The following is a 57,671-nucleotide window of genomic DNA, read 5'->3' as shown; positions in this document are numbered from 1 at the left end:
CGGAACTTCTCGGCAGAGCTGGCACCCTCGCAGAGGACGAATTTGCCGTCGGGGTCAAGCCCAACCACTTTGAGTTCCCGCATGGCTTCTCCTTGCAGGCTCCGCGCAGGTCAGCAACAGAACCGTTACGTGCGAACTCTAGTGCAGCGAACTCCGGTAACCGGGTACTGACACGCTGGACGGTTGCGGCCGTCGGAGCGGCCTGTGCCCCGCTGGAACTGGATGTGCCCCGCTCCGGCACGCGCCGTTCCAGCCCGCATCGTGCGGCGTCAGAGCCGCTCGACCACCCAGTCGATGCAGTTGATCAGGGCGCTGACGTCGTCGGGGTCTACGGCCGGGAACATCGCGATCCGCAGCTGATTCCGGCCGAGTTTGCGGTACGGCTCGGTGTCGACGATGCCGTTGGCTCGCAATGTCGCCGCGACGGCTGCGGCACTGACGTCGTCGACGAAGTCGATGGTGCCCACCACCTGCGAGCGCAGCGCCGGGTCGGCGACGAACGGGGTGGTGAAAGACCGTTCTTCGGCCCACGAGTACAGCCGCTGCGACGAGTCCGCTGTGCGCTTGACCGCCCAGTCCAGGCCGCCGTTGCCCAACAGCCAGTCGAGCTGTTCGGCCAGCAGCACCAGCGTGGCGATCGCCGGCGTGTTGTAGGTCTGGTTCTTCAGGCTGTTTTCGATGGCGATCGGCAGCGACAGGAAGTCGGGGACCCAGCGACCCGAGCCCGCGATGGCCTCGACGCGGGCCAGGGCCGCCGGGCTCATGATGGCCAGCCACAGGCCGCCGTCACTGGCGAAATTCTTCTGCGGCGCGAAGTAGTAAGCATCGACGTCATTGACGTCGACAGGCAACCCGCCGGCGCCCGAGGTGGCGTCGATGAGGACCAGGGCGGCTCCGGAATCGGCGGGTCGCCGCACCGGCACCGCCACCCCGGTCGAGGTTTCGTTGTGGGCCCAACCGATCACGTCGACCGACGGGTCGGACTGAGGTTCGGGGGCCGACCCGGCGTCCGCCTTGATGACGATCGGGTCGCCGACGAACGGGTTCTTGGCAACGCAGGAGGCGAACTTCGAGCTGAACTCGCCGTAGGTCAAATGCAGCGAGCGCTTGTCGATCAAACCGAAGGCGGCGGCATCCCAAAAGGCCGTCGTACCGCCGTTGCCGAGAATGACCTCGTAGCCGTCGGGCAACGAAAACAGGTCAGCGAGCCCCGACCGCACCCGTCCCACCAGATTCTTGACCGGCGCCTGCCGGTGCGAGGTGCCGAACAGGGGTGCTGCGGTGGTGCTCAGCGCCTGGAGCTGCTCGGGCCGGACCTTCGACGGGCCGCAGCCGAAGCGGCCGTCGCGCGGTTTCAGGTCGGCGGGAATCTCGAGAGAAGTCGTGAGCTGGTCAGCCATGGTGAACAGGGTAGTGAGCGGCCGTGAACCGAAAACCAAGCGGTCTGCATAACGCCTGGTCGCGGCCGCCGATGTGAGCCAGCACACACTGGCTACCCGAAGCGGCGCGGACCACAGCGGATCGGCCCATCTGGATAATTCCCAGTACCGGCGGTACCGTGTTCTTTATTCGTCCGGATCTCAACCTCGCTGGGGAGGCTTCTGATGGTTGCTACGAATGCCAGGACGCGCATGGTTCGACGTTGGCGCCGCAACATGGAGGTGCGGGACGACGCGGAGTACGTGGAAATGCTCGCCACACTGTCCGAGGGGTCGGTGCGGCGGAACTTCAATCCGTACACCGATATCGATTGGGAGTCACCGGAGTTCGCTGTTACCGACAACGATCCCCGGTGGATCCTGCCAGCGACCGACCCGCTGGGCCGGCACCCCTGGTACCAGGCGCAGCCCGAGGACAAGAAGATCAAGATCGGCATGTGGCGGCAGGCCAATGTCGCCAAAGTGGGTCTGCACTTCGAGTCGATCCTGATCCGCGGGCTGATGAACTACACCTTCTGGGTGCCCAACGGGTCCCCGGAATATCGGTACTGCCTGCACGAATCGGTCGAAGAGTGCAACCACACCATGATGTTCCAGGAGATGGTGAATCGGGTCGGCGCTGATGTGCCGGGGATGCCGCGGCGCCTGCGTTGGATCTCACCGTTGATCCCGTTGGTGGCCGGCCCAATGCCGGTAGCGTTCTTCATCGGGGTGCTGGCCGGTGAGGAGCCGATCGACCACACTCAGAAACAGGTGCTGCGGGAGGGCAAGTCGTTGCACCCGGTCATGGAGCGGGTGATGGCCATTCACGTGGCCGAAGAAGCCCGTCACATCTCGTTCGCCCACGAGTTCCTGCGCCGGCGGTTGCCGACTTTGACTCGGCGACAACGGTTCTGGGCCTCGTTGTTCTTCCCGCTGACGATGCGGGCGCTGTGCAACGCGATCCTGATTCCGCCGAAGGCATTCTGGCGGGAGTTCGACATTCCGCGTTCGGTGAAGAAGGAACTGTTCTTCCGCTCGCCGGAGTCGCGAAAGTGGTTGCGCGACATGTTCGCCGACGTCCGGATGCTGGCTTACGACACCGGCCTGATGGAAAACCGGTCAGCCCGACTGATGTGGCGGATCTGCAAGATCGACGGGAAGCCGTCACGCTACCGCAGCGAGCCGCAGCGCGCGCACCTGGCCGCCACGCCGGCTGCCTGATCGGTCTGCGAGTTCCTTTATGCCGCACGTAATAACACAGTCGTGCTGCAACGACGGGTCCTGCGTCTTCGCGTGTCCGGTCAATTGCATCCATCCGTCACCGGACGAGCCGGGCTATGCGACATCGGAGATGCTCTACATCGACCCGGCGGCCTGTGTGGACTGCGGCGCCTGCGTCAGTGCCTGCCCGGTCGGCGCGATCGTCCCCGACAGCAAACTGGACGACCGCCAACTGCCGTTCGTCGAGATCAACGCGTCGTTCTATCCGGAGCGGCCCGCCGGTGTGAAGTTGCCGCCGACATCCAAGCTGGCGCCGGTGATCCCGGCTGCGCAGGTACGCCCGTGGCGCCGGCCGCTGACGGTCGCCATCGTCGGATCGGGCCCGGCGGCGATGTACGCCGCAGACGAACTGTTGGTTCAAGAGGGCGTGCGGGTCAACGTCTTCGAGAAGCTACCCACGCCCTACGGCCTGGTGCGTGCCGGAGTGGCGCCCGATCACCAGCACACCAAGCGGGTCACCCGCTTGTTCGATCGGGTGGCCGGGCATCGCCGCTTCCGCTTCTACCTCAACGTCGAAGTCGGCCGCCACGTCAGCCACGCCGAACTGCTGAATCACCACCACGCGGTGCTGTATGCCGTCGGCGCGTCCGATGACCGCCGGCTCGACGTGGAGGGGATGGGGCTGCCGGGAACCGGCACGGCCACCGAGCTGGTCGCGTGGATCAACGGCCATCCCGAATATACCGATCTGCCAATTGATCTCAGCCACCAGCGGGTGGTGGTCATCGGCAACGGCAACGTCGCGCTCGATGTGGCGCGGATGCTCACCGCGGACCCGGACGAACTGGCCCACACCGATATCGCCGACCGGGCGCTGAAGGCATTCCGGAAGTCGGGCGTCCGCGAGGTGGTGATCGCGGCTCGTCGGGGACCGGCCCACTCGGCGTTCACCCTGCCCGAGCTGATCGGGCTGACCGGTGCTTGCGACGTGGTGCTCGATCCCGAGGACCAGCGCTCGGTGGGTGCGGATCTGGCCGGTGTCGCCGATCCGCTGACCAGGCACAAACTCGACATTCTGAGCACGCTCGGCGACGGCTCGGCGCCGGCGTCTCGTCCGCGCATCCGGCTGGCCTACGGGCTGACGCCTCGACGCATCCTCGGTGAGCAACGCGTCACCGGGGTCGAGTTCTCGGTCACCGCCACCGGCCAACTCCGTCGACTCGATGCGGGTCTGGTGCTCACGTCGATCGGGTACCGCGGCAAACCTGTTCGCGGTCTGCCCTTCGATGAGGCTGCTGCCGTCGTCCCCAACGACGGCGGCAGGGTCGTCGATCCCGCGACCGGCCGACCGGTCCCGGGCGCCTATGTCGCGGGCTGGATCAAACGGGGGCCTACCGGCTTCATCGGCACCAACAAGTCGTGCTCGTTGCAGACCGTGCAGGCGCTGGTGGCCGACTTCAACGCCGGCGAACTGACCGACCCGGTGGTCGGACCGGGCGCGCTGGCCGACCTGGTGGCAGTGCGCCGGCCCGACGTCGTCGACTCGGCGGGGTGGCGCGCCATCGACGCGGCCGAGGTGGCACGCGGCAGAGCCGACGGACGTCCCCGCCGCAAGTTCACCGATGTCGCGGACATGCTCGCCGCTGCCGCCACCGCGCCGCAGGAGCCGTCCCGTGGACGGCGCCTGCTGGCTCGGTTGCGCGCGTGGGCATAGAGCGAATGCCCGCTGGCCGTCAGGCCTGCGCCGACATCGCCTCCTTGATCTCCTCCATGCTGACTTCGCGAACCGGTTGGCCCAGGGACCAGTTGTGCCCGAACGGATCGGCGACCACGCCGTAGCGGTCGCCCCAGAACTGGTCCTCCAACGGCATCACGACGGTGGCGCCGGCGTCGAGTGCTCGCTGGAACTTGGTCTCGACGTCGGTGACGGTGAGGTGGATGGTGACCGGTGTGCCGCCCAGCGATTTCGGGGTCATCGACTGGTCGTTGCACATTTCCGGGAAGTCGTCGTTGAGCATCACCATCGAGCCGTTGATCTGCACCGCGGCGTGAATCAGCCGGCCGTCGGGGCCGGGTATGCGGGCCAGTTCGACGGCGTCGAACGCTTTGACGTAAAAGTCGATTGCGGCAGCGGCATCGTCGACGACAAGGTGCGGGATCACTGCTGGTTCGACTTTGATGGCCATGGTCACTCCTCAAGGTTGGTGGTACCGCCCGCTCGGGCTCACAGGTATTGACCGACCCGGGCGTCAAATCTCATCGCGAACCGTAACCGGGCCCCCCGACAGGCGGTCGGGGCCGATCGGAGGAGCGGCGATGCCCCCAATCGGTTGATGCCCATCTCCACCGCGACTAGCCGATCGGTGGATTCTGCGCCGCCGCCCCGATTTCTACGGTGAGTGCCATGTCGCTCACCGCACCAGCCCAGTTCGAGACATCGCCGAAGCCTGCGATTCACCCTGAACTGTTTCTGGTCATGGACGCAGGTTCGGACGCCGGCTACTTCGCCGCGCGGGCCTTGCTGGCTACCGGCTATTCCGTCGCGGTTTCCGGCCGGCACGTCAGCCAGTTGACCCGGGTGGTGCACGGCTACAGCGCTTCGCGGGTTTTCGCGGTGGCTGCTGACAGCACCGATCAGGCCCAAGTGATGAAGCTGATCAGTGCGGTGGAGCGCCGCTTTGGCCGTGCGATCACCTCGGTGATCCGGGGTTCCTCCTACAACCAGATCACGATCTGACCTCGGCGGACCGCTGCGTGATCGCCCTTGCCCGTCGCTACGGCTGCTGATACAGTCGTCTCACCCGGAGCTGAGACAGCTGTATCGGCAATTGTCTCAATGCGGTCGATGGCGAAGGACGATCTCGTGGGCCCAACGACGCTGACGATTCACCGCACGCTGGACGCGCGCCAGCGTGACGTGCGTGAACGACTGCTCGCAGCCGCTCGGCAGTTGATCCGTGAGCATGGCCACGAGGCTGTGGGTATGGAGCAGATCGCCAACACCGCCGGAGTGTCCCGGGCGACGACCTACCGTTACTTCGCGTCCAAGGAACATGTGGTGTGCGAGGCCGCGCTGGCGTGGGGCCACGAAGTAGCGCAACGCATTCCGCAGGCGGTCGCGGCTGCGGCGTTGCCGGCCAGCGCGATAGACGTCGCCATCGAGCAGGTCGTCCGGGAGGCCGCATCGGACCTGCCCATGGTGCGGGCGACCATGGCCTCGGTTCTGGCGCAGGGCCCGGTCGCCGACGAGTTCCGGCTGGGCGTTCGGCAGATGTTCCTGGATCTGTTGGGCGGGGCGGTCGACAACGTGCCGGCCTCGCTGTCCCTTGACCCCGCGATGACGGTGCTCGGCCGGGTGTTCTTCGCCGATCTGGCGTTGCTCGGAGTCGGTGACATCACCGTCGAACAGTGCATTGACGAACTGCGACTCGCCGCCCGCCGTCTGTTGACCGACACCCGACACGAGTAGGAACGAAGCCATGAATCACACTGCACTACAGCCGATTTGGGACTGGATGCTGACCCATCTGGGCACCGGTTTCTTCGAGTTCCCGTTGTATTTCCTGCCCGTGGTGGTCGCGGTCGTGCTGGTGACCGGTGTCGTGTATTCGATCTTCGACGTCGCGGTCTACCAGAGGATCTCGGCCAAGGCGGCGACCAAGCTGGGGTTGCGGATCATGACGACCTATGTCGGTGCGGCCGTCGTGTTTTTCGTCCTGCACCGGATATTCCATCCGTGGGTGGCGCACGTGCCCACCGCTGCACCGACTTTGGTCGCATTCGTCACGCAGCTGGTGTGCTTCATGGTGATCGGGGAATTCCTGACCTATTGGTGGCACCGGCTCGAGCATGGCAGCCGCTTCGTGTTCCAGAAAGTGCATTACATGCACCACCGGGTCCAATCGCCGCTGACCATCTGGACCAACTTCGTCGTGCACCCGGTCGAGGGCCTGATGGTGATGCTGTGTCTGTACGTGCCGCCTTTGGTGTTCGGGGCGCATCCCATGGTTGTGGTCGCATACGCGGTGGCCAACACCACCGCCATGGTGATCACCCACAGTGGCTACGACATGACGTTCTATCCCCGCTGGCTGCTACCGGCCGCGTCCGGGCACGAACTGCATCACTCCGAAAAGCGGCCCACGAACCTGTCCGTCGTAATGACCTACGGAGACAAGCTGTTCGGCACTTATAAGAAGCCGGTGGCGGCCGCGGTGCCGGTGGTGTCGTAGTCCCGCCTCGCCCGGCCATCTCGCCCTCCTCGGTTTCGGGCCGGCAAACTAGGTGATAGCCGCAGTCCGCCACGGAGAGTGATGCTTGGATCAGGTGATCTGCTACTGCAGTTGCCGGCATCGCCCGCTGCGCGGCTCGGATCCTCTGGCCTGGTAGCCCGATACAGCACGACCGTGGCGGCAGCGCACGTGCGGAGCATCGCATCCGCACTCGGCAAAGCCAGGGCAGTGGCGGCTCGGGGAGCCTCGCCGTGACCCCGCGGACTCCCGTCGGCGCCGGCTCGCCTAGGCGTTGGTGAGAACCCGGTCCCAGCCCGCGACGGATTCCGGGCTGCGCGGTCCCGGACCCACGTAGATGGCTGACGGGCGCACCAGCTTGCCCAGCCGCTTCTGCTCGAGGATGTGAGCACACCATCCGGCGGTGCGCCCGCAGGTGAACATCGCCGGCATCATGTTGGCCGGCACTTCGGCGAAGTCCAGAATCACCGCGGCCCAGAACTCCACATTGGTCTCGATCGCCCGGTCCGGGCGGCGCTCCCGCAACTCGGCCAGCGCCGCCTGCTCGAGTGCCACCGCAACCTCGTACCGGGGCGCTTTCAACCGCTCGGCGGTGGCCCGCAGCACCCGCGCCCGGGGGTCCTCGGCCCGATACACCCGGTGACCGAAGCCCATCAGCTTTTCCCGGCGATCCAGGATGCCTTTGACCAGACCGCGGGCGTCGTCGGTGCGTTCCACCTCTTCGATCATCGGGAGCACGCGGGCCGGGGCGCCGCCGTGCAGGGGGCCGCTCATGGCTCCGATCGCCCCGGACATCGCCGCGGCCACATCCGCGCCGGTCGACGCGATCACCCGCGCGGTGAAGGTCGACGCGTTAAGGCCGTGCTCGGCCGCTGAGACCCAGTAGGCGTCGATCGCCTCGATATGCCTGGGGTCCGGCTCGCCCTGCCAACGGGTCATGAAACGAGCTGTGACGGTGGAGCATTCGTCGATCACGCGCTGTGGGACGGCCGGCTGATAGATGCCGCGCGCCGATTGTGCGACATAAGACAGCGCCATCACGGAGGCCCGGGCTAGCTGATCGCGCGCGACGGCTTCCTCGGTGTCCAGCAGCGGCTGGTATCCCCAGATGGGTGCCAGCATCGCGAGGCCGGCCTGCACGTCGACCCGGACGTCACCGGTGTGAATCGGCAGCGGGAAAGGCTCCGCGGGCGGCAACCCGCGGCCGAACTCGCCGTCGACCAGCAGCGCCCAGACGTCACCGAACGTCACCTGCTGGCTCACCAGATCCTGGATGTCGACGCCGCGGTAGCGCAGCGCACCGCCGTCTTTATCGGGTTCGGCGATTTCGGTGGTGAAGGCCACAACGCCTTCCAGGCCTGGGACAAAATCCTCCGGGACCACAGTCATGGGGCAAATTCTCGCACCCCCGTCCGGGCTGGTTACTACCGGCCGGTAACGGCCGCCGAGTAGCGTTGGGACGGTGACCGAACCTCATGGGCAGCACTTGGCTGGGATGCGGGTGGAGTACGGTTCCGTCGAAAAGGACGGCAGCGCGGACCTCGATGCGGACTGGCTCTCCGACGGGTGGCTTGCGTTGCTCCGCAGGTGGATTGACGACGCGCAGCAGGCCGGCATCGCCGAACCGAACGCCATGGTGGTAGCGACCGTCGCCGACGGCAGGCCGGTGAGCCGATCGGTGTTGTGCAAGAGCGCTGACGAGGCGGGGATCACGTTCTTCACCAACTATGACTCGGCGAAAGGCCTCGACCTCGCAGTGACGCCGTACGCGTCGGCGACCTTCCCCTGGTACCTGCTAGGCCGGCAGATCCACCTTCGCGGGGCCGTGAGCAAGGTCGACTCGCGGGCCACCGAGGACTACTGGTCCAAGCGGCCGCGTGGCTCGCAGCTGGGCGCGTGGGCGTCACAACAGTCGCAGCCCGTCGCGTCGCGCGCGGCGTTGCTCGGCCAGCTGGCCGAGGTGACCGCGCGCTTCGCCGATACCGAGCAGATCCCGGTGCCGCCCAATTGGGGCGGATACCTGATCGCCCCGGAAGTGGTGGAGTTCTGGCAGGGCCGGGAAAACCGGTTGCACAACCGGATTCGGGTGATCGACGGTCAGATCGAGCGATTGCAGCCTTAGCTCGTTCCTCGATCGTGCAGGGCGAGATCGGGGCGAGCGCCCCGGCGATGAGGGTGCGCATGAATAATGGGCGTCGCGCACGCCGGGGAATCCGAACCCACCGGCCCAGACCCTCGGCCCGATGGTGGCCCGGGCCGGAGCCGGTGCCGGTGCCGGTGCCGAAGCAAGTCTTGTTCCGGCCCCGGGCGCTTTCGTGGATAGCTCGGGGCGAAGCGGCCGACGCCGTCCTGGCCGGTATCGACATCGGTTTGTTGACCGATGCGGGGCGCGCCCGGCTGGCGTTTCTCCGTGCCAGCAACATGCTGTGGGCGTTGGGCGATCCCACCCGCGACAAAGGGATCATCGACGAACGGCGCTGACAGCGCCACCGCACGCGCGCAGCTACATCGACGCTTTCCTGACGGTGTATTGGTATGCGACCGACAATCCCGATGCCGTACTGCCCGCGTCGACGAGCCTCGTACTGACCGAGCTGCCTGCCGTCGTAGGCGCCGAGTCGCGTGGGTCCCGGTCACGATCAGCGCCGACGCGGGACGCGTCGCCGAGGCCGTGGCCCTCGCAGAGCCAGGATATTCAAGTGCGGCAAGATCTTTGGACGCGCCGCAGATGGCGTTCATCATAGCGGACTCCCATGTGAGGGCGCTGCTGTTGGCCGGCCGAATCGGGTGCGTGGACCCCCGCGCGTCGCCAGGCAAACGAACCGTTGCCGTTCACCGATCGGGAACGGGAGATCGTGATGCTGATCGGTGCGGGGTTGCCCAACAGGGCGGTCGCCGGCCGACTCACGCTGTCGGTGCGCACCTGGAAAGCCGCATCTACGAAGCGGTGGCGAAGCCCGGCACCTACCACCAGCGAGGAGTGTGCTGCGCAGGTGTCGCATCGCGGCGGACGCCTACGACATCGCTCGGCGACGACAGGTGCCTTGCCGGCCAATCGCAACGATCGGGTGATCAGCAGCGGACCGGGGCTCGGTAACCACATGTCGCGGCAGCGCGGCATCCCGGCCGAGGCGCGCATGGGTCATGGTTTCGCGCAGCCGCTCGATGTAGGTGGCGGCGTCACCGGAAACGTCGGGGGAGCGCGGGCGCCGGTCGCAGACCTCGCCAGCTGCCGCAGGTCATCACCGCCTGACCAGCATGCCGCCATTGCCCGCGGATAAGCGGCCAACCAGCCCATTAGGGGGAGTTCCGGCTTCTGCATCAGGCCCGCGACGTGCAGATCCGACCCCGGGAAGGCACGCCATCGAGATAACGACTACCTTCACCTATACGCACCTAGTGCACCGCTGGCGGACCTAGGGCGTGCAGCCATATCAAGCCTGAGCGCAAAGGGGTTCTCGTGGGCGACACCGACGACACCGCAACTCTGAAGTACCCGGGGGGCGAGATCGACCTGAAGGTCGTCCATGCAACCGAAGGTGCCGACGGCATTGCGTTGGGTCCGCTGCTGTCCAAGACGGGGCACACCACCTTCGACAACGGCTTCGTCAACACCGCGTCCTGCAAGAGCGCCATCACCTACATCGACGGCGACGCAGGCATCCTGCGCTACCGCGGATACCCGATCGACCAGCTGGCCGAGAAGTCGACCTTCCTCGAGGTCTCCTACCTGCTGATCTACGGCGAACTGCCGACCACCGAGCAGCTGGCTGAATTCACCGGCCGCATCCAGCACCACACCATGCTGCACGAAGACCTCAAGCGGTTCTTCGACGGATTCCCGCGCAACGCCCACCCAATGCCGGTGCTGTCCAGCACGGTCAACGCGCTGTCGGCGTACTACCCGGATTCGCTGGACCCCACCGACAACACCCAGGTCGAGCTGTCGACCATCCGGCTGCTGGCCAAGCTGCCCACCATCGCCGCCTACGCGTACAAGAAGTCGGTGGGCCAGCCGTTCCTGTACCCGGACAACTCGCTGACGCTGGTGGAGAACTTCCTGCGGATGACGTTCGGGCTGCCGGCCGAGCCGTACCACGCGGATCCCGAGGTCGTCCGGGCCCTGGACATGCTGCTGATCCTGCACGCCGACCACGAGCAGAACTGTTCGACGTCCACGGTGCGGCTGGTGGGGTCCTCGCAGGCCAACCTGTTCACGTCGATCTCCGGGGGCATCAACGCGCTGTGGGGTCCGCTGCACGGCGGCGCAAACCAGGCGGTGCTCGAAATGCTCGAGCAGATCCGCGAGAGCGGCGACGACGTGGGCGAGTTCGTCCGCAAGGTGAAGAACCGTGAGGCCGGCGTCAAGCTGATGGGCTTCGGGCACCGCGTCTACAAGAACTACGACCCGCGCGCCCGGATCGTCAAAGAGCAGGCCGACAAGATCCTGGCCAAGCTCGGTGGCGACCCACTGCTGGACATCGCCAAGCAGCTGGAAGAGGCGGCGCTGACCGACGATTACTTCATCGAGCGCAAGCTCTACCCGAACGTCGACTTCTACACCGGTCTGATCTACCGGGCGCTGGGCTTCCCGGTCCGGATGTTCACCGTGCTGTTCGCGCTCGGCCGGCTGCCGGGCTGGATCGCGCACTGGCGTGAGATGCACGACGAGGGTGACAGCAAGATCGGCCGTCCGCGCCAGATCTACACCGGCTACACCGAGCGCGACTATGTCGGGATCGACGGCCGCTAGGTTTCACGGCGAGCAGACGAAAAAGCACCCCGGAGCGCACGCTCCGGGGTGCTTTTTCGTCCATTGAGCAGTTATAGCGAGGCCAGCACCGCCATCGCCGCATTGTGCCCGCCGATACCCGAGACCGCCCCGCCCCGGCGGGCACCTGAACCGCAGAACATGATCCGGTCGTGCGCGGTGGCCACCCCCCAGCGCCGCGCCGGGGTGTCCAGCGGGTCGTCGTCGTCAGCGAACGGCCACGACAGCGCGCCATGGAAGATGTTGCCCGCGGTCATGCCCAGCCGCTCCTGCAGATCCAGTGTGGTGGTGGTTTCCAGGCAGGGGCGCCCGTGCGCGTCGGGCAGCAGCGCGTCCTGAATAGGTTCGGCCAAAACGGAATTCAATGACGCCAGCACCGCGTCGGTCAGCCGTGCGCGCCACCGGTCCGGCTCGGGCGAACCGGACACCGGGGCGTGGAAGCCGAACACCGTCATCGTCTGGACGCCGGACAGCGCGGGCGACACGATGCTCGGGTCGGTCAGCGAATGGCAGTAGGCCTCACACGGCAAGGGATCCGGCAGCTCACCTCCGGCGGCGCGCAGGTATCCGGCATCGAGCTGCGACCAGGTCTCGTTGGCGTGAAACGTGCCGGCGAAGGCCTGCTGCGGGGTCACGTTCCGGTCGCGCAGTCTCGGCAGCCGGCGCAGCACCATATTCACCTTGACTTGCGGACCTGGCGCCACCGGTGGCAGCGGTTCACCCAGCAGGCCGGCCAGCACTGCGGGTCCGACGCCGGACAGAATGAAACGGCCGCGCACCCGGTGCTCGGCCCCGCCGCTGCGGTAGCACACCTCGCCGTCCGGATTGACCGCGAAAACGTCAGTGGCAGTGGATAATTCGGCACCACAGCGGCTGGCCGCGGCGGCCAGGGCCGAGGACACCGCGCCCATGCCGCCGATCGGCACATTCCAGTCACCGGTGCCACCACCGAGCACGTGATACAGAAAGCAGATGTTCTGCAGCAGCCCCGTGTCGTCCAGTCGCGCGAAGGTGCCGACCAGCGCGTCGGTCGCGACGACCCCGCGCACCAGGTCGCTGGCCACGGCGTCGGTGATGGCATGTCCGATCGGCTCATCGACCATGGCACGCCATGCCGCCATCGCATCGGGATCAGCGCCGGCCACTACGAGTTGGCGAGCCTGCTCGCGGGTGCGCAGTGGCTCGAGCAGGGTGGGCCACAGGCGTTGAGTGACCAGCCCGCAGCGCCGGTAGAAGGCGGCGAAGCCGCGCTCGTCGTCGGCTGCCCCGATGGCGGCGAAGCTGCCGAGTGGTCCGATCAGCAGGCCGGTCCGTCCAGACGTGCGCGGATCCGGTGTATAGGACGAATAGGGGCGCCTGGCCAGCTGCACCCGCGCGCGGAGGTCGTCGAGAATGCGTTGCGGCAGCAAACTCACCAAATACGAGTAACGGGACAGTCGGACGTCGACACCGTCGAAGACTTGGGCGGATATGGTGGCACCGCCGATGTGCGGCAATCGTTCCAGCAGCTTTACCCGGAGGCCCGCCCGGGCCAGATAGGCGGCCGCGACCAGGCCGTTGTGGCCGCCGCCCACGATGACTACGTCGAAATCGTCGTCAGGCATCGGCACGGGCTAGTTGAGATAACCTTCGACCTCGTCAGCCGGACGCACGGCGGCTTCACGCGGGTCACCGCCGGTTTCGCGCAAAGCCCGGCGCTGCCGGAGCAGGTCCCAGCACTGATCGAGTTCCACTTCCAGGCTGCGTAACCGCTCTTGTTCCTCGACGGTCGAGATCTCACCGTGCTGCACCTGCTCACGCAAGGCCTTCTCGCGAGCGACCAGGTCGCGGATATGTGCCAGCGCGTCGCTGTCCGTCGGTTTGCTTCCGTTGGCCATCACATCAGTCTGCCCCACGTTCCATCGGTATCGTATGTGGACTCGGTAGGCTCATATCGCCTGGAAACGCGAACAACGGCGGTTTGAGTGAGGAGCGATGGTGGGGCCAGATGTGGGGGTGGACGAAGCGTCGGCGCCCGCCCGTCAAATCAGTCAGGCTCAGCTCACCCCTCGATACCACCGTCAGCGGCTGGGCCGGCCCTGGTTGATCGGTGTCGCGGTCATCCCGTTTCTGCTGGCGATGATCGGATTCGGCGCATACGAACGACCGACGGGTGTCAACGGGCCGACCGGCGACCTGCCGAAACTCACGGCGGCCCCTACCGGTGCGTCGAATGTGTCCAGCGCTCCGAGCCTGTCGCTATCGCTGCTGTCGATCAGTCGCAGCGGCAACAGCATTACGCTGATCGGCGACTTCCCGGACGACACCGCCAAGGCGGCGCTGATGACATCACTCAAAGCCCTGACGCAGCCCGGCGTCACTGTCATCGACCAGATTCGCATCGACCCGCTGGTGCGCACCCTGGACTTCACCAACGCCGAACCGGTGTTCGCCGCCGGCGCCCCGATCCCTGACTTCACCATGAAGGTCGAGAAGGACACCGTCACCTTGGGCGGCACCGCATCGCCTGATCAGAAGGACGCCGTCGAACGTGCGGTGGTCAGCGTCTGGCCGGGCGTGAATGTCGCCAACGCCATCGTGGCCAGGGGTCAGATCACGCCGAGTATTCCGCAGGCGGCGACGTCCGTGCCCCCGCCCGGCCCCGGCGCGTGCAACGACCTGCAGGCCGTCATCAACAAGATGACGGGGGGTCCATTGGCGTTCGGAGCCGACGGGGTGAGTCTGACGCCGGACGATACCCAGATCCTGATTCGGGTGGCTGACCAGCTCAAGGCGTGCCCGGCGGCACGTGTGACCGTCAACGGGTATACCGACAACGCCAGCGCCGAGGGTATCAACATTCCGCTCAGCATTCAGCGGGCCACTCTGGTGGCCGAGTTCCTCATTGCCAACGGCGTGGCCCGCGATCGCGTCACCGCCAAGGGTTTGGGTTCGGCCAATCCGATTGCCAGTAACGACACGGCAGAGGGTCGTGCGAAGAACCGTCGCGCCGAGCTCGTGGTTGGCTAGGGGAGAATCAGGCATGGGTTTTCTGGTCCAGTGGGTGGTCTACCTGGCTGCGTTTGTGGCGGGGTCGGCCGTTGCCTACGGGATCGCCGTCTTGCTGATCAAGCCTCGCAAGCCTGAATCCGACGCCGGGCTCACGCCGGCTGAGCCGGCGGAGCCCGAAACGGTCGAGCTCCAGCTGATGTCCGAGGTCGTCCAGCCGGCCGGGTCGGAGGTCGAGACAGCGCCCGAGCGTCACATGCCGGTGCCCGCGGCGGCCGAGCGGGAGGGCGAGACCTTCGAGCAGCTGCTCTGGCCCGAGTCGGAACAGCGGCCCGCTGAGTTTGTCGAGCCGGAGGCGGTCGAGGCGGGGCATGTTGAGCCGGCCGCCGAGGCTACCGAGGCCGAGACCGAGCCGGAACCCGAGTCGGTCGAGCCGGAGCCCGAGTCGGTCGAGCCGGAACCTGAGCTGGTCGAGCCGGCACCTGAACTGGTCGAGCCTGAACCGGCGCCGGTCGAGCCCGAGCCGGTCGAGCCCGAGCTGCCCGAGGTCGAGTCCGAGGTGGCTCAGCCGCAGTGGCCGGGCCCGGCGTCTCAGTGGCCCGGGCCCGAGCCAGCCGAGCCCCAGGACGCTGAGCCGGCCGCCGAGGCCGCCGAGGCTGTCGAGCCGGAGCCCGAGCCAGAGCCAGCGCCCGAGCCGTTCCAGCCAGAGCCAACGCCCGAGCCGACGGAGCCGGCGGTTGCCGAGGCGTCCGAGGTCGAGCCCGAGGTGGCGCAGCCGCAGTGGCCTGGACCGCCGTCTCAGTGGCCCAGCCCCGAGATGTCGCAGCGCGACGATGCTGCGGCACCGGAACCCGATTCGGAGACCGAGTTGCCCCAACCGCAGCGGCCGGGGCCTGCTTCGCAATGGCCCGGCATCGGAGTAAAGCGGTGATCGCCCAGGTGCACTGGTGGTTGGCCGCCCTGTCGTTCGGGCTCGGCATGGTGCTGACGTTCACGCTCGTGGCTCGACCCGCGAAAACCCAGATGCCGGCCTGGGTCCTTGCCGAACCCAGACCGCGTCCAAGACCCGAGCCGGTGATGAAAGCGCCTGCCGCGGAGGCGCCGACGAAGAAGGTACCTGCCGTCAAATCCGCACCGGCGAAAAAGAAGGCCGTCTCCAAGGCGCCGCCGAGGAAGCGCAAGCCCGTCTCCAGTGATGCCGCAACGGAACGCATCCCCGTCGGCAAAGACCCTGCGACGGAGCGCATTCCGGTCGTGCGAAAGAGACCGGCCAAGAAGGCGACCGCCGCCAAGAAGGCGAGGCCGAAGGGCCCTCCGCCCAGGCGCAGGCCAGTCCCGAAAGATGCTGCGATGGAGAAGATTCCAGTCAGTAGCGAAGCGGAGACCATCGTGCTACCGCTGATGCCGTACGCACCCTACGGGCCAGGATCCATGCGCGCCAACCTCGACGGCAGCGGCCCGGACGGGTGGACGATCAAGGGGCGCATGGACTCCCGGCTCTTCTACGCGCCCGACGACGAGTGCTACGACGACACGCAGGCCCAGGTCTGGTTCCAGGACGAGGAATTCGCCGGTCGCGCGTTTTTCACGCCGTGGCGCAACAGCACGCGGAAGAATTAGCTCGGCCCGGGAAGGCGCAGCACCAGGCGTGCCCCGCCCAGCGGGCTGCTTTCCAGCGACGCCGTGCCGCCGTGCAGGTCTGCCTGCTGTGCGACCAGCGCCAGGCCCAAACCCGACCCCGAATGCGAGGCCGTCGAGCCTCGGGAGAACCGCTCGAACACCACTTGTCGTTCTTGCTCCGGGACGCCGCTGCCGTTGTCGTCGATGGCAATCTCGACTCCGGCCCGCGAGCTGACCGCAGACAGTTGGACATGGGTGGCACCGCCGTGTTTGACGGCGTTGGCGATGGCGTTGTCGACGGCCAACCGCAATCCGGCCGGCATCCCGACGATGATGCAGGTCGGCGAGGGCACCAGGGAGACATCGAGATCGGGGTAGATGCGGGTGGCGTCGTGGGCAGCGCGATCGAGCAGATCGGTGATATCGACGGGCACGTGGTCGTCGGATGTGGACAGTTCGCCCTGAGCCAACCGTTCGAGCGCGCTCAGCGTCGCCTCGATTCGCGACTGGGTTCGGATCACGTCACTGAGCACTTCTTTGCGTTGGTCATCGGGCAGGTCCAGGGTGGCCAGCACCTCGAGGTTGGTCCGCATCGCCGTCAGGGGGGTCCGCAATTCGTGCGAGGAGACGGCCGCGAAATCGCGGGCTGAGGCTAGCGCTTCCTGTGTCCGGTTCTGCTCGTTCCAGATGCGTTGCAGCATTCCGCGCATGGCTTCGGCGATCTCCACGGCTTCGCTGGCGCCGTGCACCTCCACCCGGGGAGCCTCGTCGCCGGCATCGATCGACCGGGTCTGCTCGGCCAATTGTTTGAACGGACGTACCGCGAATGCGGCGAGCAGCCACGCGAACACCGCCGCAGCTCCGATGGCCAACGTACAGATCAGCAGTACCCGGCGATGCAGGTTGTTCGTCTCGGCATAGGTGGCGTCGTATGTCGCCGCCACGGCCACCGAGGTCGGTTCGGGACCCGGAATCTCGACGGTGCGCACCCGGTAGCGGACCCCATGGATGAACGTGTCGGCGTAATCGTCCTGCAGCTTGGGCAGATTGATGTCGGTGTTCGACTTGATGACGTTGCCGCGACGGACGGTGATCAGCGCGTCCTGGTCGTTGGGTGAGCGCGGAATCTCATCCAGGCCTCGCGGCACGAACGGAATAGCGAAGCCCGCGGCCTCGTCCAGCCGCCGGTCCAGCCGTTCCTTGCGGTCCTTGGTAATGCCCACCCATACGACGGCGCCGACGATCAGCACCGGGATGGCGGCGCCGATCACCGTCGCGACGACAACCCGGGTCCGAAGCGACGGCGTGCGGGCGAAGATCCGCGATAGGATGTTCACTGCCGCCATCGGGCACCTGCCGCGCTCATTGCATCCTGAGCACGAAGCCGACACCCCGGACGGTATGCAGGAGCCGCGGGCCGCCGTTGGCCTCCAGCTTGCGCCGCAGATAACCGATGAAGACGTCGACGACGTTGGTGTCGGCGGCGAAGTCGTAGCCCCACACCAGTTCGAGCAGCTGCGCGCGGGACAGCACCGCCGTCTTGTGTTCGGCCAGCACGGCAAGCAGGTCGAACTCCCGCTTGGTGAGGTCCACGTCGACGCCGTTGACGCGGGCGCGCCGACCGGGGATGTCCACTTCGAGCGGGCCGACGGTGATGGTTTCCGAGGACGACGTGGCGGTCGCGCCGCGCCGGCGCAGCAGCGCGCGTACCCGTGCCACCAGCTCGGCCAACACGAACGGCTTGACCAGATAGTCGTCGGCACCCGCCTCCAACCCGGCGACCCGGTCGTCGACCGAGCTGCGGGCACTCAGCACGCACACGGGCACGTCGTTGTCCATTGCGCGCAGTGCCGTCACGACGCTGACACCGTCCAGCACGGGCATGTTGATGTCGAGCACGATCGCGTCCGGTCGGGTCTCGGTGGCACTGCGCAGGGCCTCGGCGCCGTCAACCGCGGTGGACACCTCGAATCCGGACAGCCGCAGCCCACGTTCCAGCGAGGCGAGTACGTCAGAGTCGTCGTCGACCACCAAGACCCGAGGTGAGTTCACACCAGTGTCCATGCGCCTATCTTGCCTGATTGAGCGCTAGGGTGGTGGGAGGCGCGGTGATCAGCGGAGATCGTCCGCGGCGCCGCGGCCGGCGGCTCGACCGGAGAAGATGCAGCCGCCCAGGAACGTTCCTTCCAGTGCGTTGTATCCGTGCACGCCGCCGCCGCCGAATCCGGCGACCTCCCCGGCCGCGTACAGGCCCGGGATGGCCTGACCCTGGTTGTCCATGGCGCGAGAAGACAGGTCAGTTTGTATGCCTCCCAACGTCTTTCGTGTCAAAATGTGCAACTTGGCGGCGATCAGCGGTCCGGCTTTGGGGTCCAGGATGCGGTGCGGCGTAGCGACCCGGCCGAGTCGATCGCCCAGCGCGCGCCGGGCGTTGCGGATGCCCTGCACCTGGACGTCCTTGCAGAATGGGTTGGCGATCTGCAGGTCGCGGGACTCGATCTGGGCGCGGATCCCGGCCGGATCCAGTAGCGGCTCGTCGGTCAAGGCATTCATCTTCGCGACGAGATCGTCGAGGTTGTCAGCGACCACGAAATCGGCGCCGTGGGCCTTGAACGCCTCGACCGGGCCGGTGGCGTCCTTGTTGAAGAAGCGTTGCTGCAGCACCTTCATCAGGCTCTTGCCAGTGATATCGGGATTCTGTTCTGAACCCGACAGGGCGAACTCCTTCTTGATGATCTTCTGAGTCAGCACGTACCAGGAGTAGTCATACTTCGCGATCTCAGGGTTGGTGCGCAGATACTTCAGCGTGCCTAGGGTGTCGTACCCGGGCAGGTAGGGAGCCGGTAGCCGTCGGCCGAGCGCGTCGAACCACATCGACGAGGGGCCGGGGATGATGCGGATGGCATGCTTGGGCCAGATCGGATCCCAGTTGCGGACGCCCTCGGTGTAGTGCCACATCCGGTCCCGGTTGACCAGGCGGACCCCGCTGTCGTGGGCGATATCGAGCATCCGCCCGTCGACGTATTCGGGCACGCCGGTGATCATGGACGACGGGGGAGTGCCCATCCGTTCCGGCCAGTACCGCCGCACCATCTCATGGTTGCCGCCGATCCCGCCGGTGGTGACGATCACCGCCTGGGCCGACAACTCGAATTCGCCGACGGCGTCGCGGTTGGAGGGGGCGCCCCGCACCGCGTCGTCGGGTGCCAGCACTGTGCCTTTGATCCCGGTGACCGCGCCGTCGGTGAACACCAACTCGTCCACACGGTGGCGGTGATAGAACGTCACCAGGTTGTCCTGCGCGGCATCCAGGGCGGAATTGACAAAGGGCTCAACGATTCCCGTGCCGGTACCCCAGGCGACGTGAAAGCGCGGAACCGAGTTGCCGTGGCCGTCGGCGCGCAGGTCCCCGCGCTCGGCCCATCCCACGGTGGGCATGAACCTGATGCCGAGGTCGGTCAGATAGGACCGCTTCTCCCCGGCGGCGAACTCCACATAGGCGCGGGCCCACTTTGCCGCCCATACGTCCTCGTCGTCGAGGCGATCGAATGCCGCACTGCCGGACCAGTCGTTCCAGGCCAATTCGAAGGAGTCCTTGATCCCCAGCACCCGTTGCTCAGGAGTGTCGACCAGGAAGAGGCCGCCGAATGACCAGAAGGCTTGACCGCCCAGATTGGCCTCGTTCTCCTGGTCGACCACGGCGACCTTCTTGCCGCGCCGGGTGAGTTCGTGGGTGGCGACCAGTCCCGCCAGTCCCGCACCGATAACGATGACATCAGCGTCCATGAGACAGCCTTTCTGCGCCTGAGTTCGCTCACCAAGCGATTCCGATACACAAATGTATCATATTCAGTATCGCATCGAAAGGGGTGTTTGGGGGCCTAATCCCGGGTGAGGACCACGTTCATCAACTGGGTCAGCCAGGCACGCGCGGCGGCTTGGTCGCTGTCAAGCAGCAACTGCACACTGACCCCGTCGTAGGCGGCAATGATGGCGCGCGCGGTGTCGGTCACGCTGTCGATCGCCTTGTGGAACCCGATGCCGCTGGCGATCAGTCGTTCCTCGATGACTTTGCGCAACTGCGCGCGGTGCACTTCCCAGCGGTGGGCCAGCTCGGGGTTGCGTGCCGAGTACAGCAAGAAGTCGAACTTGATCAACAGCCAGTCGCGTTCGAGGAGCAGCGTGTCGACGATGCGCTCCACGACACCGGGCAGGTCGACGACCGCGTCGGCGCCCTCCATGGCGGCGCGGACCTGCTCTGCGGTGCGGCCCGCCCACTCGTCGTACAGCAGGAAGAACAACTCTTCGAGGCTTTCGAATTGCGAGTAGAACGCGCCGCGGGTGTAGCCAGCGGCTTCGCACACGTCCTCAATGGTGACGTGGCCGTAGCCCTTTACGGCGAACACCCGAAATGCCGCATCCATGAGTCGGGCGCGTGTTTCGGCGCGGCGCTTGGTGACGCGCGGTGGCTTGGCCGCGGTGGTTGCAGTTGGCATGGGCACCCCTATTCCAGATGTAGCCGATACATTGCCACATCGGATACGTGACGTGCCACATTGGGGGCGCAATGTCCCTGAATAAAATTCAAACGCTCACTCAGGGGTCGGCGCGCCCCGGCGTCAGCACCATGTTGAGCAGCTGGATGAGCCGGGCGCGCGCGGCGTCTTCGTTGTTTTCGAGTAGCAGCTGGGTGGCCAGGCCGTCGTAGAGGGCGATGATGGCTTGCGCTGTGTCGCTCGCGCTGGCGACCGACTCGTGCAGCCCGATCCCCCGGGCGACTAGCAGCTCCTCGATGGTGAGTCGCAACTTGCCACGGTGTACCGACCAGCGCTGGGCTAACTCCGGATTGCGAGCGGCCACCGCCAACAAGTCCACCTTGATCAACAGCCACTCGCGTTCGAGCAGCAGCGTCTCCACGATGCGTGCCACGATCGCGGGTAGGTCATTCACGGGGTCGCCGGCCTCGACGGCGCTCCGCACCTCTTCGGCGATCTGGGCCGTCCACTGGTGGTAGATGACGAACAGCAGCTCCTCAAGGCTTTCGAACTGTGAATAGAACGCACCTCGCGTGTAGCCGGCGGCCGCGCACACATCTTTGATGGTCACCTGGCCGTAGCCCTTCTCGGCGAAGACATCGATCGCGGCGCTGATGAGCCGCTCCCGGGTTTCGGCGCGGCGTTTGGTTACCCGCGTCGCCTTCGCGGTGCTCGCTGACGTCATGACCCTGTCGCCTTCGTAGATCCATTGAAGTATCGGATGCATAGTAGCAAAAAATATGTTGACGCATCGTATACACAAATGTATGTTTTGAGGCGGTCGACGACGAAGGCAGGTGTGACGTGATGGGTTTCGAGATGCTGTCACCGGAAGTGAACTCGGCGCGCATGTACGGCGGGGTAGGGGCGGGACCGTTGTTCTCCGCCGCAGCCGCCTGGGACGGGTTGGCCGCTGAATTGCAGGCATCGGCGTCCTCATTCGACTCGGTGATTTTGGATCTGGTCGGTGGCTCGTGGGCCGGCCCGGCGGCGACGGCAATGGTCGGCATCGCGGCCGGTTTCGTCGGGTGGCTGAGCGCCTCGTCGACGGTTGCCGAGGTCGCCGCCATACAGGCCCGAGCCGCGGCGACGGCGTACGAGGCGGCTCGGACTGCGACCGTGCATCCCGCGGAGGTGACGGCCAACCGGTTGCATCAGCTGGCACTGATAGCGACGAACTTCCTGGGCCAGAACACGCCGGCGATTGCGGCCGCGGACTTCCTGTACATCGACATGTGGGTCCAAGACGTCGTCGCCATGCTGGGCTATCTGGCGGATGCCGTCGCGGTGGCGGTCTCGCTGACGCCGTTCAGCGCGCTGCCGGCCGAGCTTGCCGGGTTGGCATCGCAGGCGGTCGTGGCCGCACAGGCGATCCCGCTGGATGCGGTCTCGCAGGGCGTCCAGCTCGTGTCGACCTCGGTCGGCATGGCGTTGACGCCGCTTTCCAGTCTGGGCGGCGGCGGGGCGGCGGGCAGTGCCGCCCTGGCCGGCTACGCGGAGGCGTCGGATCTACCCGCCATTGCGCCCGCGGAGGCGGTCAGGCCGGCGAGTGGAGCCGGGTTCGGCGCGGCGGCGGGTCTGGGTCAGGCGCGGACGGTCGGTACTTTGTCGGTGCCGCAGGGCTGGCTCGGGTCAACGGCGGACGCGCGGGTGGGTTCGGCGCTGCCCGGCACTAACCTGGCCGGCGCCGCGACGCTTGTCAACGCCGAGGCGGCTGCCGGTGCGGGAGCTGCCGGAATGCCGATGATGCCGATGCCGGCGGGCGGTGGAGCCAACAGCGGGATGCCCGGGCGAGCGATGGCCGGCGGCGGGGCTTCCCCTCATGTGGTGCAGCAAAGGCCCAGTGTGATCCCGCGGGTAGGTGTCTGACCGGTCATCGGTTGACCAGGCCGCTCAACCGCCACGCCAGTTGCCGTCGCACCGCCGGTACGTGTGCGGCCAGTCGCATCGCCGAATTGCGCACCGGGCGCAGCGGGCGCGGCATGGTCGAGACCTTTGTCAGCCGCCCGGTCAGCTTGAGCACCTGCCGCGCCCGTGCCCGCTGGCTCGTGCTGTAGGCCTCGAGCGCGGCGTCTGAACCCTGGGTGAGCGCCTCGGCGAGTGCGACGGCGTCGGTGATGCCCAAGTTCATCCCCTGACCGCCGGCGGGGCTGTGCACATGCGCGGCGTCGCCCGCGAGCAACAGCCGACCGGCCCGGTAGGTGTCCGCGACGCGATGCTGAATCCGGAAGCGCGAGCCCCAGACCAACTCCTTGACCATGGTGCGACCAGGACCGAAGCCGCGGCTGTCCAGCAAATTCTGCACGAACTCCGTCGTCGGTACCCGGGGTGCCCGCGCCGCCGGCGCCACAATGCGGTGGATGCCGTCGGGAAGCGGCGCGAGGACGGTGAGGCCCTCATTTCCGTAGAAGAGGATGACTTCGTCATCCGGAGCATTGCCGGCGATGTGCACGTCGGCCAGTGTGAAGGTCTCGGCGAATTCGCCGCCGGTGAAGCCGATGCCGGCGTGATGGCGGACGGTGCTGTGCATGCCGTCGGCACCGACGACGTAGGCCGCGCGCATGCTGTCTCCGTCGTCGAATCTTGCCGTGACACCGGTCGCGTCCGGGCTGAGTCGGCACAGTGACTTGGGCCGAATTACTCTGCCGCCCAGTTCATTAAGCCGATCCTCCAGAACTTGCTCAGTGTCGGCTTGCGGGATCATCAAACTGTACGGGTAGGGCGTCGGAAGTCCGCTGAAGTCGACGGAGATCAGCACGGCTGAACCTTGGCGCATGGTGAATCGCGGCGCGGCGAGCCCGGCCTTGACCAGGCGCCGGGACACGTCGAGGTCTTCAAGCAATTCCAGGCTGCGGGCGTTCACCACGGCCGCGCGCGAAGTGTTCGCACCGGACGGCAGCTTGTCGACCACCATCGCGTCGACGCCCCGGGTGAGCAGTGCTGCGGCCAGTGTGAGACCGGTGGGTCCGGCGCCGACAACCAGGACATCGGTGTCGTTCATGGCGAGTTCTCCTTCATGCAGCTAAGTCAACAATTGTTGATATCGTCCATAATGCGCGTGGCGGTGAAAGTATGTCAACAGTTGTTGGCCTACGGTTGTTGACATGAGACGATCGTCAGCGCAAACCAAGGCCGTGATCTTGGCGAAGGCCCGCGAACGGTTCGGGACCGCGGGGTTTCAGGCGGCCACCATCAGGGCGATCGCTGCCGACGCGGGCGTGGATCCCGCGATGGTGATGCGGTACTTCGGCAACAAGGATCAACTGTTCGCCGCCGCCGCCGAGTTCGATCTGCAGTTGCCCGAGTTCGCGGCGGCCGACCGGGATCGGCTCGGCTGGTTGCTGGTCGGCCATTTCCTGCGGCGCTGGGAGGGCGGTGACGACGCCCTGGTGATCCTGCTGCGCTCGAGCGCCACCAATGGCGACGCGGCGCAACGGATGCGGGAGATTTTCGGTATCCAGCTGCAGCCGTTGGTGGCGTCCTGGGTGCCGTCCGGCGAGGCCGCGAAACGGGCTGGGTTGATCGCCACCCAGATCTTGGGTTTGGCCCTGTGCCGCTTCGTGTTACGGCTACAGCCCGTCGTCGATCTGAGTCAGGACGAGGTGATCGAGTGGCTGGGCCCGACGATCCAGCGCTATGTGGACGGCTGAGCACCGGGTAACCCGATGCGGCGGTAGCGCGTCAACCGTGCGGTCAGACGTTGCGGAGCGGGTGTCTCGCGCAGTGTGTGGACTTCGGCGGCAATGGCCGTCGACAGTCGCCGGGAAAACTCGACGGGTTCGTCGGCGGCATCGGGATGCTCGGGGACAATCGCGTCGACGATGCCCGATGCCAGCAGATCTGCCGACCGAATGCCTTGTGCGGCAGCAAGTTCAGCCGAGTGCTCGGTGTCGCGGAAGACGATCGCGCTCGCCCCCTCCGGCGGCAGCGGCGCTAACCAGCCATGCAGAGCCGCCAACACCCGGTCGGCCGGCACCATCGCCAGCGCCGGCCCGCCGCTGCCCTGTCCTAGCAGCACCGACACCGTGGGCGTGTCCAGGGTGACAAGCTCGGCCAGGCACTGGGCGATCTGGCCGGCCAGCCCGCCCTGCTCGGCTTCGGCCGATAGCGCCGGACCTGCTGTGTCGATCACCAGTACCAGGGGCAGACGAAGCTCCGCGGCCAGAGCCATGCCACGGCGGGCCGCACGCAGTGAGCCGGGCCCGACGATGTTGCCCCCGCCGATCCGTTGCTGCCCGAGAACGACCACCGGCTGACCTGAGAAACGGGCCAGCGCCAGCAGTGTGGTTGCCGCCTCGCCCTGACCGGTGCCCGACAACAACACCCGGTCGGTGGCGCCGTGCCGCAGCAGGTGGCGTACATCCGGTCGGTCGGCGCGACGTGAAGCACGCACCGAGTCCCAGGCGGGCACATCGGCAACCGGCTCGGGAAGCGGACGTGCCGGCGGTGGCTCGGGGGCGTCCGCGATGACCGTCAGCGCGCGGTGCACGGTGGCCCGCAGATCCGCGAGGCCGACCACGCCATCGATCACCCCGTACTGCTGCAGATTCTCCGCGGTTTGGATACCGGCTGGGAATGGCTGGTCGTAGAGCAATTCGTACACCCGCGGACCGAGGAACCCGATCAGCGCGCCAGGCTCCGCCACGGTGACATGGCCCAGCGAACCCCAGGACGCGAATACCCCACCGGTGGTCGGATCGCGCAGGTAGACCAGATAGGGGAGATGGACCTGCCGGTGCAGCCGGACGGCCGCGGCGATCTTCACCATCTGCAGGAAAGCCACCGTGCCCTCCTGCATGCGGGTGCCACCGGAGCTGGGCGATGCCAGCAGCGGCAGCCGCTCGGCCGTGGCACGCTCCACGGCGGCGGTGATCCGTTCGGCGGCCGCCACGCCGATCGAGCCGGCGAGAAAGCTGAAGTCACAGACCACCACCGCGACCCGGCGACCGAACAGCCGACCCTCGCCGGTCGACACCGACTCGTCGCGGCCGCTGGAGGCGCGCGCATCGGCCAGCTCGCGTGCATAGGTCTCGGACAGCGGCACCGCGACCGGCTCGACGTCCCAGCTGACGAAAGAGCCCTCGTCGAGCACCGCGTCGCGGAGTTGATCGGTCGTGATCCGGCCCACAGGAACGAGGCTATATATCCTGGCCCCCATGATCGGTATCACCCAGACCGAAGCCGTCATGACTATCGAGCTGCAGCGGCCCGAGCGGCGCAATGCCCTGAACTCCCAGCTCGTCGAGGAACTGCGGGAAGCTCTGGTCAAAGCCAGCGGCGAAGAAACCCGTGCCGTCGTGCTGACGGGCCAGGGCACCGCGTTCTGCGCCGGGGCGGACCTCTCCGGCGATGCCTTCGCCGCCGACTACCCCGACCGTCTGGTCGAGCTGCACCGGGTCATGGACGCGGTTCCGGTCCCTGTGATCGGCGCCATCAACGGACCTGCCATCGGCGCCGGCCTGCAGTTGGCCATGCAGTGTGACTTACGGGTCGTCGACGCGGACGCCTTCTTTCAATTTCCGACCTCCAAATACGGTCTCGCGCTGGATAACTGGAGTATCCGCCGGCTCTCGTCACTGGTCGGTCACGGGCGGGCCCGGGCGATGCTGCTGACCGCCGAGAAGCTGACCGCAGACGTGGCGCTGCTGACCGGGATGGCCAACCGGATCGGCACGGTCGCCGACGCACAGGCATGGGCAGCGGAGATATCCGGTCTGGCGCCGCTGGCTATTCAGCACGCCAAGCGGGTACTCAACGACGACGGGTCGATCGAAGAACCGCGGCCCGAGCACAAGGATCTGTTCGACAAGGCGTGGGGCAGCCAAGATGTGATCGAGGCGCAGGTCGCTCGCATCGAGAAGCGGCCGCCGAACTTTCAGGGGGCGTAACTGTCATGATGCGCCGGGCGCTGCGACTGGCTGGCGGCACCGTCTCGCTGGCGGCGGGTGGCTGGTTGTTGCGGGCGCTGCACGGCGCGCCCGCGGCGCTGGGCGCCGACCCTGGCGCGATCGCCGCCGTCGCTACGGGTTCGCCCAACTACCAGGACGGTGTGTTCGTCAATCTCGACCCGTCGTCGCTGTACGTGATCAACCGCGAGGAGATGCGGCAGATCGCGTGGGAGTTGATCGGGAATCGCGGCGCCAGCCTGCCCGCCAAGCCGATCCCGTTGGCTTCTCCGTCGATCTATCAGGGAGAACCCGCTGAGTTGGCAGTGAGCTGGTTCGGGCACTCGACGGCGTTGGTGGAGATCGACGGGTATCGCGTGCTGACCGATCCGGTGTGGAGCGACCGGTGCTCACCGTCGGACGTCGTGGGCCCGCAGCGGTTGCATCCGCCGCCGGTGCTGCTGGAGGGATTGCCGGCGGTCGACGCGGTGGTGATCAGCCACGACCACTACGACCACCTCGACATCGACACCGTGCGGGCACTGGCTCGCACCCAACGTGCGCCGTTCTTCGTGCCGCTCGGGGTAGGGGCCCACCTGCGGTCGTGGGGGATACCGGAGCAGCGCATCGTTGAACTGGACTGGAACCAGAGCGCTCAGATCGACGAGCTGACCATTGTCTGCATGCCGGCCCGGCACTTCTCGGGGCGCTTCTTGAGCCGCAACAACACGCTGTGGGCGTCGTGGGCGTTCATCGGCCCGCGCCACCGTGCCTACTTCGGCGGCGACACCGGCTACACCAAGAGCTTCGCTCAGATCGGTTCTGACCATGGACCGTTTGACCTGACCCTGATGCCGATCGGCGCGTACAACACAGCGTGGCCCGATATCCACATGAATCCCGAAGAGGCGGTCCGGGGACACCTGGACGTCACCGATTCGGGCTCTGGGTTGCTGGTGCCGATCCACTGGGGCACTTTCCGCCTGGCGCCGCACCCGTGGGCGGAGCCGGTCGAGCGGGTGCTCAAAGCCGCCGAGCCGGATGGCGTCCAGGTGGCCGTCCCGTTACCGGGTCAGCGCATCGACACGATAGGCGCGCTGCGATTCAACCCGTGGTGGCGCCTGTAAAGGAGCTGGCGTGGAATGTGCCCGGCTCCTCCTCGCGCCTATCGGGCGCGCATCGTCGCCGGGCTGGCGTGGAATGTGCCCGGCTCCTCCTCGCGCCTATCGGGCGCGCATCGTCGCCGGGCTGGCGTGGAATGTGCCCGGCTCCTCCTCGCGCCTATCGGGCGCGCATCGTCGCCGGGCTGGCGTGGAATGTGCCCGGCTCCTCCTCGCGCCTATCGGGCGCGCATCGTCGCCGGGCTAGAGTGCGGCCATGACGAAATCCGCGGCCGCAGCCGCAGTCCTGGTGATGCTGCTCGTGCTGACCGGATGCGGGCCCTCCCGGCCGGTCGCCACCCCCTCGCCGGCACCGACGCAGGTGCCGCCCAACGAGGTGTCCGGAGTGCAGATCCCGGCCGGTCGTATCGACGAAGCGGTTGCCAAAGTCGACGGCTTGGTGGCCGAGCTGATGAAGAACTCCGGCATCCCGGGAATGGCCGTAGCGGTCGTCCACGGCGGAAAGACGTTGTACGCCAAAGGATTCGGTATTAGGGATGCCAGTAGGGCGGACGACCCGGACAATAAAGTCAACGCCGACACCGTCTTTCAGCTGGCGTCGATATCCAAGTCGGTCGGAGCAACCGTGGTGGCACATGAGGTGACCGAAGGCACTGTCACCTGGGACACACCCGTGGTGACCAAGCTGCCGGGCTTCTCCCTGATCGACCCGTATGTCACGACACACGTCAGCGTCGCCGACCTGTACTCACACCGCTCGGGTCTGCCCGACCACGCCGGTGACGCGCTGGAAGATCTGGGTTATGACCGCCAACAGGTGCTGGAGCGGTTGAAGTACCTGCCGCTGGCACCGTTTCGGATCAGCTACGCCTATACCAACTTCGGGGTGACGGCAGCCGCCGAGGCGGTCGCCGCCGCAACCGGTAAGCCCTGGGAGGAGCTGTCCGAGGAGGTGCTGTACCGCCCGCTGGGGATGTCGTCGACCAGTTCGAAGTTCGCCGATTTCCTAGCCAGGCCCAACCACGCGGTCAACCACATCAAAGTCGGTGACAAGTGGGAAGCGCGATTTCAGCGCGATCCCGACCCCCAGACGCCGGCCGGCGGGGTGAGCTCGTCGGTCAATGACATGGCGCGCTGGCTGAGCATGGTGATGGCCAGCGGCACCTACAACGGCCAGCGGATCACCTCACCGGAAGCGTTGCTACCCGCCATCACCCCGCAGGTCATCTCGACCGCCGCCCGCAACCCGAACGCCCGGGCCGGCACCTACGGCCACGGCTTCAATACCTCGGTGACCTCGTCGGGGCGCACGATGTACAGCCACTCGGGTGCCTTCGGGCTCGGCGCCGCAACGAATTTCGCTGTCATGCCGTCCGAGGACATCGGCATCATCGCCCTGACCAACGCCGCGCCCTACGGGATTCCGGAGGCGCTGAACGCCGAGTTCATGGATCTGGTTCAGTACGGCCAGGTACGGGAAGACTGGGCGAATCTGTACCGCCAGCAGCTCGCGCCGATGAACAACCCCGACGGCACCCTCGTCGGCAAGCAGCCCCCGGTGAGTCCCGCGCCGGCCCGGCCGTTCGGCGACTACGCCGGCGTCTACAACAACGACTACTGGGGACCGGCCACCGTGACCGACCGCGACGGCCAGCTGCAACTGGCGCTCGGCCCGAAAGGCCAGATATTCAATCTGACGCACTGGGACGGAGACACTTTCACCTTCCCGCTATCCACCGAGAACGCCCTGCCCGGATCCATATCCAAGGCGGTCTTCTCCGGAAACGCGCTGCAGCTCGAATATTTCGACGCCAATGATCTGGGAACCTTCACCCGATGACCGGTCTCACCGATGCCGAAGTGGCACAACGGATTGCAGACGGGAGAAGCAACAACGTTCCCGAGCGCGCCACCCGTAGCATCGCCCAGATCGTCAGGGCCAACGTCTTCACCCGGATCAACGCGATCCTCGGCGTGCTGTTCGGCATCGTGCTGCTCACCGGATCGTTGATCAACGGCTTGTTCGGCATGCTCATCGTCGCCAACAGCGTGATCGGCATGGTCCAGGAGATCCGCGCCAAGCAGACCCTGGACCGACTGGCGATCGTCGGTCAGGCAAAACCTCTGGTACGCAGGCAATCCGGCACGGTCACCGTGTCCCCCGATGAAGTGGTGCTCGACGACATCATTGAACTCGGTCCGGGCGATCAGATCGTGGTCGACGGGGAGGTGCTCGAAGAGCAGAACCTGGAGGTCGACGAATCGCTGCTGACAGGTGAAGCCGATTCGATCGCCAAAGATATTGGAAACAAGGTGATGTCGGGCAGTTTTGTGGTCGCCGGCACGGGAGCCTACCGTGCCACGAAGGTGGGCGCCGATGCCTACGCCGCCAAACTCGCCGCCGAGGCCAGCAAGTTCACCCTGGTCAAATCCGAACTGCGCAACGGCATCAACCGGATACTGCAGTTCATCACCTACCTCCTGATCCCGGTCGGGCTGCTGACCATCTACACCCAGCTGTTCACCACGAACGCCGGGTGGCGCGAGTCGGTGCTGGCCATGGTGGGGGCGCTGGTCCCGATGGTGCCCGAGGGCCTCGTGCTGATGACGTCGATCGCGTTCGCCGTCGGTGTCGTGCGACTCGGGCGGCGGCAATGCCTCGTTCAGGAATTGCCAGCGATCGAGGGGCTGGCACGGGTCGACGTGGTCTGCGCGGATAAGACGGGCACGCTGACCGAAACCGGTATGCGCGTGGCTGAAGTCCGGGAACTCGACGCCGCGAGGGACCGTGTCGCCGAGGCGCTCGCCGCAGTCGCCGCGGCCGACCCGCGCCCGAATGCCAGCATGCTGGCGATATTCGAAGCATACGGCGCGAAACCCGACTGGACCCCGACCGCGACGGCGCCATTCAAATCGGCGACCAAGTGGAGTGGCGTGTCGTTCGGTGATCACGGCAACTGGGTGATCGGCGCACCCGATGTTCTGCTCGATCCGCAGTCGGCGGCGGCCGAGCAGGCAGAACGGCTGGCCGCCCAAGGGCTGCGGGTGCTGTTGCTGGGATCGATAAGAGTTTCGGTAGACGATGCCGCGGCTCCGGGCGACGTGACGCCGGCGGCCCTGGTGGTGCTGGAGCAGAAAGTGCGTCCCGATGCTCGCGAGACGCTGGAATACTTTGCGGCGCAAAAAGTGTCGGTGAAGGTCATCTCCGGCGACAACGCGGTGTCGGTTGGAGCGGTGGCGGACAAGCTCGGTTTGCACAGTCAGGCGATGGACGCACGCCGGCTGCCCGTCGACCAAGCGGAACTGGCTGACGTGCTGGACTCGCACAACACCTTCGGTCGGGTGCGGCCGGACCAGAAACGGGCCATCGTGCATGCCCTCCAATCACATGGCCACACAGTCGCGATGACCGGAGACGGCGTCAACGATGTGTTGGCCCTCAAAGACGCTGATATCGGTGTGGCGATGGGCGCGGGCAGTCCAGCCTCGCGTGCGGTGGCACAGATCGTGTTGCTGGACAATAAATTCGCCACTCTGCCGTTCGTCGTGGGCGAGGGCCGGCGGGTGATCGGGAACGTCGAGCGCGTCGCCAGTCTCTTTCTGACCAAGACGGTCTACTCCGCACTGCTCGCCTTGCTGGTGGGAATCGAGTGCTTACTTGCGAAGCCCTTGGGGGCCGAGCCCTTGCTCTACCCGTTCCAGCCGATCCACGTGACTATCGCGGCCTGGTTCACCATCGGCATCCCGTCATTCATCTTGTCGTTGGCGCCGAACCACGAGCGCGCGTACCCGGGTTTCGTCCGGCGGGTGCTGACCTCGGCGCTACCGGCCGGACTGGTCGTCGGCATCGCGACGTTCACGACCTACCTAACCGCCTATAACGGCCGTCACGCATCCTCGGTGCAGCAGGACCAGGCGTCCACCGCGGCGCTGATCACCCTGCTGATGACCGCTGTCTGGGTACTTGCGGTTGCGGCCCGCCCCTACGAGTGGTGGCGGTTGGCGCTGGTCATCGGATCCGTACTCGCGTATGTGCTGATCTTCAGCCTGCCGTGGACGCAGCACAAGTTCTTTCTGGACACGTCGAACCTGGGGGTTACTTCGGTCGCGCTGGGCATCGGAGCGCTGGGTGCCGGGGCGATCGAGGCGATGTGGTGGCTTCGTGCCAGGATCCTCGGCGTGCGGCCACAATTGTGGGGATAGTTGTCGTGCGGAAGGCCCGCGTCAATTAAATTGGATCGCCGAAGCCATTTGTACACGGACTTTACATTCTAATTCAAGAGAAATTCTTATGACCACCGGTCACACGTATTTGATAAAGTCCGCAAAATCTAACCGAAGCGGGCGTAAGCTGACGCGCAATCATCCGAGCTCGCAGACGGTCGGGTAACCGCGGTGCATGCCGCGGCGTCATGTGCCGGGTGAGCGGTGGATGGTCGCGGGCTGGGCCACTCGCCGGAAAGGTTGCGGCGATGAATTTTGCGGTGTCGCCACCAGAGATCAACTCCGCGCGCATATTTGGCGGGGCGGGAGCGGGTTCGCTGTTGGACGCCGCTGCAGCTTGGGATGCGCTGGCCGACGAATTGAGTTCGGCGGCAACCGCGTTTTCCTCGGTGACCTCCGCGTTGGTGGGCTCGTCATGGCAAGGGGCGGCGTCGGCGGCGATGGTCGACGTGGCCGGGCGCTATCTGGGTTGGCTCGCTTCGACCGGTGCACAGGCTCAGCAGGCGGCCGGGCAAGCTCGTACTCCTGCCACTGCGTTCGAGGCGGCGCTTGCAGCGACGGTGAATCCGGGGGCGGTCCTGCTCAACCGCTCTCAATTGGTGTCGTTGGTAAGCTCCAACCTGCTCGGCTTCAACGCCCCGGCAATCGCGGCCGTGGAAGCCCAATACGAGCAGATGTGGGCGCAAGACGTCGCCGCTATGCTCGGTTATCACGCCGAAGCCTCCGCCGTCGTGTCCGCGTTGTCGCCGTTCACCCAGGTGCTGCAGAACTCACCCGCAGCCTTCACAGCGATCGCCGCGTCTGCGCAGGCGGCAATTGCTCATCCCGAAGGCCGGGTCAGCATCCTCAATGTGGGGTTGGCGAACCTGGGTGTGGGTAATGTCGGGTTTGCGAATATGGGTGATGTGAATGTGGGTGGGGGAAATGTGGGTGGCGGCAATGTGGGGTTGGGGAATTTGGGGAATTGGAATGTTGGGTGGGGGAATTTGGGGAGTTTCAATCTGGGGTCGGGGAATCTGGGTGGCTATAATGTGGGGCCGTCGAATTTGGGTTCCTATAATTTGGGGTGGGGGAACCTGGGGGACTATAATTACGGGTTTGGCAATACGGGGTTGAGTAATGTCGGGTTCGGTAATTCCGGATCGAACAATATTGGGGTCGGGTTGACCGGGGATGGTCAGGTCGGGTTCGGGGCGTGGAATTCTGGTAGTGGGAATGTGGGGTTGTTCAACTCCGGGACGGGGAATGTGGGGTTCTTCAACTCTGGGAGTGGGAACTGGGGGATTGGGAACTCCGGTGAGTTGAACACCGGGTTGTTCAATGCGGGTCGGCTCAATACCGGGGTGTTCAACACCGGTGTGCTCAATACGGGTGTCGGGAATCCGGGGAGTTACAACTCGGGCAGTTTCAATGTGGGGGTGTCCAATACGGGTTCGTGGAATCCGGGTTCGACGAATACGGGGTGGTTCAACACCGGGGATTACGACACTGGTTTCGGGAACACTGGGGACTTCAACACTGGCGGGTTCAACCAGGGCAGCCTGAACAACGGGTTCTTCTGGCGGGGGGACAACCAGGGCCAGGCCGCGTTCGACTACACCCTGACCATCCCCCGCATCGCCATCGGTCTCGATATCGATGTTCCGATCGACATTCCGGTCACGGGAACGCTCGGATCCATAGTGAATGGCCAGCCTCCGCCGATTATCACCATCGGATCGTTCACCATCCCGACGTTGCGTCTCAACGGCAGTGAACTGAGTGGCACCATCGGTCCGATTGTGGTCGATCAGATTGTCGTCAATGGTCCGTCGTTGAATTTGCGGGTGGGTGGTCCGGGTGAGGGGCTGGTGTTGCGCTTCTCGGGTCCGGCGGTGGGTCCGGTGGTGATTCCGGTGTTGGGGTTGGCGCCGGGTCCGGGGTTGGGGAATACGACGGGTGGTCCGTCGTCGGGGTTCTTCAATAGTGGGTCGGGTAGTGCGTCGGGGTTTGGCAATGTGGGTGGGGGTTCGGGGTGGTGGAATGTGGCTACTGGGGTGGGTGGGTTCTCGGGTGTGGGGAATGTGGGGGTGTTGGGTTCGGGGTTGTTGAACCTGGGTGAGGGTGTGTCGGGGTGGTACAACTCGATTCCAAGTATGGGTTCGGGTGTGGGCAATGTGGGTGTGCAGGTGGCGGGATTGTTCTCGCAGGGTCTGGACAAGGTGAGTTTGTTCAACCTGGGGGTGGCCAATCATGGTGGGTTGAACCTGGGTAGCGCCAATGTGGGTGATCACAATCTGGGTAGCGGTAATCTTGGCGGCGCCAACGTGGGTGGCGGCAATGTGGGTGAGGCCAACGTCGGGGTCGGCAATATCGGTGATCACAATGTTGGTGGGGGCAATATCGGTGATCTCAATGTGGGTGGCGGGAACGCTGGTGACGGGAATCGGGGCTGGGGTAATACCGGCAGTCTCAACATCGGTTGGGGTAATACCGGTGTGGGGAACTTCGGGTTCGCTAATTCCGGTAGCAACAACATCGGTATCGGGCTGACCGGGGATAATCAGGTCGGGTTCGGGGCGTTGAATTCCGGCAGTGGGAATGTGGGGTTCTTCAATTCCGGGACTGGCAATATCGGGTTCTTCAATTCCGGGACGGGTAATTTCGGGATCGGTAACTCGGGGTTGTTTAACACCGGGATCGGGAACACCGGGACGGTCAACAGCGGGTTGTTCAACTCCGGTGGGTTCAACACCGGGTGGGCCAATGCGGGCGGGTACAACACCGGCGGGTTCAACACCGGTGATTTCAACACCGGTTCCTACAACGCCGGTGACACCAACACCGGGGATTTCAACACCGGGAACACCAACACCGGCTGGGCCAACACCGGTGATGTCAACACCGGGGCGTTCATCTCGGGCAACCAGAGCAACGGGCTGCTCTGGCGCGGCGACCGCCTGGGCCTGATCTCCGGCGACTACACCCTGACCATCCCCGAAATCCCCCTCACCCTCGGCGGCGGCGGCATCATCGACATCCCGATCACCGGCCAGATCACCGGATTAAGCATCCAGCCCATCGTGGTCCACGGCCTCAACAGCTCCGCGATTCCCGTGGATCTTCAAGTCAACGTCCTTGGTGCGGACACGGGTGGGCTCGATATCCGGGTCGGCCCGTTTGGCCCGGCAGACATTATCCCGGCCTTCACTATCCCGATTCCAGCATTGCCGCTCAATCTGTCAGTGAGCATTGACAATACGCTATCCGCCATCACTACGCCGGAGATCAGCTTCAATCCCATTTTCTTGAACGGCATACGGCTGGGTGGTGTGTCAACGCCGGTGACGGTGACGGTGGGTGGGAATGTGGGTCCGGTGGTGGCGCAGGTGTTCCATATTGCGCCGGCGCCGGGGTTGGGGAATGCGACGGATGCGCCGTCGTCGGGGTTCTTGAATTTTGGTGCGGGCGGGGTGTCGGGTTTCGGGAATATCGGTGGGGTTGTTTCCGGGTACGCCAATGTCGGGTCGATGGTCTCGGGTGTGAAGAATTTGGGGACCTTGCTGTCGGGTGTGGCGAACCTGGGTGAGGCGTTGTCGGGGATCAACAACACCGCCTCGGCGGGTGTGGGGACCTCGGGTGTGGGCAATGTGGGTGGGGACTTGTCGGGGTTGTACTTCGTGGGTGCTGACCGGATGAGTGTGTTCAATGTGGGGTTGGCGAACCTGGGTGTGGGTAATGTCGGGTTTGCGAATATGGGTGATGTGAATGTGGGTGGGGGAAATGTGGGTGGCGGCAATGTGGGGTTGGGGAATTTGGGGAATTGGAATGTTGGGTGGGGGAATTTGGGGAGTTTCAATCTGGGGTCGGGGAATCTGGGTGGCTATAATGTGGGGCCGTCGAATTTGGGTTCCTATAATTTGGGGTGGGGGAACCTGGGGGACTATAATTACGGGTTTGGCAATACGGGGTTGAGTAATGTCGGGTTCGGTAATTCCGGATCGAACAATATTGGGGTCGGGTTGACCGGGGATGGTCAGGTCGGGTTCGGGGCGTGGAATTCTGGTAGTGGGAATGTGGGGTTGTTCAACTCCGGGACGGGGAATGTGGGGTTCTTCAACTCTGGGAGTGGGAACTGGGGGATTGGGAACTCCGGTGAGTTGAACACCGGGTTGTTCAATGCGGGTCGGCTCAATACCGGGGTGTTCAACACCGGTGTGCTCAATACGGGTGTCGGGAATCCGGGGAGTTACAACTCGGGCAGTTTCAATGTGGGGGTGTCCAATACGGGTTCGTGGAATCCGGGTTCGACGAATACGGGGTGGTTCAACACCGGGGATTACGACACTGGTTTCGGGAACACTGGGGACTTCAACACTGGCGGGTTCAACCAGGGCAGCCTGAACAACGGGTTCTTCTGGCGGGGGGACAACCAGGGCCAGGCCGCGTTCGACTACACCCTGACCATCCCCCGCATCGCCATCGACATCGATGCCAGCATCCCCATCGACATCCCCATCAGGGGATCACTCAGCAACATCGTGGTGGACGCTTTCACCATCCCGGCGGTGAACCTGGTGGATACCGATGGTGCAGGGAACAGCGTCACCGGCACCATAGGACCATTCGCGGTCGATCAGATTGTCGTCAATGGTCCGTCGTTGAATTTGCGGGTGGGTGGTCCGGGTGAGGGGCTGGTGTTGCGCTTCTCGGGTCCGGCGGTGGGTCCGGTGGTGATTCCGGTGTTGGGGTTGGCGCCGGGTCCGGGGTTGGGGAATACGACGGGTGGTCCGTCGTCGGGGTTCTTCAATAGTGGGTCGGGTAGTGCGTCGGGGTTTGGCAATGTGGGTGGGGGTTCGGGGTGGTGGAATGTGGCTACTGGGGTGGGTGGGTTCTCGGGTGTGGGGAATGTGGGGGTGTTGGGTTCGGGGTTGTTGAACCTGGGTGAGGGTGTGTCGGGGTGGTACAACTCGATTCCAAGTATGGGTTCGGGTGTGGGCAATGTGGGTGTGCAGGTGGCGGGATTGTTCTCGCAGGGTCTGGACAAGGTGAGTTTGTTCAACCTGGGGGTGGCCAATCATGGTGGGTTGAACCTGGGTAGCGCCAATGTGGGTGATCACAATCTGGGTAGCGGTAATCTTGGCGGCGCCAACGTGGGTGGCGGCAATGTGGGTGAGGCCAACGTCGGGGTCGGCAATATCGGTGATCACAATGTTGGTGGGGGCAATATCGGTGATCTCAATGTGGGTGGCGGGAACGCTGGTGACGGGAATCGGGGCTGGGGTAATACCGGCAGTCTCAACATCGGTTGGGGTAATACCGGTGTGGGGAACTTCGGGTTCGCTAATTCCGGTAGCAACAACATCGGTATCGGGCTGACCGGGGATAATCAGGTCGGGTTCGGGGCGTTGAATTCCGGCAGTGGGAATGTGGGGTTCTTCAATTCCGGGACTGGCAATATCGGGTTCTTCAATTCCGGGACGGGTAATTTCGGGATCGGTAACTCGGGGTTGTTTAACACCGGGATCGGGAACACCGGGACGGTCAACAGCGGGTTGTTCAACTCCGGTGGGTTCAACACCGGGTGGGCCAATGCGGGCGGGTACAACACCGGCGGGTTCAACACCGGTGATTTCAACACCGGTTCCTACAACGCCGGTGACACCAACACCGGGGATTTCAACACCGGGAACACCAACACCGGCTGGGCCAACACCGGTGATGTCAACACCGGGGCGTTCATCTCGGGCAACCAGAGCAACGGGCTGCTCTGGCGCGGCGACCGCCTGGGCCTGATCTCCGGCGACTACACCCTGACCATCCCCGAAATCCCCCTCACCCTCGGCGGCGGCGGCATCATCGACATCCCGATCACCGGCGACATCACCGGACTCACCGTCAACCCGTTCGCGATCCGTGGCGTCGGCGGGGGCAACATCCCGGTCGACGTGAACATCTTTGTCGATGCGGACACCCAAGGCTTCGATATCAGGATCAATCTTCCACTCGATGTCGGGACGGTCACGATTCCTGTCTCGGGTCTTCCGATCAACTTGACAATTCCGCTGCGCTCTCAGCTGGAGCCGATCCAGGTGCAGGAAATCAGAATCGCCACGATCCCTCTCGACCTCACCGTCGGCGGCGACACAACATTCCTAAACGTTGGTCTCAGCGGGCTAATCGGCCCGATCACCCTCCCGGTGTTGCATCTGCCCCCAATGCCCGGCATCGGCAACTCCACAATCGCCCCGTCGTCGGGCTTCTTCAACTCCGGCGGTGGCGATTCCTCCGGCTTCGGAAACATCGGCGACACCGTCTCCGGCCTGTGGAACGTCGGTTCATTTGCCTCTGGTTTCGAGAACTACGCCGGTAGCCTGGTGTCCGGTCTGACCAATTTGGGCAGCGCCCTCTCCGGTCTCGGTAACACCAGCAACCTCGACATTGCGCTGGCCGGCCTGATCTCGGGCGCCGGGAACATCGGTAGCCGACTCTCCGGTCTCCTGCTGAGCGGCAGCGTGCCTTAAGGCCGCCCAGCCGCGACAAGTAGGGTTCTCTGAGGACGCGTGGGGAAGCCTCGGGAAGGAATAAATGAGCATGGGATTCCTGGACAAGGCCAAGGACCTGATGGTGCAGAACGCCGACAAGGTCGAGACGGCGATCAACAAAGCGGGCGAGTTCGTCGACGAGAAGACGCAGGGTAAGTACTCCGACACCATCCACAAGGTGCAGGAGGAAGCCAAGAAGATCGTCGACACCGGCGGCCAACAGAGCTGACGCAGATGGCGAAACTCTCCGGATCCATTGATGTACCGCTGCCGCCGGAACAGGCCTGGACACACGCCTGCGACCTGAACCGGTACCGGGAGTGGCTGACCATCCACAAGGTCTGGCGCAGCAAGTTGCCCGACGTGCTCGAAAAGGGCACGGTCATCGAGTCCTACGTCGAGGTCAAGGGCATGCCCAACCGCGTCAGGTGGACGGTCGTGCGCTACAAGCCACCCGAGGGCATGACGCTCAACGGCGACGGTTCGGGTGGGGTCAAGGTGAAGCTGATGGCCAAAGTCGCCCCGAAAGAGCAGGGTTCCGTCATCAGCTTCGACGTCCATCTCGGCGGGCCGGCGCTGTTCGGGCCGATCGGCATGGTTGTCGCCGCCGCGTTACGCAGCGACATCCGCGACTCTCTGCAGAACTTCGTCAGAGTGTTCGCCTCGGGCTGACCCATCGCGCGCACCGCGATGAGTTTCCGTCCCGGGCCGAGTCGATATCGAGGTACCCACCAACCAAGGAGGACCTCGTGCCTGCCCGTCATGACGCGCCATTGGGCGCCCCCTGCTGGATCGACCTGACCACATCCGACGTCGACCGCGCGCAAGATTTCTACGGAGCCGTCTTCGGGTGGACGTTCGAGTCCGGCGGACCTGACTATGGCGGGTACATCAATGCCGCTGTTGACGGCCGCGCGGTCGCCGGTCTGATGGCCAACGATCCCGAATGGCAGACTCCGGATAACTGGTGCACCTACTTCCACACCGCCGACATCCATGCGTCGGTCTCGGCGAGCGCCGTTGCCGGCGGCTCGGGTTGCCTGCAACCCATGGAGGTCCCCGACAAGGGCTTCCTGGCGGTGGCGACCGACCCGACCGGTGCCGCCTTCGGCCTGTGGCAACCGTTGCAGCACCGCGGATTCGAGGTGACCGGCCAGGCCGGCGCGCCGGTCTGGCACCAACTGACCACGCGCGATCACGGCGCCGCCCTGGACTTCTACCTCCAGGTGTTCGGATGGCGCACCGAGCAGGTCGGCGACACCGACGAGTTCCGTTACACCACAGCGTGGTTCGGTGATGAGCAATTGCTCGGCGTGATGGACGGGGCCAGGATGCTAGCCGAGGGTGTGCCGTCGCGTGGAGCATCTTCTTCGGCGCCGAAGACGTCGACAAGACGCTGCAGGTGATCGTCGACAACGGTGGAGCGGTGCTGCGCGATGCCGAGGACACTCCGTACGGACGCCTGGCTTCGGCCGCCGATCCGACGGGAGTCGCCTTCAACCTGTCGTCCTTGGAGGGCTGAGACGCGATTCGGTTAACCTCGCAACCATGAGTCGGCGTCCAGATCCAGGCTGGCTGGTGGCGCTGTTCGCCACAGCCGTGTTGGTCAGCGCCTGGATGCCGTGGTTGGCTACTCAGGTCAACGGCGGAGGTTGGGCGAACGCGATCGGGGGCACCCACGGCAGCTTGGAGCTGCCCCGTGGTTTCGGCGCCGGTCAGCTCATCGTGTTGCTGTCCTCGACGCTGTTGGTGGCGGGCGCAATGGTGGGCCGCAGGCTCTCGGTGCGGGCGGCTTCGATTGCCGCGCTGGTCATCTCGCTGCTTATCGGTGCGTTGATGGTGCTGTACTACCAGCGCAACGTCAGTGCGCCGGTATCGGCGGAATACGGGTTATACGTCGGGGCGGTGGCAGCAGGGTGCGCAGTGTTGTGCGCCCTATGGGCGGTGGCGACCGAGGCGTTCGGCGGGCGGCGTTAGACGGAACCGGCCACGGGTGCGGCCCAGGCCGTACGCCGCGCGTGCGGCAAGATGTGCCCGGGCCAGGACTCAATTGGACGGGAACTCGTGGGTGCCCGACGCCGAACTGTCCTCCGGCTCGTTGACGCCGTAGACGAACGGCGCGAACACGACCTCGCGGCCATCGGGATCCCGATAGGTGACCGCGCCCATCGCAGCCCAATACGGGTGCTGCTCGACGCGCGGGAACGACGCCGCTTCCAGACGTGCGACCGCCGCCTGCTGGGCTTGCCGATGCGGAAAGTACAGGCACAACTGTTCGTGCGGGTCCACGGCGACCGGTTCGACCGACTCGACGATCTCCATCGTCAGATTCCAGCTCGGCAGCCCGAAGATGGCGCCGTTGCTGCCGTAGCTGTCGCCGAAGGTCTCGTGCAACGGCAGTCCCACCAGTTCGCGGTAGAACCGCACCGTCTCGGCGAAGTTCGACGAGCGGCGGGCGAATCGGATGGAGCCGATCGACGCCAGGGACAAGGGCCAGTGCGTCGTGCGGTGCTTGCCCATGCGTCTAGAGCCCTACTGCGTCTGCCGCTGTCTCGGCGCGGTCCCACCGCCTCAACTCCGTGCCGGGCACCCACGTCGAATGGGTGCCGCTGCAGATGCGTTCCGGCAGTGCCAGTTTGCACACCGGGCCATCGCCGACCCGAGCAGCGTCGAAAACAAGGCAGTACGAGGCGTCGGCGTTCATGTCGGTGGTCAGGGTGACCAGGTAGCCGTCGTCCTCAGCGCCGCTGCCGCCCACCCTGGGCGCCATCGCCGTCTCGCTGCCGTAGACACCGTCGCCCAGTGCGTACCGCTCCTCGCGGCCGGTGAGCAGGTCGTGTTTGACCAGTCCGTCGAACAGAAACCAGCCCGGCTTGCCGCTGGCGGCATACACGTAGCGGTACTGAGAGGTGGCGTAGTCCGCGTTGATCATGCCGAACTCGGTGATCGACTCCGACAGCGATTCCTCCTTCACCGCACCGGTGACCAGGTTGAACCGCCACCGGTGCAGTCTGGCCTGCATCCGGTCCAAAGCCAGGAAGCGGAACAGCTTCTCCCACTTGCCAGCTGGGCCCGCGCCGCTCTCCAAGGGTTGCGGTGCACCCTCGTAGAAGCCGTCCAGCACGATCTCGTCGCCGTCCTCATAGGCGTTGGTGAAGTGCAGCACGAATGTCGGGTCCGCCTCGAACCACCGGATCTCCTCGGTCGAGCCGCGCCGCGGAATCACCGCGAAGCGCGACGGCATTTCCGGGTAGAACCGTGGCAGGTGCACCTGGTGTCCGAGCAGTTGGGGGTCCCAGAAGAGCGGGAAATCGTTCAGTATTGCGTAGTTCTCGGTGAATGCCATGTCATGGGGCAGCCGGGGGCCCGGCAGCGGGATGTCTACGTAATGGACCAGGTCGTTGTTCTCGTCGACCACGCCGTAGCGCAGGTACGGGTCCTGCTTGCTGTAGTTGAAGAACAACAGCTCGCCGGTCTTGCTGTCCACCTTGGGATGTGCCGATACACCCCAGTCGGCCGGAAATCCGCCGTTCCAGCTCTCCTTGCCCAGTGTGGTGCCCGAATACGGGTCAACCCGGTACAAATCACCGCACTGGTAGAAACTGGTCAAGGCGGTGCCGCGGTGCACGATCACGTCGGTGCTGGACGCGTCTTTCATCAATCCGCGCGCCCCCCAACCCTTTTCCCGTTTGGCGAACTGCACCGGCTCGGCCAGCCCGGGCCACAGTGGTTCCCCCGCCTCGTTTTCCGCCAGAAAGCCGTCGGTCTGAACAAACCGGTTGCGATAGAACGCTTTGCCGTCCCGGAATCCGACTACGTGCAACATGCCGTCACCGTCGAACGGGTGGTATGTCTTGAACGCGGGATGCAGTGGGTTCTCGGTGTTCCGCAGATAGATGCCGTCCAGGTCGGTCGGAATCTCGCCCTCCACCGCGGTCAGGTCGTCGGCATTCCACTCGGTCGTCTGCGGTCGCCATGGGCCCGTCCGGTAGGGGTGGTCGTCATCCTCGGGCAGTGTCGACAGGTATTTGGCGACTACATCAACATCCATCTCAGATACCTCGCGTAGTGCTGACAACGAAACTGACGGTGGTGGCGGTGCTGCCGCCGAAATTTAACGTGCCGAAGGTCTTGGCGCCCTCGACCTGATAGTCACCGGCCGCGCCGCTGACCTGCTTGGCCGCGTCGAGCAACATACGGACCCCTGACGCCCCGACCGGGTGGCCGCCGCCGATCAGACCGCCGCTGGGGTTGATCGGCAGTCGCCCGCCGATTTCGATCTCGCCGTTCTCGATGGCTTTCCAGGATTCCCCCGGCCCGGTCAGTCCGATGTGGTCGATGGCCAGGTACTCGCTGGGGGTGAAGCAGTCGTGTACTTCGAACCCGTCCACGTCGTCCAGCGTCACCGCGGCGCGCCGCAACGCGTCGAGCACGGCGGCACGCACGTGCGGCAACACGTATGGGTCATCCGCCGAGCGGTCGAGCTTCTGGCGCAACCCCAGTCCGACTGTGCGATGGCCCCAGCCGTCGATCCGGCCCACCGGTCGCGCATCGGGGTGATCGCGCAGGTAGGCGTCGCTGACCAGGACAACGCCCGCGCCGCCGTCGGTCATCTGACTGCAGTCCAACCGTCGCAGGCGTCCCTCGGTGATCGGGTTGGCCTCGTCGTCGTCGGTGATCGGGTCGGGAACCGTCCAGCCCCGCGTCTGCGCGTTCGGGTTGCGGCGCGCGTTGGCGTAGTTGACCGCGGCGATGGCACGCAGATGGGTGTCGTCCAGGCCGTAGCGCCGGTCGTACTCGTCGGCGACCTCCGCGAACATGGACGGCCACAGGTAGCGCGCGTCGGCGCCCTCGTGTCCAGTCCAGGCCGCCGCACCCAGGTACTGAGCGGCGGTGTCACCGGGCACCGTCTTTTCCAGCTCGAGACCGACGACCAGCGCGCTGTCGTACGCCCCGGAGCGCAGGTCGGCCATTGCCGCCAGCGCCGCCACGCTGCCCGACGCGCACGCCGCCTCGTGCCGCGAAGCCGGCGTGTCCCACAGGTTGCTGCAGACCGTGGCCGGCATCGCCCCCAGATGCCCTTGTGTGGCGAACATCTCACCGAAGGCGTTGCCGACGTGGACCACTCCGATCGCCGCGGCGTCCACCCGCGCCGCCGCCAGCGTGCCGTCCACGACCTCCTCGGTCAAGGCGGCGAAGTCGCGCCGCTCCCGGGTCAGGTTGCGAGCGAAGTCACTCTGATAGCCGCCCAGGACCCAGATGCCGGTAGATGAGCCATTCATACGCGGCACGGTACTCCCAGGTGGGAACGCGCATCGCCCCTATGTGGGTATGCCGCGTCGACGGCCGGAAACGGCCCGGAATATAAGCGGTCCCGTCGGCTCTCGGGCTGAACCGACGGGACCTGGGTGGGCATATAGGCCGGCCGATACGCCCACCTCCGTTGAACCATTGCCATCCTCGGCGAACGGCAAACATTTCTTCTTGACAACATCTGGCCCCGGGCGGCGAAACCGGCGCCGAACTGTAGAAACGCGAGCATCTTTGGGGTGGGACGACTGTTGACAGAAAGTTTTGACACAGTCCGTGTGACTTATTGCGTTCGGTTGCCCGGGCTCGGGCCGGCAGGCGGCTGCTGGATCACCACGACCGTCGGCTTGCGCTTGGGCTGCCCGTCTTCGTCGGTCGCGGACTCGTTGCTCGCCGGGCTGCCGGTGCCCGTGCCGCCGCGACCGGCCATCCCCGCCAGTGCCATGCCGCCCAGCAGCGCTGCGGGCCCAGCGCTCAGGTTCGCCGGCACTGGCTCGACACCACCACTGGCGCTGGGCAGCGACTCGACCGCCAGGCGGATCTCCGGGGCAGCCACCGTCCAGCTGTGCGGGACCGTCAGCGCTCCCACCAGGGCGGCCTGACCGACGCCGGCGCTCGGCGCCCCCCCGATACCCGGCGGGGCATCCCGGTGCGACCCGAGCACGGTGCCTTCCGTGGGCTCCACCGCGTCGTCGTCCGGAGTCGGTTTGCTGGTGGTGCCGACGCCGAAGATCCACGGGCGGGCGGTGTTCACTGCAGACAGTGACAAGCTCGCGGTCGCGGTGACCGCGATATACGCAGCGGCGATATCAAGGTCGCCGATCGGGGTCGGCAGCGTGATCGACGCGGCGGAGCCCGGGATCGCCGACGACGCCGGAGACAACAGCGCGGCCAACCCTTGCAGGGTCTGGGCGCTGATGGCCGGTATGCCCGCGGTCGAGGCGGCGGCCGCGGCCGCGGCTGTGGGGCCCGCCGGGTCGGCGGTCTGCGTCGGCGCGGTGAACGGCAGCAGGGTCGACGCCGCCTCCGACGAGGCCGCGTAGTCGAACATCGCGGCCGCATCCTGAGCCCACATCTCGGCGTACTCGGCTTGTAGTGCCTCGATAGCGGGACTGTTCTGGCCCAGCACGTTCGTCTCGACGAGCGACATCAACTGCTCACGGTTGACGGCAATCAAGGCCGGCGGCACCGTCATCGCGAACGCCGCTTCGTATGCCGCCGCGGCCGCGCGGGCCTGGCCGGCAGTTCGTTCGGCCCGCACCGCGGCCGCGCTCAGCCAAGCCGCGTAGGGCGCGGCCGCGGCAGCCATCGACGCCGACGCCGGACCCATCCACGACTCCACCGCGAGCCCGGCGATCACGGTCCCGTAGGACACCGCCGCCGAATTCAGCACCGTGGCCAGGCTGTCCCAGGCGTTCGCGGCGGCCAGCGTCGATTCCGCGCCCGGGCCCGAATACATCCGGGCCGAGTTAACCTCCGGCGGCAACAGCCCGAAGTCGGTGACCAACGCGGACCCTATCCGGCCGAGACTGCATTGGCGGCCTCGGCCACCGCGTACGAGCCGGCGCTGGCGACCAGCGTGCTGACGAACAACTCGTGAATGAGCGCAGCCTGCGCGCTCATGGCTTGGTATGTCTGAGCCTGCACGCTGAACCGGGCTGCGGTCAGCGCCGAGACTTCGTCGGCGGCAGCCGGAACCACTCCGGTGGTGGGCGCGACGGCCGCGGCATTCTGGGCGACGACCGCCGATCCGATTCCCTGCAGGGTCCCTGCAGCCGACGCCAGCGTCTCCGGGTGGGTGACCACAAACGACATCCGCGTCTCCTTTGACCGATGGATGAACCGAAGTGCCTGTGCCGTGCGGGGATTGGGGCATCACACCGGGCGACGACCAGTTCCGGGTAGGCACGTGCTAGCAGCAGGTTACTGCTTTGGTGACCTAACGGTTAAAGATTGACGGTGATGTTTTAGGAAATCGGCTGCCAGGGGTGGGTGCGGTCAGGGGAGCGGCGGCGCCGGAGGGGCCGACAGGGCCGGCGGCGCGTCCAGGGTCGACGGCGGCGCCAGTGTAGTGAGCGGCGTGAGAGTCGTGGTCGGGGCCGTCGTGGTGTCGTTCATTGAGGTCGCCTGCTGAGGGTCGGAGCCCAGGCCCAGGGTCGCCGTCAGCGCGATGGCGGTTGCGGCGAAGGCGCAGTAAATGCCGACGGCCTTGATCGTGGTGCTTGTCATGGTGCCTCTCTCCATTGATTCGTAATACGAATCCCGAATATCCGTATTGCGGATCAGCATAACCCCTGTTCGGAAGCCCGGCAACCCCGAATCGGCGAGCTCAAGCGGTGGGGTCCAGGCCCAGCGCGACGGTCAGTTCCAATACCGTCCGAGGTTCGCTGAGTCGGTCGCCGTACAGATCGCGCAATTGATTCATCCGGTAGCGGACGGTCTGGGCGTGAACGAAGAGGTCGGCTGCCACCGCGTCGCGCCTGCCCTGGTGCAGCACCCACGAACGCAGCGTTTCGGTGAGCCGGTCGGCGGTGTTGGGCGGCAGGGCGGACAGCGGCCCCAGCACCCTGGCGCGCAAGTCGGCGGCAGCTTCGAGATCGGCCCCGAGCACCAGTTCGACCAGATGGTCGTCGGTGTCGATGGCACTGGATCCAGCCTCGTTCGACAGGTTCCGGGCGCGCAGGGCGCGGTGGTAGGACGACCGGACCTCCAGCCACGGGCGAGCCGGCCCCACCAGCGCCTTCCTCGTGCTCAATGCCGACAACAACTGGCGGCGTGCCGCGCCGGCCATGTCAGGCACCATCAGGACGGCGAGCGCCTCCGCAGGGTCGACGCCGGGCAGGTCTTCGGCCAACTGCAGGGTGGATTGACCGAACTGTGCTGCCAGCCCCCGTGTTTGGGCCAACGGCAGCAGCACCGCGGTGAGCGTGTCGGGTGGCTGCCAGCTGGCCTGCTCGGCGGCTGCCACCAGGGTGTCGGCGGGCTGCCCGGTCAGCAGATCCTGGCTCAGCCGATCGAGGTAGCGTTGCCGGGCCCGTCCGGTGGTGGCCAGTTCGTCGGCATGGCCGGACACGCTGGATGCGGACAACTCGTCGATATAGGCGAACACCAACTCGGCGAACCTCGCGATGGTGGACGCGGGAAGGCCCGCCGCGACCGCGGTCGCCGACAGCTCCTGCCAGGCGACTTGCGCGCCTACCCGGTAGGCCGCGAGCAAGGCGTCGATCGTCCGGCCCTGACGCGCTTCGCCGCGCCCTAGTTCGTAGGCGCCGTCGATGGCGGGGAACAGCGAGGTGCCGGGATCGGTCTGCTCGGGGCGGGTGGCCAGCCGGAGGAAAACCCCCAGCGACGTCTGCACGGCGTTCTCGATGATCTGACCCATCCGCCCGCTGAAGGCGTCGGCGTAACTCGGCACCGCCACGGTGATCGCGGTCACGGTTCGCTCCGCCATCGCCGGCAGGATGGCCTCCAGGGCCTTGACCACGTGTTCGTCCAGCTGCAGCCCGCTGAGGCGGAGGGGCGAGTCGGGCAAAACTATTCCTTTCGAACAAATTTGTCTTTGTTTTTCACGCACTCGTGTCAAGACTTTACATCCAGAGACAACGACGATGGAGTCATGACAACCGTGGCCACCCGACCCAACGTCGTCGGCGCACTGCGCGAGCGAGTGCTCAAGTTTGCCGAGCGGGTTACGACGCCCCTTGTTCCCAGCGACTACCTCGACATCATCGATCCGCTGCGCTCCGCGGCTGACCTACGCGGGCGCATCGTCGCCATCCACCCCGAGACTCGGGATGCCGCCACGGTGGTGATCAAGCCCGGGCGGGGCTGGCGCCCTCATGTGCCCGGCCAGTACGTACGCATCGGCGTGGACGTGGACGGCGTTCGTCAGTGGCGCGCCTACTCCCTGACCTCCAAGACCCACCGGCGCGACGGATGCATCGCAGTCACCGTCAAGGCGATCCCCGACGGCATCGTCAGCAACCACCTGGTGCGGCGGGCCACCGTCGGCTCCGTGATTCAGCTGGATCAGGCTGCCGGTGATTTCACCCTCGGCGAGCGGGCGCCGGCAAAGGTGCTGTTTCTCACAGCAGGCAGCGGCATCACCCCGGTGATGGGGATGCTGCGCAACATGGCGAGCCTCGGCGGCTCCGCCCCGGACATCGTGGTCGTGCACTCGGCGCCCACCGCTGACGACGTCATCTTCGGCTGGGAACTGCGCATGCTGGCCCGTGAGGGCCGAATCCGGTTGCTGGAAAAGCACACTGACACCGACGGAATGCTCGACGTGACACGCCTGGGCGAGTTGGTCCCGGATTTCGCCGACCGCGAGACGTGGGCATGCGGGCCGGCCGGATTGCTCGACGCCCTCGAACAGCGCTGGGCGGCAGACGGTATCGCCGACCGGCTGCATATCGAACGTTTCCGCCCAGTCGTCATCACCGCCGGCGAAGGCGGCACCGTCACATTCGCCAAGAGCGGCACCGTGGTGGCGGCTAACGGGTCCCAGAGCCTGCTGGACGCCGGCGAGTCCGCTGGGGTGCTGATGCCGTCGGGCTGCCGGATGGGCGTCTGCTTCGGGTGTGTGGTCCCGATGCGTCAAGGCGCCGTCCGCGACCTGCGCAACGGCGACGTCACCACCGCCAACCCGGGCGACAACGTACAAATTCAGACCTGCGTGTCCGCTGCCGCGGGTGCCTGCGAGCTCGACCTCTAGAGGAGCCGAAATGACTGCTATGCAAACGAACCCGATTGCCCACCTGTCCGACGAGGACATCGAGAACCTGGGCCGCGAGCTCGACGCCATCCGCGAGAACGTGCTGGCCGGTCGGGGCGAGCGCGACGCCGCCTATATTCGCAGTGTCATCGACGGCCAGCGCCGCCTGGAGCTGGCCAGCCGCGCCGTGTTGCTGTTCTCGCTGTTCCCGCCCGCCTGGCTGATCGGCACTGTGGGACTGTCGATCTCCAAGATCGTCGAGAACATGGAGATCGGCCACAACGTGATGCATGGCCAGTGGGACTGGATGCGTGACCCCAAGATTCACTCCACCACCTGGGAGTGGGACAACGCCTCCCCGTCAGAGATGTGGAAGCACTCGCACAACGAGGTCCACCACACTTACACCAATGTCCTTGGCAAAGACCATGATCTGGGCTACGGCATCATGCGGGTGGACGAAGACCAACGGTGGAAGCCGTTCTATCTGGCGCAGCCATTGTGGAATTTCATCAACGCCTGCCTGTTTCAATACGGCATCGCCGCCTACGATCTGGAAATTGGCAAATACCTGCAGGGCCGCAGCGATAAAGAGGAATTCCGGCGGCAGGGCAAGAAGGTGCTGGCCAAGGTGCGCAAACATGTGATGCGCGACTACGTGCTGCACCCGCTGCTGTCGGGCCCCTCGGCCGTCACCACGGTCACCGCCAACCTCACCGCAAATCTGGTCCGCAACCTGTGGACCCACTCGGTGATCATGTGCGGTCACTTCCCCGAAGGCGTGCAGACCTACGAGAAAAGCTCCATCGAGGGTGAGACCCGCGGTCAGTGGTACCTACGGCAGATGCTCGGCTCAGCCAACATATCCGGAAATGCGTTCCTGCACTTCATGAGTGGCAATCTGTCCTTCCAGATCGAGCACCACTTGTATCCGGATCTGCCCAGCAACCGGTACCAGGAAATCGCACCGAAGGTGCAGGAGTTGTTCGAGCGGTACGGCCTGACCTACACCACCGGTTCGCTGCCACGGCAGGTGGCATCGGCATGGAAGAAGGTCTTCCGGTTGTCGCTGCCCAACGACTTCGGGCGGAAGGCGTCAGCAGCCATTCAGCCTTCGGCGCTCCGCGAGGTGATCTTCACCAGGCCGGGGCGGGAAGCTCAAGCCGCCTGACCCCGACATTCCCGAGTCAATCACTTCAGGCCGAATTCTGATATTGCGCCGCCAGCCGTTCAACGAAGGTTTGTGAGCCGAAAAGGATTAGGCTGCATACGAAGTGGGTATTGGACCGGTATGCAGTGGTGGATGCAACCTGCCCAGGAAGGCGGGCCGCTTCCCCGCTGGGTCGTCCTCGGTTACAGCGCCGTACTCGCCTTGACGGCGGGTTTCGTCAACGCGGTGGCCATTCTCCTGCTGGCGTTCCCCGTCGCGAACGTCACTGCGGCCACCACCCAGCTGGGCATGAACACGGCCAACCCGTGGCTCTACGAAGGCCACCTGTTGGCCGCCATCATCTTCGGGTTCCTGTTCGGGGCGGCGATCGCGGGCGCGGTTCTCGCCCCGACCCGGGCCCAGGCAGGTCCTCGTCATGCCACCCTACTCATCTTCGAGGCGACGTTATTGGCCCTGGCCGCGGCGGGTCTGGAAGACACCCCGGTTCGGTCGCTGCTGGGCACCCTCGGCATGGAGCAGCCCATCATCCAGGCCGTGTGCGCCGCGACGGCCCTCGGCATGCAGAACGGGTTGACGTCGAGTTTCCGCGGGATGGCCGTGCGCACCACGCACTTCACCGGCACCATCACCGATCTCGGCTTGATGATCGGCCGCAGCCGCGAGCACGGCTTGGAGAAGTGGAAGGCCACCGTACTGGCGGTGACTTTCGTGCTGTTTCTGGTGGGCGGCGTGATCGGCCTGCTGGTCGGCGGGCCACTCGGCGGATACGCCCTGATCATTCCCGCAGTGGGGTGCCTGGCCGTCGCGGCCGGCTGCCTGGTGCACAGCAGCCGCCGCAACGAACCGGAGGACGACAAGGCAGCCGCCGTCAACGCCTGAGCGGGGGTTCCGGCACAGCCACGCCTCGGTGATCCACCGCCGGGCCTAGTTGCCACCTTTCCCGCCGGTGCCACCGGTGGCGCCGGAGCCGCCGGCGCCACCGGTAGGTCCGGTGGGTACCACACCGGCTTCCCCGCCCTGGCCGCCGGAACCGCCCTTGCCGGTGCCGCCGCCCGAGCCGACGCCGCCGTTGCCGCCGGCGGCACTGGACCCGCCGAATCCGCCGACACCGCCCTTGCCGCCGGTTGCGTCACCTCCAGCGCCGCCCTCGCCGCCGTCGCCACCATCTCCACCGACGGCACCGGGGAAGCCCGAGCCGGGCGCGGCGTTACCGCCGTTGCCGCCCTTGCCGCCGCTTCCGGCGTTGCCCCCGCCACCGCCGACGGCACCGGCGTTGGCGGCGGCGCCGCCGAGGCCGCCCTGGCCGCCCGTCCCGCCCGTGCCGCCCGCACCGGGTCCGATGCTGATGGGGCCCTGGACTGCGCCGGGTCCGCCGTCGCCACCGATTCCGCCGTTGCCGCCCTGGCCGCCGCTGCCACCGATGTTGGCAGTGGTGCCGCCGGTGCTGGTGCCGCCGGTGCCACCGTTGCCGCCCGCTCCACCGACGCCGCCGGCCGGAGAACCGCTGAACGTGCTGGTGATGGTGCCGCCGTTACCGCCGTTGCCACCGTTGCCGCCGGCACCGCCGATCGCGACCAGACCGCCCACACCGGCCGCGCCGCCGCTGCCGCCGTGACCACCGATGCCGCCGGACAGACCCTGCAGGGGCACGCCGTTGACGACGTTGTTCGCGGCGTTGCCGCCGTTGCCGCCGTTGCCGCCCGCGCCCCCGACACTGCCGGGGTCGTTGACGGTGCCGCCTTTACCGGCATTGCCGCCGGCGCCACCGTTGCCTGCGTTGCCGCCGGCTCCACCGTGGCCGGTGGTGCCGGCACCCTTGCCGCCGTTGCCGCCATTGCCGCCGGCACCGCCGGCTCCGCTGGCCCCTCCGGTCCCGGTCAGGCCGCCGTTGCCGCCATTGCCGCCAATCCCGCCGTTGCCGCCCTTGCCGCCGGCGTCACCGGAGCCAGTGCCGACGGCGTCGTTGCCATTGCTGCCATTGCCGCCGGCTCCGGCGTCCCCACCGGACCCGGCGATGCCGTTGCCTGCCGCACCGGTGCCGGCGCCACCGCCGTTACCGCCGTTGCCGCCGTTGCCGCCGTTGGGGGCGGCAGTGCCGCCGGTCCCGAGGTCTTTGCCGCCGTTGCCGCCCTTGCCGCCGTTGCCACCGTTGCCGGCGTTGCCGCCCAGGCTGCCGTCGCCGGTGGCATTGCCGCCACGACCGCCCAGCCCGCCGTCACCTCCGTGGTCGCCGTCGTTGCCGCCCGCGCCATTGGCGCCATTGGCGCCGTCGCCGCCATCGCCGCCGTCGCCGCCGACTCCCCCGCGGCCTGCGAAGGTACCGCTGCCGGCAGTGCCGGCGTCGCCGCCGAAGCCTCCGTTGCCGCCGTGGGGCGCATGGGTACCGCCGGTACCGATGTCCAGACCGCCGTTTCCGGCATTACCGCCGTTTCCGCCGCTGCCCGCGTTGCCGCCGATGCTCTTGGCGCCCGTGGCGTTGCCGCCGTTGCCGCCGGTGCCCCCGAAACCACCGGTAGCGCCATTGCTGCCGGTGCCTCCGTCGCGGCCGTGGCCGCCGTTGCCGCCGTCCCCGCCATCCCCACCGACTCCGCCATCGCCGTTGAAGGCACCGGCGGTGCCGGTGCCGACCTGGCCGGCGTTGCCGCCACTGCCGCCACTGCCGCCCTTCCCGCCGGTGCCGCCCAGGATGGCTGCGACGCCGTCGCCGCCGTTGCCGCCCCCACCGCCGCTACCGCCGCTCCCAGCGTTGCCACCGACACCGCCGGCGCCGGTGGAGTTGCCGCCGTTGCCTCCTTCGCCACCGGCTCCGCCGGTTGCACCGTCGATACCCGGACCGCCGTTGGCGCCATCAGCGCCGTCGCCGCCGTCGCCGCCATTGCCGCCGCGCGCTCCGTTGCCGCTGTCGCTGCCGGTACCGACCAAGCCGGCATCACCGCCGTTGCCGCCCTTGCCGCCGGCCTGAGACGGAGCGACACCCCCGCCGCCGGCGCCACCGTTGCCGCCGTTGCCGGCGTTGCCGCCGATGCTGCCGCTACCGGTGGCGCTGCCGCCGTTACCGCCGGCCCCGCCGTTGCCGCCGCTGACGGGAGCGGTGCTGGTGGTGCCGTCGAGGCCATTGGCACCGTTGCCGCCGTTACCGCCGTTACCGCCGTAACCGCTCTTGCCGGCGGCAGCGACACCGGTTCCCGCGCTGCCTGCATTGCCGCCGTTGCCGCCCTTGCCGCCGTTGGGTGCCGCGGCGCCGGTGCCGGTGTCGATCCCGGCGTTGCCGCCGTTTCCGGCATTGCCGCCATTACCGGCGTTGCCGCCGATGCTGCCCTTACCGGTGGCGTTGCCGCCATTGCCGCCGTTGCCGCCGTTGCCGCCGTTGCCGCCGGCCTTTCCGCCCTCGCCGGCGGCCCCGTCCGCGCCGCCGCCGCCGCCTCCGCCGTCACCCGCGATGGCGCCATTACCAGCCGTGGTGCCGGTGCCCGCGATGCCTGCGTCGCCGCCGTTGCCGCCATTGCCGCCGTTGCCGCCGGATCCGGGATTGGCGTTGCCACCGACACCCCCGTCGGCGCCGTGTCCGGCGTTGCCTCCGACGCTGCCGGCGCCGGTGGCGTTACCTCCGGCACCGCCTGTTCCGCCGGCGCCGCCCCCGCCGCCGTTGACCCCGTCCCCGCCGTTGCCGCCTGAGCCGCCCATGCCGCCCGCGCCGGCAGTGTTCGACGTCAGGCCCCCGCTGCTCGCGCCCCCGGCTCCGCCAGTTCCGCCGGCCCCGCCGGTACCACCGTTGATGCTGGCTTCGGGATCTGCGCCTTCGCCGCCGGTGCCGCCGGCGCCGCCCTTACCCGCGGTTTCGGCACCGCTCCCAACACCGGCGTTGCCGCCGACCCCACCATTGCCGCCTCTGCCGCCGTTATTGGATGCCGAAGCGACTCCGGTGTTGCCCCGGCCGCCACCACCACCTGTGCCGCCGTCGCCGCCCGCGCCGCCCACGGCATTGATCGCCCCACCCGTGCCCGCTTTGCCGGCGGCCCCGCCCGCGCCGCCGGCGCCGCCGTCTCCCGGTTTGGCTTGGGAACCGTCGATGTCACGAATCGGGGTGCCGCCGAGGCCGCCGTTCCCGCCGTCGCCACCAGCGCCGCTGGCCCCGTTGGTCCCGCCGGTACCGGAGTTGCCACCGTTGCCGCCGGTGCCACCGGCGCCGCCACTGCCGCCACTGTTCATGCGCTTGGTGCCGTTATCGACGATCAGGCCTCTGCCCCCAGCGCCGCCGGTGCCGCCGGCCCCGCCGGCGCCGCCATTGCCTGACGTGGCCGCGGTACCCGCGTCACCGCCGGCACCACCATTTCCGCCGGCACCGCCGGCCGGGGCGAAGCCCGCCGCTTTCCCGCCGTCCTTGCCGCCGGTTCCGCCGTCGCCACCGCTGCCACCGGCCCCGCCGCTGCCGCTGACACTGCCGGTGCCGGTTGCGTTGCCACCCGCACCGCCGGCGCCCCCGTGGCCGCCGGCCACGCCCGGATTCGCTTCGGCGCCCGTGATGCCGTCGGCACCGGACCCGCCGGCGCCCCCGTTGCCCCCGGTGCCGCCCTTGCCGGTGGTGGCGCCTCCGCCGGCCTTGCCGGCGTCACCCCCGATACCGCCTTTACCGCCGCCGCCACCGTTGAGGCCGCCGTCGCCGGCCCTGCCGCCGGCGCCGCCGTTACCCGCGTCGCCGCCGACATTGCCGGGGTTGCTGAAGGCGGCGCCGCCGTTGCCGCCGGTGCCTCCGGTTCCGCCGTCTCCACCGGCGCCGCCGGGGAAGCCCACCCCGCCGAAGGTGCTGCTGCCACCGGTGCCGCCTACGCCGCCGGCTCCAGCGTTACCGCCCGCTCCTGCTGTGCCGCCGGTGCCCGCAGAACCACCGGCACCGCCGCCACCGCCGGCTCCGCCATTGCCGCCGTTGCCTGACTGGATCATCTGGCCCGTGTTGGCATCGAAGGCCCAAGGTGTACCAGAGCCACCGTCACCGCCGGCGCCACCCGCGCCACCGGCCCCGGCGGTGTTCGTCGTGGTGCCGCCGAGGCTGGCGCCGCCTGCCCCGCCGTTGCCGCCGGCACCGCCGGCACCACCGGCGCGCGAGGAGGTCGGGGTGGTGGTCTGGTTCCACGACCCGCCGTTTCCGCCGTTGCCGCCGTTGCCGCCGGCACCACCTGTCTCAGCCTTACCGCCGAAGCCGCTGGCAGCGCCGGCGCCGCCGTCGCCGCCGGCCCCTCCGGCTGACTGCGAGTTGGCGGCGGCGTTGCCGCCGTTGCCGCCGTCGCCGCCAGCTCCGCCTGCCCCGCCTGCGTTGGCCGCCGCGCCGCCATTGCCGGACAGGCCGGCCGCGCCACCGCTGCCGCCGTCGCCGCCGTCGCCGGCGCCGGTGCCACTAGCGCCTTCGTTGCCGCCGTTGCCGCCGTTGCCGCCGGCGCCACCGGCACCGCTCGCGCCGTTGAGGCCCCCCGGCCCTGAATCGCCGCCCCGGCCACCAGCGCCGCCAACTCCGCCTGCCCCGCCGTGGTCGGCGGCCACGCTGGCGGTGCCGTTGGCGCCGTTGGCGCCGTTACCGCCGGCGCCACCGGTCCCACCTGCGCCACCGTTGCCCGCGGCACCACCCAGGCCGGTGTTCCCGCCCGCGCCTCCAGCGCCGCCTGCACCGCCGGCCGGCGCGGCCGCGTTGCCCTTGCCGTTGTCTGCGCCGGCGTTGCCGCCGGTGCCGCCGGTGCCGCCGGCACCGCCGGCCCCGGCGATCCCGGTGACCCCGGTGTTTCCGCCTACTCCACCCGCGCCACCGATGCCCCCGGCGAATCCGGGGGCGCCGGCACCGCCGGCAGCACCGGGCCCGCCGTCGCCACCCAAGCCGCCGGCACCGCCGCGCCCGTAAGTGCCTGCGATACCACCGGTGCCACCGACGCCTGCCGCCCCGCCCGCCCCAGCGGTGCCGCCGGTGCCGCCGATGCCGCCGGCAGCGCCGACACCGTTGACGCCAGCGCCACCATTACCGCCGGTGCCGCCGGTGCCGCCGGCGCCGCCGACACCACCGTTGCCGTTGGTTCCGCCGATCACGCTCTGGCCGCTACCTCCAGAGCCGCCCAGGCCACCGGCCCCGCCGGCTGCGCCTGGTCCACCCGCTACGCCCGCACCACCGTTGGTACCTGCACCGCCGGCGCCACCTTGACCGCCAACGCCGCCAGCGCCGCCGCGTCCGCCGATCAGATCGTTGTCAATGCCGCCGGTACCGCCGTTGCCGCCGGCCCCGCCGATCTGCCCCGGTGCACCGGGCGCGCCCGCCCCGCCGTTACCGCCGTTGCCCGCGACGCCTTGCTGCGAACCGTTGCCGCCATTGCCGCCGTTTCCGCCGCGCCCACCTGGCGTGATGGCGTTCCCGCCGTCGCCGCCTCGGCCGCCGCTTCCGGTCAGCAGCCCCGCGGAGCCACCGTTGCCACCGTTCTGGCCGGGCGCACCAGAACCACCGTTGCCGCCGTTGCCTCCGAGGTAGCCGCCGTCTTCGCCGTTTTGACCAGTGCCCGGCGCACCGTTGGCGCCATCGCCGTAGAGAGGCCGGTCGAAGAGGATTTCCGTGGGCGCGTTGACCAGTCCCATCACGTCGTCGACCAGGGGCTTGAGCAATCCTGCGGAGCTGGACAGCTCGGTGCTCGCGTAGGCGGCCTCGCCCTCATACAGCGCCTGCGCGAGGCTTTCTTGAAATCCCAACGTCCGCGCGCTCAGCGTCTGGAACACCCGGCCGTAATCGCCGAACAAGGTCGCGATGGCCAACGAGACCTCGTCGGCGGCTGCTGTCGCAATCCCGGTCGTGGGTAGCGCCGCTGTAGTGGTTGCCGCCTTGATCGCTTCCCCGATCGCAGTTAGGTTTGCCGATGCGGCGGAGAGGGCACCTGGAACTGCGACTAAATACGAGGACACGGTTTGCACTCCCATATGTTTTCGGATTCGGAATTAGCAAAGGGCGCAGCTACTGTAGGTGCGAAAACAAACGATGTCACCGTGCAAAGTGCACATGTCGACCCGGGACCGATGTGCATTATGCAGGCTAACTGGAATATAAGTGGCTCTCTAGTCGGCGGTGCCTGATTCGGGTCGCCTTCGAGTAGTATGCGGGTGCGCTCGCCGGGGCGAGATCACTTAATTACCAGCATCTTTGGAGCGATCGTTCCGATCGTGTAACGGTCTCGTAAAATGCTATTCATTGAGTAGCCAGTGACAGTTTCGGATTTCTACATATCGCTGTGCGGACCAGTGCACAATGCCTATTACCGAGTTGAAATGGCTATGGTGCCGCGAAAAGCATCGCCTGAGTTCGTGCCGGTCAATGTTGGCCGCACCTCATCCAGCGCCCTGCAAGCATCGCCCCTGGCCGTGCCAAGGTGATTCAATCTATCTCGGAGCTCGTAGGCAAGCTGACCCAGTTGCGGATCTCCGTGAACGCGGTTTCGCCCTGAACCGGCTCGGGTCGGTCGCGCGTGGGTTCCCAGATGGAGATGACCTGTTCGATCTACCTGCAGAGGTCGCGCGCGAATCCTGTTCTTAACTTCGACGTTTCGCCGGTTGTTGGCGACGGTTGAAAGTCCGGCCACTCGCAACGGTTGAAAAGTAGGCCACCCAATCAGATTGGATGGGTGATCTCCTTGGAAGACTGGGCGTTGATCCGGCATCTTCATCGCAGCGAGGGTTTGTCGCAGCGGGCCATTGCACGCCAGCTCGGCATCGCGCGTGACACGGTGGCCGGGGCGCTGGCCGGCGATGGTCCACCGAAGTACGAGCGAGCTTCGGCGCCGTCGGCGATCAGCGAGGTGGAGCCGCGGATCCGGGCGTTGCTGTCGGCCTATCCGCAGATGCCGGCGACGGTGCTCGCCGAGCGGGTCGGGTGGACGGGTTCGATCTCCTGGTTC

At 66.7% G+C, this 57,671-nt stretch carries 47 protein-coding genes and 1 pseudogene (2 of these 48 cut by a window edge); 27 read left to right on the top strand and 21 right to left on the bottom strand.

The window, feature by feature from the left end:
* Together sepH and serC are read right to left on the bottom strand one after the other, a co-directional pair.
* Positions 1–83: the beginning of a septation protein SepH gene (gene sepH / locus JX552_RS25830; RefSeq protein ID WP_205874629.1), read on the bottom strand. It extends 697 nt beyond the left edge of the window; the window shows 83 of its 780 coding nt (coding positions 1–83); its start codon is at positions 81–83; its stop codon lies beyond the left edge, outside the window.
* A gap of 186 nt (positions 84–269) precedes the next feature.
* Positions 270–1,400, bottom strand: a complete 1,131-nt coding sequence (gene serC / locus JX552_RS25825; protein ID WP_205874628.1) for a phosphoserine transaminase — start codon at positions 1,398–1,400, stop codon at positions 270–272.
* 204 nt (positions 1,401–1,604) lie between these two features.
* On the opposite strand from serC, the gene JX552_RS25820 reads away from it, so the two are divergent.
* On the top strand, positions 1,605–2,642 hold the full coding sequence (locus tag JX552_RS25820) for an AurF N-oxygenase family protein (RefSeq protein WP_205874627.1): 1,038 nt from the start codon (positions 1,605–1,607) through the stop codon (positions 2,640–2,642).
* A gap of 19 nt (positions 2,643–2,661) precedes the next feature.
* On the top strand, positions 2,662–4,356 hold the full coding sequence (locus tag JX552_RS25815) for an FAD-dependent oxidoreductase (RefSeq protein WP_205874626.1): 1,695 nt from the start codon (positions 2,662–2,664) through the stop codon (positions 4,354–4,356).
* 19 nt (positions 4,357–4,375) lie between these two features.
* Here JX552_RS25815 and JX552_RS25810 read toward each other — a convergent pair whose 3' ends face one another.
* The gene (locus tag JX552_RS25810; protein WP_205874625.1) at positions 4,376–4,828 is read right to left on the bottom strand and encodes a VOC family protein; all 453 of its coding nucleotides are present in this window, start codon (positions 4,826–4,828) and stop codon (positions 4,376–4,378) included.
* A gap of 218 nt (positions 4,829–5,046) precedes the next feature.
* On the opposite strand from JX552_RS25810, the gene JX552_RS25805 reads away from it, so the two are divergent.
* From JX552_RS25805 to JX552_RS25795, 3 genes are all read left to right on the top strand, one after another.
* The gene (locus JX552_RS25805) at positions 5,047–5,379 is read left to right on the top strand and encodes an SDR family oxidoreductase (RefSeq protein WP_205874624.1); all 333 of its coding nucleotides are present in this window, start codon (positions 5,047–5,049) and stop codon (positions 5,377–5,379) included.
* Positions 5,380–5,487: 108 nt separating this feature from the next.
* A complete protein-coding gene (locus JX552_RS25800; protein WP_205874623.1) occupies positions 5,488–6,111 on the top strand; it encodes a TetR/AcrR family transcriptional regulator in 624 nt (207 codons plus the stop codon).
* Positions 6,112–6,121: 10 nt separating this feature from the next.
* Positions 6,122–6,874, top strand: coding sequence for a sterol desaturase family protein (locus tag JX552_RS25795; protein ID WP_205874622.1), 753 nt, complete (start codon positions 6,122–6,124; stop codon positions 6,872–6,874).
* Positions 6,875–7,159: 285 nt separating this feature from the next.
* Here JX552_RS25795 and JX552_RS25790 read toward each other — a convergent pair whose 3' ends face one another.
* Positions 7,160–8,281: a citrate synthase 2 gene (locus tag JX552_RS25790; RefSeq protein ID WP_205874621.1), complete on the bottom strand. Its 1,122-nt coding sequence runs from the start codon at positions 8,279–8,281 to the stop codon at positions 7,160–7,162.
* A gap of 106 nt (positions 8,282–8,387) precedes the next feature.
* Between JX552_RS25790 and pdxH the strand changes: the two genes are divergently transcribed.
* The 4 genes from pdxH to JX552_RS25770 all read left to right on the top strand — a co-directional run bounded on the left by pdxH (position 8,388) and on the right by JX552_RS25770 (position 11,645).
* Positions 8,388–9,014, top strand: a complete 627-nt coding sequence (gene pdxH, locus JX552_RS25785; RefSeq protein WP_205878689.1) for a pyridoxamine 5'-phosphate oxidase — start codon at positions 8,388–8,390, stop codon at positions 9,012–9,014.
* A 155-nt stretch (positions 9,015–9,169) separates the two neighbouring features.
* Complete coding sequence (locus tag JX552_RS25780; RefSeq protein WP_205874620.1) at positions 9,170–9,373, top strand: hypothetical protein; 204 nt, start codon at positions 9,170–9,172, stop codon at positions 9,371–9,373.
* 344 nt (positions 9,374–9,717) lie between these two features.
* Positions 9,718–10,173, top strand: coding sequence for a helix-turn-helix domain-containing protein (locus JX552_RS25775; RefSeq protein ID WP_205874619.1), 456 nt, complete (start codon positions 9,718–9,720; stop codon positions 10,171–10,173).
* A 179-nt stretch (positions 10,174–10,352) separates the two neighbouring features.
* Positions 10,353–11,645 carry a citrate synthase gene (locus JX552_RS25770; RefSeq protein ID WP_205874618.1) on the top strand — a complete coding sequence of 431 codons (1,293 nt, stop codon included), beginning with the start codon at positions 10,353–10,355 and terminating at the stop codon, positions 11,643–11,645.
* A gap of 71 nt (positions 11,646–11,716) precedes the next feature.
* Here the strand turns inward: JX552_RS25770 and JX552_RS25765 are convergent, their stop codons facing one another.
* Both JX552_RS25765 and JX552_RS25760 read right to left on the bottom strand, forming a co-directional pair.
* Entirely contained in the window at positions 11,717–13,267 is a 1,551-nt protein-coding gene (locus JX552_RS25765; RefSeq protein WP_205874617.1) for a phytoene desaturase family protein, read from the bottom strand.
* Positions 13,268–13,276: 9 nt separating this feature from the next.
* Complete coding sequence (locus tag JX552_RS25760) at positions 13,277–13,540, bottom strand: DUF2630 family protein (protein ID WP_205878688.1); 264 nt, start codon at positions 13,538–13,540, stop codon at positions 13,277–13,279.
* 100 nt (positions 13,541–13,640) lie between these two features.
* Between JX552_RS25760 and arfA the strand changes: the two genes are divergently transcribed.
* From arfA to arfC, 3 genes are read left to right on the top strand one after another with little or no spacing between them, the layout of a single operon-like run.
* Positions 13,641–14,672, top strand: a complete 1,032-nt coding sequence (arfA, locus tag JX552_RS25755) for a channel-forming protein ArfA/OmpATb (protein WP_488663608.1) — start codon at positions 13,641–13,643, stop codon at positions 14,670–14,672.
* A 13-nt stretch (positions 14,673–14,685) separates the two neighbouring features.
* The gene (gene arfB / locus JX552_RS25750; RefSeq protein ID WP_205874615.1) at positions 14,686–15,582 is read left to right on the top strand and encodes a channel accessory protein ArfB; all 897 of its coding nucleotides are present in this window, start codon (positions 14,686–14,688) and stop codon (positions 15,580–15,582) included.
* Positions 15,582–16,271, top strand: a complete 690-nt coding sequence (gene arfC, locus JX552_RS25745; RefSeq protein WP_205878687.1) for a channel accessory protein ArfC, sunset domain variant — start codon at positions 15,582–15,584, stop codon at positions 16,269–16,271. Before arfB ends, arfC begins: the two co-directional genes overlap by 1 nt.
* On the opposite strand, the gene prrB is transcribed toward arfC, so the two are convergent.
* The 5 genes from prrB to JX552_RS25720 form a co-directional block, all read right to left on the bottom strand.
* The gene (prrB, locus tag JX552_RS25740) at positions 16,268–17,608 is read right to left on the bottom strand and encodes a two-component system sensor histidine kinase PrrB (RefSeq protein WP_205874614.1); all 1,341 of its coding nucleotides are present in this window, start codon (positions 17,606–17,608) and stop codon (positions 16,268–16,270) included. The genes arfC and prrB overlap by 4 nt on opposite strands.
* Before the next feature lie 25 nt (positions 17,609–17,633).
* Positions 17,634–18,335, bottom strand: coding sequence for a two-component system response regulator PrrA (prrA, locus tag JX552_RS25735; RefSeq protein ID WP_036364553.1), 702 nt, complete (start codon positions 18,333–18,335; stop codon positions 17,634–17,636).
* A gap of 48 nt (positions 18,336–18,383) precedes the next feature.
* Positions 18,384–20,057, bottom strand: coding sequence for an FAD-binding dehydrogenase (locus JX552_RS25730; RefSeq protein ID WP_205874613.1), 1,674 nt, complete (start codon positions 20,055–20,057; stop codon positions 18,384–18,386).
* A gap of 95 nt (positions 20,058–20,152) precedes the next feature.
* Positions 20,153–20,767, bottom strand: a complete 615-nt coding sequence (locus JX552_RS25725; protein WP_205874612.1) for a TetR/AcrR family transcriptional regulator — start codon at positions 20,765–20,767, stop codon at positions 20,153–20,155.
* A gap of 100 nt (positions 20,768–20,867) precedes the next feature.
* The gene (locus JX552_RS25720) at positions 20,868–21,491 is read right to left on the bottom strand and encodes a TetR/AcrR family transcriptional regulator (RefSeq protein ID WP_241010730.1); all 624 of its coding nucleotides are present in this window, start codon (positions 21,489–21,491) and stop codon (positions 20,868–20,870) included.
* 122 nt (positions 21,492–21,613) lie between these two features.
* On the opposite strand from JX552_RS25720, the gene JX552_RS25715 reads away from it, so the two are divergent.
* Positions 21,614–22,675, top strand: a complete 1,062-nt coding sequence (locus JX552_RS25715; RefSeq protein WP_205874610.1) for a PPE family protein — start codon at positions 21,614–21,616, stop codon at positions 22,673–22,675.
* A gap of 4 nt (positions 22,676–22,679) precedes the next feature.
* On the opposite strand, the gene JX552_RS25710 is transcribed toward JX552_RS25715, so the two are convergent.
* Complete coding sequence (locus JX552_RS25710; RefSeq protein ID WP_205874609.1) at positions 22,680–23,807, bottom strand: FAD-dependent oxidoreductase; 1,128 nt, start codon at positions 23,805–23,807, stop codon at positions 22,680–22,682.
* Positions 23,808–23,910: 103 nt separating this feature from the next.
* Between JX552_RS25710 and JX552_RS25705 the strand changes: the two genes are divergently transcribed.
* The gene (locus tag JX552_RS25705) at positions 23,911–24,456 is read left to right on the top strand and encodes a TetR/AcrR family transcriptional regulator (RefSeq protein WP_205874608.1); all 546 of its coding nucleotides are present in this window, start codon (positions 23,911–23,913) and stop codon (positions 24,454–24,456) included.
* Here JX552_RS25705 and JX552_RS25700 read toward each other — a convergent pair.
* Complete coding sequence (locus JX552_RS25700) at positions 24,441–25,934, bottom strand: acetyl-coenzyme A carboxylase carboxyl transferase subunits beta/alpha (protein ID WP_205874607.1); 1,494 nt, start codon at positions 25,932–25,934, stop codon at positions 24,441–24,443. The genes JX552_RS25705 and JX552_RS25700 overlap by 16 nt on opposite strands.
* Positions 25,935–25,962: 28 nt before the next feature.
* On the opposite strand from JX552_RS25700, the gene JX552_RS25695 reads away from it, so the two are divergent.
* The 9 genes and pseudogenes from JX552_RS25695 (at position 25,963) to JX552_RS25655 (ending at position 40,537) form a co-directional block, all read left to right on the top strand.
* Positions 25,963–26,694, top strand: a complete 732-nt coding sequence (locus JX552_RS25695) for an enoyl-CoA hydratase (protein ID WP_205874606.1) — start codon at positions 25,963–25,965, stop codon at positions 26,692–26,694.
* Positions 26,695–26,699: 5 nt separating this feature from the next.
* A complete protein-coding gene (locus JX552_RS25690) occupies positions 26,700–27,818 on the top strand; it encodes an MBL fold metallo-hydrolase (RefSeq protein WP_205874605.1) in 1,119 nt (372 codons plus the stop codon).
* A gap of 250 nt (positions 27,819–28,068) precedes the next feature.
* Positions 28,069–29,652 (top strand): serine hydrolase, encoded by a 1,584-nt coding sequence (locus tag JX552_RS25685; protein WP_205874604.1) that lies wholly within the window; start codon positions 28,069–28,071, stop codon positions 29,650–29,652.
* Positions 29,649–32,015, top strand: coding sequence for a cation-translocating P-type ATPase (locus JX552_RS25680; protein ID WP_205874603.1), 2,367 nt, complete (start codon positions 29,649–29,651; stop codon positions 32,013–32,015). The genes JX552_RS25685 and JX552_RS25680 overlap by 4 nt, the downstream gene beginning before the upstream one ends.
* A gap of 269 nt (positions 32,016–32,284) precedes the next feature.
* Positions 32,285–38,539 (top strand): PPE family protein, encoded by a 6,255-nt coding sequence (locus JX552_RS33500; protein WP_205874602.1) that lies wholly within the window; start codon positions 32,285–32,287, stop codon positions 38,537–38,539.
* A gap of 70 nt (positions 38,540–38,609) precedes the next feature.
* Entirely contained in the window at positions 38,610–38,789 is a 180-nt protein-coding gene (locus JX552_RS25670) for an antitoxin (protein WP_205878686.1), read from the top strand.
* Positions 38,790–38,794: 5 nt separating this feature from the next.
* A complete protein-coding gene (locus JX552_RS25665) occupies positions 38,795–39,232 on the top strand; it encodes a type II toxin-antitoxin system Rv0910 family toxin (RefSeq protein WP_205874601.1) in 438 nt (145 codons plus the stop codon).
* A gap of 77 nt (positions 39,233–39,309) precedes the next feature.
* Positions 39,310–40,082: pseudogene (locus tag JX552_RS25660) on the top strand (VOC family protein).
* Between the two features lie 26 nt (positions 40,083–40,108).
* Positions 40,109–40,537, top strand: a complete 429-nt coding sequence (locus JX552_RS25655; protein ID WP_205874600.1) for a hypothetical protein — start codon at positions 40,109–40,111, stop codon at positions 40,535–40,537.
* Between the two features lie 69 nt (positions 40,538–40,606).
* On the opposite strand, the gene JX552_RS25650 is transcribed toward JX552_RS25655, so the two are convergent.
* The 7 genes from JX552_RS25650 to JX552_RS25620 form a co-directional block, all read right to left on the bottom strand.
* Positions 40,607–41,080: a VOC family protein gene (locus tag JX552_RS25650; RefSeq protein ID WP_205874599.1), complete on the bottom strand. Its 474-nt coding sequence runs from the start codon at positions 41,078–41,080 to the stop codon at positions 40,607–40,609.
* A gap of 4 nt (positions 41,081–41,084) precedes the next feature.
* Positions 41,085–42,611, bottom strand: a complete 1,527-nt coding sequence (locus tag JX552_RS25645; RefSeq protein ID WP_205874598.1) for a carotenoid oxygenase family protein — start codon at positions 42,609–42,611, stop codon at positions 41,085–41,087.
* A 1-nt stretch (position 42,612) separates the two neighbouring features.
* Positions 42,613–43,842, bottom strand: coding sequence for an acetyl-CoA acetyltransferase (locus tag JX552_RS25640; protein ID WP_205874597.1), 1,230 nt, complete (start codon positions 43,840–43,842; stop codon positions 42,613–42,615).
* 311 nt (positions 43,843–44,153) lie between these two features.
* Positions 44,154–45,377 carry a PPE family protein gene (locus tag JX552_RS25635; protein WP_205874596.1) on the bottom strand — a complete coding sequence of 408 codons (1,224 nt, stop codon included), beginning with the start codon at positions 45,375–45,377 and terminating at the stop codon, positions 44,154–44,156.
* Between the two features lie 8 nt (positions 45,378–45,385).
* Positions 45,386–45,685, bottom strand: coding sequence for a PE family protein (locus tag JX552_RS25630; protein WP_205874595.1), 300 nt, complete (start codon positions 45,683–45,685; stop codon positions 45,386–45,388).
* Positions 45,686–45,868: 183 nt separating this feature from the next.
* Positions 45,869–46,099: a hypothetical protein gene (locus JX552_RS25625; protein WP_205874594.1), complete on the bottom strand. Its 231-nt coding sequence runs from the start codon at positions 46,097–46,099 to the stop codon at positions 45,869–45,871.
* A gap of 100 nt (positions 46,100–46,199) precedes the next feature.
* The gene (locus JX552_RS25620; protein ID WP_241010729.1) at positions 46,200–47,402 is read right to left on the bottom strand and encodes a PucR family transcriptional regulator; all 1,203 of its coding nucleotides are present in this window, start codon (positions 47,400–47,402) and stop codon (positions 46,200–46,202) included.
* Positions 47,403–47,486: 84 nt separating this feature from the next.
* Between JX552_RS25620 and JX552_RS25615 the strand changes: the two genes are divergently transcribed.
* The 3 genes from JX552_RS25615 (at position 47,487) to JX552_RS25605 (ending at position 50,637) form a co-directional block, all read left to right on the top strand.
* Positions 47,487–48,587: a ferredoxin reductase gene (locus JX552_RS25615; RefSeq protein ID WP_205874593.1), complete on the top strand. Its 1,101-nt coding sequence runs from the start codon at positions 47,487–47,489 to the stop codon at positions 48,585–48,587.
* A gap of 10 nt (positions 48,588–48,597) precedes the next feature.
* Positions 48,598–49,758 (top strand): fatty acid desaturase family protein, encoded by a 1,161-nt coding sequence (locus JX552_RS25610; protein WP_205874592.1) that lies wholly within the window; start codon positions 48,598–48,600, stop codon positions 49,756–49,758.
* Positions 49,759–49,890: 132 nt separating this feature from the next.
* Complete coding sequence (locus JX552_RS25605) at positions 49,891–50,637, top strand: YoaK family protein (RefSeq protein ID WP_205874591.1); 747 nt, start codon at positions 49,891–49,893, stop codon at positions 50,635–50,637.
* Between the two features lie 45 nt (positions 50,638–50,682).
* On the opposite strand, the gene JX552_RS25600 is transcribed toward JX552_RS25605, so the two are convergent.
* Complete coding sequence (locus tag JX552_RS25600) at positions 50,683–56,700, bottom strand: PE family protein (protein WP_205874590.1); 6,018 nt, start codon at positions 56,698–56,700, stop codon at positions 50,683–50,685.
* A gap of 698 nt (positions 56,701–57,398) precedes the next feature.
* Between JX552_RS25600 and istA the strand changes: the two genes are divergently transcribed.
* Positions 57,399–57,671, top strand: the 5' portion of a protein-coding gene (gene istA, locus JX552_RS25595) for an IS21 family transposase (RefSeq protein ID WP_205873161.1). 969 nt of this gene lie beyond the right edge of the window; only the first 273 of its 1,242 coding nucleotides appear in the window; its start codon is at positions 57,399–57,401; its stop codon lies beyond the right edge, outside the window.

Origin of the sequence: Mycobacterium gordonae (assembly GCF_017086405.1) — a bacterium.
GTDB lineage: Bacteria > Actinomycetota > Actinomycetes > Mycobacteriales > Mycobacteriaceae > Mycobacterium > Mycobacterium gordonae_D.
This window is presented reverse-complemented; position numbering and strand designations above follow the sequence as displayed.

What these genes read in the sequence shown, in the direction of transcription:
- serC (WP_205874628.1), bottom strand. Translation starts at nt 1,400, where the DNA reads ATGGCTGACCAGCTCACGACTTCTCTCGAGATTCCCGCCGACCTGAAA.
- JX552_RS25820 (WP_205874627.1), top strand. Translation starts at nt 1,605, where the DNA reads ATGGTTGCTACGAATGCCAGGACGCGCATGGTTCGACGTTGGCGCCGC.
- JX552_RS25815 (WP_205874626.1), top strand. Translation starts at nt 2,662, where the DNA reads ATGCCGCACGTAATAACACAGTCGTGCTGCAACGACGGGTCCTGCGTC.
- JX552_RS25810 (WP_205874625.1), bottom strand. Translation starts at nt 4,828, where the DNA reads ATGGCCATCAAAGTCGAACCAGCAGTGATCCCGCACCTTGTCGTCGAC.
- JX552_RS25805 (WP_205874624.1), top strand. Translation starts at nt 5,047, where the DNA reads ATGTCGCTCACCGCACCAGCCCAGTTCGAGACATCGCCGAAGCCTGCG.
- JX552_RS25800 (WP_205874623.1), top strand. Translation starts at nt 5,488, where the DNA reads ATGGCGAAGGACGATCTCGTGGGCCCAACGACGCTGACGATTCACCGC.
- JX552_RS25795 (WP_205874622.1), top strand. Translation starts at nt 6,122, where the DNA reads ATGAATCACACTGCACTACAGCCGATTTGGGACTGGATGCTGACCCAT.
- JX552_RS25790 (WP_205874621.1), bottom strand. Translation starts at nt 8,281, where the DNA reads ATGACTGTGGTCCCGGAGGATTTTGTCCCAGGCCTGGAAGGCGTTGTG.
- pdxH (WP_205878689.1), top strand. Translation starts at nt 8,388, where the DNA reads ATGCGGGTGGAGTACGGTTCCGTCGAAAAGGACGGCAGCGCGGACCTC.
- JX552_RS25765 (WP_205874617.1), bottom strand. Translation starts at nt 13,267, where the DNA reads ATGCCTGACGACGATTTCGACGTAGTCATCGTGGGCGGCGGCCACAAC.
- JX552_RS25760 (WP_205878688.1), bottom strand. Translation starts at nt 13,540, where the DNA reads ATGGCCAACGGAAGCAAACCGACGGACAGCGACGCGCTGGCACATATC.
- arfB (WP_205874615.1), top strand. Translation starts at nt 14,686, where the DNA reads ATGGGTTTTCTGGTCCAGTGGGTGGTCTACCTGGCTGCGTTTGTGGCG.
- prrA (WP_036364553.1), bottom strand. Translation starts at nt 18,335, where the DNA reads ATGGACACTGGTGTGAACTCACCTCGGGTCTTGGTGGTCGACGACGAC.
- JX552_RS25730 (WP_205874613.1), bottom strand. Translation starts at nt 20,057, where the DNA reads ATGGACGCTGATGTCATCGTTATCGGTGCGGGACTGGCGGGACTGGTC.
- JX552_RS25725 (WP_205874612.1), bottom strand. Translation starts at nt 20,767, where the DNA reads ATGCCAACTGCAACCACCGCGGCCAAGCCACCGCGCGTCACCAAGCGC.
- JX552_RS25720 (WP_241010730.1), bottom strand. Translation starts at nt 21,491, where the DNA reads ATGACGTCAGCGAGCACCGCGAAGGCGACGCGGGTAACCAAACGCCGC.
- JX552_RS25715 (WP_205874610.1), top strand. Translation starts at nt 21,614, where the DNA reads ATGGGTTTCGAGATGCTGTCACCGGAAGTGAACTCGGCGCGCATGTAC.
- JX552_RS25710 (WP_205874609.1), bottom strand. Translation starts at nt 23,807, where the DNA reads ATGAACGACACCGATGTCCTGGTTGTCGGCGCCGGACCCACCGGTCTC.
- JX552_RS25705 (WP_205874608.1), top strand. Translation starts at nt 23,911, where the DNA reads ATGAGACGATCGTCAGCGCAAACCAAGGCCGTGATCTTGGCGAAGGCC.
- JX552_RS25695 (WP_205874606.1), top strand. Translation starts at nt 25,963, where the DNA reads ATGATCGGTATCACCCAGACCGAAGCCGTCATGACTATCGAGCTGCAG.
- JX552_RS25690 (WP_205874605.1), top strand. Translation starts at nt 26,700, where the DNA reads ATGATGCGCCGGGCGCTGCGACTGGCTGGCGGCACCGTCTCGCTGGCG.
- JX552_RS25685 (WP_205874604.1), top strand. Translation starts at nt 28,069, where the DNA reads ATGACGAAATCCGCGGCCGCAGCCGCAGTCCTGGTGATGCTGCTCGTG.
- JX552_RS25680 (WP_205874603.1), top strand. Translation starts at nt 29,649, where the DNA reads ATGACCGGTCTCACCGATGCCGAAGTGGCACAACGGATTGCAGACGGG.
- JX552_RS33500 (WP_205874602.1), top strand. Translation starts at nt 32,285, where the DNA reads ATGAATTTTGCGGTGTCGCCACCAGAGATCAACTCCGCGCGCATATTT.
- JX552_RS25670 (WP_205878686.1), top strand. Translation starts at nt 38,610, where the DNA reads ATGGGATTCCTGGACAAGGCCAAGGACCTGATGGTGCAGAACGCCGAC.
- JX552_RS25665 (WP_205874601.1), top strand. Translation starts at nt 38,795, where the DNA reads ATGGCGAAACTCTCCGGATCCATTGATGTACCGCTGCCGCCGGAACAG.
- JX552_RS25655 (WP_205874600.1), top strand. Translation starts at nt 40,109, where the DNA reads ATGAGTCGGCGTCCAGATCCAGGCTGGCTGGTGGCGCTGTTCGCCACA.
- JX552_RS25650 (WP_205874599.1), bottom strand. Translation starts at nt 41,080, where the DNA reads ATGGGCAAGCACCGCACGACGCACTGGCCCTTGTCCCTGGCGTCGATC.
- JX552_RS25645 (WP_205874598.1), bottom strand. Translation starts at nt 42,611, where the DNA reads ATGGATGTTGATGTAGTCGCCAAATACCTGTCGACACTGCCCGAGGAT.
- JX552_RS25640 (WP_205874597.1), bottom strand. Translation starts at nt 43,842, where the DNA reads ATGAATGGCTCATCTACCGGCATCTGGGTCCTGGGCGGCTATCAGAGT.
- JX552_RS25630 (WP_205874595.1), bottom strand. Translation starts at nt 45,685, where the DNA reads ATGTCGTTTGTGGTCACCCACCCGGAGACGCTGGCGTCGGCTGCAGGG.
- JX552_RS25625 (WP_205874594.1), bottom strand. Translation starts at nt 46,099, where the DNA reads ATGACAAGCACCACGATCAAGGCCGTCGGCATTTACTGCGCCTTCGCC.
- JX552_RS25615 (WP_205874593.1), top strand. Translation starts at nt 47,487, where the DNA reads ATGACAACCGTGGCCACCCGACCCAACGTCGTCGGCGCACTGCGCGAG.
- JX552_RS25610 (WP_205874592.1), top strand. Translation starts at nt 48,598, where the DNA reads ATGACTGCTATGCAAACGAACCCGATTGCCCACCTGTCCGACGAGGAC.
- JX552_RS25605 (WP_205874591.1), top strand. Translation starts at nt 49,891, where the DNA reads ATGCAACCTGCCCAGGAAGGCGGGCCGCTTCCCCGCTGGGTCGTCCTC.
- JX552_RS25600 (WP_205874590.1), bottom strand. Translation starts at nt 56,700, where the DNA reads ATGGGAGTGCAAACCGTGTCCTCGTATTTAGTCGCAGTTCCAGGTGCC.